This window comes from Roseicyclus sp., assembly GCF_965662675.1.
GTDB lineage: Bacteria > Pseudomonadota > Alphaproteobacteria > Rhodobacterales > Rhodobacteraceae > Roseicyclus.
In genome coordinates, this window is sequence record NZ_CBFIIK010000001.1 from 57,141 (window position 1) to 104,693 (window position 47,553).

Annotated in this window: 41 protein-coding genes (1 of these 41 cut by a window edge); 25 read left to right on the forward strand and 16 right to left on the reverse strand. The window is 63.7% G+C overall.

What is annotated here, in order from left to right; all coding sequences use genetic code 11:
* Positions 1–2,916 carry the 3' portion of a chromosome segregation protein SMC gene (smc, locus tag ACTG4J_RS00255; protein WP_439136460.1) on the forward strand. The gene continues 540 nt to the left of window position 1, outside the view, so the window shows 2,916 of its 3,456 coding nt (coding positions 541–3,456); its start codon lies off the left edge, out of view; its stop codon occupies positions 2,914–2,916.
* Positions 2,917–3,066: 150 nt separating this feature from the next.
* Here the strand turns inward: smc and ACTG4J_RS00260 are convergent, their stop codons facing one another.
* Positions 3,067–4,245 carry a lytic murein transglycosylase gene (locus tag ACTG4J_RS00260; protein WP_439136462.1) on the reverse strand — a complete coding sequence of 393 codons (1,179 nt, stop codon included), beginning with the start codon at positions 4,243–4,245 and terminating at the stop codon, positions 3,067–3,069.
* A 78-nt stretch (positions 4,246–4,323) separates the two neighbouring features.
* Positions 4,324–4,875 carry a CGNR zinc finger domain-containing protein gene (locus ACTG4J_RS00265; RefSeq protein ID WP_439136464.1) on the reverse strand — a complete coding sequence of 184 codons (552 nt, stop codon included), beginning with the start codon at positions 4,873–4,875 and terminating at the stop codon, positions 4,324–4,326.
* 188 nt (positions 4,876–5,063) lie between these two features.
* On the opposite strand from ACTG4J_RS00265, the gene ACTG4J_RS00270 reads away from it, so the two are divergent.
* Genes ACTG4J_RS00270 through ACTG4J_RS00280 form a run of 3 tightly spaced genes read left to right on the forward strand, consistent with a single transcriptional unit; the run spans position 5,064 to position 7,297 of the window.
* Positions 5,064–5,414 carry a hypothetical protein gene (locus tag ACTG4J_RS00270; protein ID WP_439136466.1) on the forward strand — a complete coding sequence of 117 codons (351 nt, stop codon included), beginning with the start codon at positions 5,064–5,066 and terminating at the stop codon, positions 5,412–5,414.
* Between the two features lie 58 nt (positions 5,415–5,472).
* Complete coding sequence (dgcA, locus tag ACTG4J_RS00275) at positions 5,473–6,435, forward strand: N-acetyl-D-Glu racemase DgcA (protein WP_439136468.1); 963 nt, start codon at positions 5,473–5,475, stop codon at positions 6,433–6,435.
* A gap of 7 nt (positions 6,436–6,442) precedes the next feature.
* Positions 6,443–7,297, forward strand: a complete 855-nt coding sequence (locus ACTG4J_RS00280; RefSeq protein WP_439136470.1) for a D-amino-acid transaminase — start codon at positions 6,443–6,445, stop codon at positions 7,295–7,297.
* Between the two features lie 24 nt (positions 7,298–7,321).
* On the opposite strand, the gene ACTG4J_RS00285 is transcribed toward ACTG4J_RS00280, so the two are convergent.
* From ACTG4J_RS00285 to ACTG4J_RS00295, 3 genes are all read right to left on the reverse strand, one after another.
* The gene (locus ACTG4J_RS00285) at positions 7,322–10,285 is read right to left on the reverse strand and encodes a calcium-binding protein (protein WP_439136472.1); all 2,964 of its coding nucleotides are present in this window, start codon (positions 10,283–10,285) and stop codon (positions 7,322–7,324) included.
* Positions 10,286–10,541: 256 nt separating this feature from the next.
* Complete coding sequence (locus ACTG4J_RS00290; protein ID WP_439136474.1) at positions 10,542–12,239, reverse strand: Y-family DNA polymerase; 1,698 nt, start codon at positions 12,237–12,239, stop codon at positions 10,542–10,544.
* Positions 12,240–12,326: 87 nt separating this feature from the next.
* A complete protein-coding gene (locus ACTG4J_RS00295) occupies positions 12,327–12,614 on the reverse strand; it encodes a YggT family protein (protein WP_439136476.1) in 288 nt (95 codons plus the stop codon).
* A gap of 274 nt (positions 12,615–12,888) precedes the next feature.
* On the opposite strand from ACTG4J_RS00295, the gene ACTG4J_RS00300 reads away from it, so the two are divergent.
* Genes ACTG4J_RS00300 through mepA form a run of 3 tightly spaced genes read left to right on the forward strand, consistent with a single transcriptional unit; the run spans position 12,889 to position 15,785 of the window.
* Positions 12,889–13,437 carry an acyl-CoA thioesterase gene (locus ACTG4J_RS00300; RefSeq protein ID WP_439136478.1) on the forward strand — a complete coding sequence of 183 codons (549 nt, stop codon included), beginning with the start codon at positions 12,889–12,891 and terminating at the stop codon, positions 13,435–13,437.
* 33 nt (positions 13,438–13,470) lie between these two features.
* A complete protein-coding gene (locus tag ACTG4J_RS00305) occupies positions 13,471–14,868 on the forward strand; it encodes an MFS transporter (RefSeq protein ID WP_439136480.1) in 1,398 nt (465 codons plus the stop codon).
* 53 nt (positions 14,869–14,921) lie between these two features.
* Positions 14,922–15,785, forward strand: coding sequence for a penicillin-insensitive murein endopeptidase (mepA, locus tag ACTG4J_RS00310; RefSeq protein ID WP_439136545.1), 864 nt, complete (start codon positions 14,922–14,924; stop codon positions 15,783–15,785).
* Here the strand turns inward: mepA and ACTG4J_RS00315 are convergent.
* Entirely contained in the window at positions 15,782–16,618 is an 837-nt protein-coding gene (locus tag ACTG4J_RS00315; RefSeq protein WP_439136482.1) for an LOG family protein, read from the reverse strand. The genes mepA and ACTG4J_RS00315 overlap by 4 nt on opposite strands.
* Before the next feature lie 117 nt (positions 16,619–16,735).
* Here ACTG4J_RS00315 and dapD point away from each other — a divergent pair, with 117 nt between their 5' ends.
* Positions 16,736–17,563, forward strand: coding sequence for a 2,3,4,5-tetrahydropyridine-2,6-dicarboxylate N-succinyltransferase (gene dapD / locus ACTG4J_RS00320; RefSeq protein WP_439136484.1), 828 nt, complete (start codon positions 16,736–16,738; stop codon positions 17,561–17,563).
* A 35-nt stretch (positions 17,564–17,598) separates the two neighbouring features.
* Here dapD and ACTG4J_RS00325 read toward each other — a convergent pair whose 3' ends face one another.
* Both ACTG4J_RS00325 and rnr read right to left on the reverse strand, forming a co-directional pair.
* A complete protein-coding gene (locus ACTG4J_RS00325) occupies positions 17,599–18,945 on the reverse strand; it encodes a lytic murein transglycosylase (protein WP_439136486.1) in 1,347 nt (448 codons plus the stop codon).
* A gap of 136 nt (positions 18,946–19,081) precedes the next feature.
* Positions 19,082–21,346 (reverse strand): ribonuclease R, encoded by a 2,265-nt coding sequence (rnr, locus tag ACTG4J_RS00330; protein WP_439136488.1) that lies wholly within the window; start codon positions 21,344–21,346, stop codon positions 19,082–19,084.
* Positions 21,347–21,463: 117 nt separating this feature from the next.
* Between rnr and accD the strand changes: the two genes are divergently transcribed.
* The 3 genes from accD to ACTG4J_RS00345 are packed head-to-tail and all read left to right on the forward strand — an operon-like array spanning position 21,464 to position 24,216.
* A complete protein-coding gene (gene accD, locus ACTG4J_RS00335; protein ID WP_439136490.1) occupies positions 21,464–22,375 on the forward strand; it encodes an acetyl-CoA carboxylase, carboxyltransferase subunit beta in 912 nt (303 codons plus the stop codon).
* A 32-nt stretch (positions 22,376–22,407) separates the two neighbouring features.
* Positions 22,408–23,646, forward strand: coding sequence for a bifunctional folylpolyglutamate synthase/dihydrofolate synthase (locus tag ACTG4J_RS00340; protein WP_439136546.1), 1,239 nt, complete (start codon positions 22,408–22,410; stop codon positions 23,644–23,646).
* A gap of 48 nt (positions 23,647–23,694) precedes the next feature.
* Positions 23,695–24,216 carry a hypothetical protein gene (locus tag ACTG4J_RS00345; RefSeq protein WP_439136492.1) on the forward strand — a complete coding sequence of 174 codons (522 nt, stop codon included), beginning with the start codon at positions 23,695–23,697 and terminating at the stop codon, positions 24,214–24,216.
* Here the strand turns inward: ACTG4J_RS00345 and zapE are convergent.
* A complete protein-coding gene (zapE, locus tag ACTG4J_RS00350; RefSeq protein WP_439136494.1) occupies positions 24,209–25,309 on the reverse strand; it encodes a cell division protein ZapE in 1,101 nt (366 codons plus the stop codon). The two genes, ACTG4J_RS00345 and zapE, sit on opposite strands and share 8 nt — an antisense overlap.
* Before the next feature lie 98 nt (positions 25,310–25,407).
* Here zapE and ACTG4J_RS00355 point away from each other — a divergent pair, with 98 nt between their 5' ends.
* A complete protein-coding gene (locus ACTG4J_RS00355) occupies positions 25,408–26,658 on the forward strand; it encodes an MFS transporter (protein ID WP_439136496.1) in 1,251 nt (416 codons plus the stop codon).
* Positions 26,659–26,679: 21 nt separating this feature from the next.
* Here the strand turns inward: ACTG4J_RS00355 and ACTG4J_RS00360 are convergent, their stop codons facing one another.
* Positions 26,680–27,906 carry an argininosuccinate synthase gene (locus ACTG4J_RS00360; protein WP_439136498.1) on the reverse strand — a complete coding sequence of 409 codons (1,227 nt, stop codon included), beginning with the start codon at positions 27,904–27,906 and terminating at the stop codon, positions 26,680–26,682.
* Positions 27,907–28,027: 121 nt separating this feature from the next.
* Here ACTG4J_RS00360 and ilvA point away from each other — a divergent pair, with 121 nt between their 5' ends.
* On the forward strand, positions 28,028–29,275 hold the full coding sequence (ilvA, locus tag ACTG4J_RS00365) for a threonine ammonia-lyase IlvA (protein WP_439136500.1): 1,248 nt from the start codon (positions 28,028–28,030) through the stop codon (positions 29,273–29,275).
* 11 nt (positions 29,276–29,286) lie between these two features.
* On the opposite strand, the gene ACTG4J_RS00370 is transcribed toward ilvA, so the two are convergent.
* Positions 29,287–29,613 carry an Hpt domain-containing protein gene (locus ACTG4J_RS00370; RefSeq protein WP_439136501.1) on the reverse strand — a complete coding sequence of 109 codons (327 nt, stop codon included), beginning with the start codon at positions 29,611–29,613 and terminating at the stop codon, positions 29,287–29,289.
* Between the two features lie 154 nt (positions 29,614–29,767).
* On the opposite strand from ACTG4J_RS00370, the gene ACTG4J_RS00375 reads away from it, so the two are divergent.
* Positions 29,768–31,042 (forward strand): PP2C family protein-serine/threonine phosphatase, encoded by a 1,275-nt coding sequence (locus tag ACTG4J_RS00375; protein WP_439136502.1) that lies wholly within the window; start codon positions 29,768–29,770, stop codon positions 31,040–31,042.
* Here the strand turns inward: ACTG4J_RS00375 and ACTG4J_RS00380 are convergent.
* Positions 31,039–31,488, reverse strand: coding sequence for an NUDIX domain-containing protein (locus tag ACTG4J_RS00380; protein WP_439136503.1), 450 nt, complete (start codon positions 31,486–31,488; stop codon positions 31,039–31,041). The genes ACTG4J_RS00375 and ACTG4J_RS00380 overlap by 4 nt on opposite strands.
* A 96-nt stretch (positions 31,489–31,584) precedes the next feature.
* On the opposite strand from ACTG4J_RS00380, the gene ACTG4J_RS00385 reads away from it, so the two are divergent.
* Entirely contained in the window at positions 31,585–32,550 is a 966-nt protein-coding gene (locus ACTG4J_RS00385; protein ID WP_439136504.1) for a KpsF/GutQ family sugar-phosphate isomerase, read from the forward strand.
* A gap of 4 nt (positions 32,551–32,554) precedes the next feature.
* Here the strand turns inward: ACTG4J_RS00385 and ACTG4J_RS00390 are convergent, their stop codons facing one another.
* Both ACTG4J_RS00390 and galE read right to left on the reverse strand, forming a co-directional pair.
* Positions 32,555–33,571 carry an SDR family NAD(P)-dependent oxidoreductase gene (locus ACTG4J_RS00390; RefSeq protein WP_439136505.1) on the reverse strand — a complete coding sequence of 339 codons (1,017 nt, stop codon included), beginning with the start codon at positions 33,569–33,571 and terminating at the stop codon, positions 32,555–32,557.
* A complete protein-coding gene (galE, locus tag ACTG4J_RS00395) occupies positions 33,568–34,581 on the reverse strand; it encodes a UDP-glucose 4-epimerase GalE (RefSeq protein WP_439136506.1) in 1,014 nt (337 codons plus the stop codon). Before galE ends, ACTG4J_RS00390 begins: the two co-directional genes overlap by 4 nt.
* A 222-nt stretch (positions 34,582–34,803) precedes the next feature.
* Here galE and ACTG4J_RS00400 point away from each other — a divergent pair, with 222 nt between their 5' ends.
* Positions 34,804–35,928 carry a polysaccharide biosynthesis/export family protein gene (locus tag ACTG4J_RS00400; RefSeq protein ID WP_439136507.1) on the forward strand — a complete coding sequence of 375 codons (1,125 nt, stop codon included), beginning with the start codon at positions 34,804–34,806 and terminating at the stop codon, positions 35,926–35,928.
* A 3-nt stretch (positions 35,929–35,931) separates the two neighbouring features.
* On the opposite strand, the gene ACTG4J_RS00405 is transcribed toward ACTG4J_RS00400, so the two are convergent.
* Positions 35,932–37,182 carry a glycosyltransferase family 4 protein gene (locus ACTG4J_RS00405; RefSeq protein ID WP_439136508.1) on the reverse strand — a complete coding sequence of 417 codons (1,251 nt, stop codon included), beginning with the start codon at positions 37,180–37,182 and terminating at the stop codon, positions 35,932–35,934.
* A 149-nt stretch (positions 37,183–37,331) separates the two neighbouring features.
* Here ACTG4J_RS00405 and ACTG4J_RS00410 point away from each other — a divergent pair, with 149 nt between their 5' ends.
* Genes ACTG4J_RS00410 through ACTG4J_RS00450 form a run of 9 tightly spaced genes read left to right on the forward strand, consistent with a single transcriptional unit; the run spans position 37,332 to position 46,870 of the window.
* A complete protein-coding gene (locus ACTG4J_RS00410) occupies positions 37,332–38,342 on the forward strand; it encodes an Hsp33 family molecular chaperone HslO (protein ID WP_439136509.1) in 1,011 nt (336 codons plus the stop codon).
* Positions 38,326–38,919 (forward strand): CoA pyrophosphatase, encoded by a 594-nt coding sequence (locus ACTG4J_RS00415; protein ID WP_439136510.1) that lies wholly within the window; start codon positions 38,326–38,328, stop codon positions 38,917–38,919. Before ACTG4J_RS00410 ends, ACTG4J_RS00415 begins: the two co-directional genes overlap by 17 nt.
* On the forward strand, positions 38,916–40,076 hold the full coding sequence (locus tag ACTG4J_RS00420) for a CCA tRNA nucleotidyltransferase (RefSeq protein ID WP_439136511.1): 1,161 nt from the start codon (positions 38,916–38,918) through the stop codon (positions 40,074–40,076). Before ACTG4J_RS00415 ends, ACTG4J_RS00420 begins: the two co-directional genes overlap by 4 nt.
* A gap of 3 nt (positions 40,077–40,079) precedes the next feature.
* On the forward strand, positions 40,080–40,658 hold the full coding sequence (locus ACTG4J_RS00425) for a LysE family translocator (protein WP_439136512.1): 579 nt from the start codon (positions 40,080–40,082) through the stop codon (positions 40,656–40,658).
* A gap of 42 nt (positions 40,659–40,700) precedes the next feature.
* Entirely contained in the window at positions 40,701–42,548 is a 1,848-nt protein-coding gene (locus tag ACTG4J_RS00430) for an ABC transporter ATP-binding protein (protein ID WP_439136513.1), read from the forward strand.
* A complete protein-coding gene (locus tag ACTG4J_RS00435) occupies positions 42,545–44,404 on the forward strand; it encodes an ABC transporter ATP-binding protein (protein ID WP_439136514.1) in 1,860 nt (619 codons plus the stop codon). Before ACTG4J_RS00430 ends, ACTG4J_RS00435 begins: the two co-directional genes overlap by 4 nt.
* Positions 44,405–44,413: 9 nt before the next feature.
* Entirely contained in the window at positions 44,414–44,830 is a 417-nt protein-coding gene (locus tag ACTG4J_RS00440) for a VOC family protein (RefSeq protein WP_439136515.1), read from the forward strand.
* A gap of 2 nt (positions 44,831–44,832) precedes the next feature.
* Positions 44,833–46,065, forward strand: a complete 1,233-nt coding sequence (locus ACTG4J_RS00445) for a class I SAM-dependent RNA methyltransferase (RefSeq protein ID WP_439136547.1) — start codon at positions 44,833–44,835, stop codon at positions 46,063–46,065.
* Positions 46,066–46,075: 10 nt separating this feature from the next.
* Complete coding sequence (locus ACTG4J_RS00450) at positions 46,076–46,870, forward strand: ion transporter (protein WP_439136516.1); 795 nt, start codon at positions 46,076–46,078, stop codon at positions 46,868–46,870.
* A gap of 63 nt (positions 46,871–46,933) precedes the next feature.
* Here ACTG4J_RS00450 and ACTG4J_RS00455 read toward each other — a convergent pair.
* The coding region (locus ACTG4J_RS00455) for a transketolase C-terminal domain-containing protein (protein ID WP_439136517.1) at positions 46,934–47,553 on the reverse strand (620 nt) is incomplete at its 5' end.

Here is a 47,553-nt window from a genome sequence, read left to right on the forward strand (position 1 = left end):
GAATTGAAGCTCAAAGGCGCCGAGACCAACCTTGCCCGCGTCGATGATGTGCTGGAACAGCTCGCCGCCCAGCTTGCCACACTTGCCCGTCAGGCCCGCCAAGCCCAGCGCTACCGCGAGATTGGGGCCGAGTTGCGCCAGGCCGAGGGGCTGTTGCTCTGGCTGCGCTGGGGCGATGCGCAACAAGGTGTTCTGCGCGCCGAGGCTGTCCTGCGCGAGGCGCTAGCTACGGCAGGCCGCGCCGAGGGTGCGGCGCTTCAAGCCGCTGCTGCCCGCGAAAATGCAGAAGCCGCTCTGCCGCCGCTCCGCGAGGAAGAGGCGATCGCAGGCGCGATCTTGCAGCGGTTGACGCTTGAGCGTGACGGGCTGGACGGCGAGATCGCCCGCGCGCGTGAGGCGGTCAGTGCGCTTGAGGGGCGGCTGGACCAGCTGACCCATGATATCGCGCGCGAAGGTGCGCTCAATGCCGATGCAGGCGAGACCATCGCCCGGCTCGAGGAAGAGCGCGCCACGCTCGTTGCCGAGGGTGCCGGCCATGAGGATCGCCTTGCCGCAGCACTGGCCGCGGCCGACGAGGCTGCGGGGGTGTTGCGGACCCGCGAACAGGATTTGGCCGAGGCCACGGAGGAAGCCGCACGCCTCTCGGCCCGCCACCAATCCGCTGATCGCCGGGTGAGTGACGCGCAAAAGGCCCGCGCCCGACACGCCGCCGAGGCCGAAACAGCCGCGCGCCATGCCGAAGAGGCCGATGCCCGGCTGGCTGGGGTTGCGCGCGATGTGATCGCAGCCGATGAGGCGCTGGCCGCCGCCCGCGATCTGGCCGCGCGCGCCGAAGAGACCCTGACCGAGACCGAGATCGCGCGTAGCGAGGCCCAGAGCGCCGAGGCCGACGCCCGCGCCGCCCGCGCCGATGCCGAAGGCCGTGCCGGAACGCTCGAAGCCGAGGTGTTGTCGCTCAATCGGTTGCTCGAACGCGAGCGCGGGCAGGGCGACCAGATCCTCGATCGGATCACGGTTGAAAAAGGCTATGAGGCGGCACTGGGTGCTGCGCTTTCCGATGATCTGAAAGCGGGGGAAACCAAGGTCGCGGGCGGGTCTGGCTGGAGTGCGCTTGATGCTTATGCCACCCCCGCACCCTTGCCCGGCGGCGCGCGCCCGATTGCGGGCGTTGTGCAAGCACCTGCCCTGCTGTCCCGGCGTCTGTCGCAGATCGGGATCATCGACCGCGCCGATGGCGCGCGCTTGCAGCCCTTGTTGCAGCCCGGTCAGCGCCTTGTCAGTCGCGAAGGTGATCTGTGGCGTTGGGATGGCTATGCTGTCGCCGCCGCCGATGCTGTGTCATCCGCTGCGCGCAGGCTTGAGCAGGTCAACCGCCTGACCGAATTGCGCGCCGAGGCGGTCGAGGCCGCCGCCCGCGCCGCAGGCACCCGTTCCGCCCATGAGATGCTGGCCGCCCGCCTTGCCGAATTGACCGAAGCGGATCGTGCCGCACGCGCGGCACGGCGCGAGGCAGATACGCGGCTGGCCGATACCTCGCGTATGCTCTCCAAGGCCGAGGCCGAGCGCAGCGTGCTGGAAGGCAAGTTGGAAACCCTGCAATCGGCCGCCGCGCGCCATGCCGACGAGGCGCAAGAGGCCCAACTTGAGCTTTCCCGTGCCGAAGGCGCCCGCGCCGAGCTGGAGGATCTCGATGCCGCAAAGGCCCGGCTCGACGATATCCGCACCACGGTCGAGGCCTCGCGCATGACCATGCTTGCGCGCCGTACCGCGCATGACGAGGTCAAGCGCGACGGTGAGCGCCGCACGACGCGGATCGCCAAGATCGGTGACGAGGTCGGCGGCTGGCACAAGCGCCTCGAGAGTGCCGCCGGTCGTCTGGCAGAGCTTGAGGCGCGCAAGCTGGAGACCGACACGAAACTGACCGCTGCGCGCGCAAAACCCGATGAATTGACAGCTGCCCGCGCCGGTCTTGCCGAAAAGATCACCACCGCCGAGGTCCGCAAGGCAGCCGCTGCCGATGCGCTGTCGACCGCCGAGGGCGCCCTGCGCACGGGCATCGGGGCCGAACGTGATGCCGAGCGCGCGGCATCCGATGCGCGCGAGGGCCGCGCCGCTGCCGAGGCGCGGCGTGACGCCGCCCAAGAAAGCGTTGCAGCGGCCACGCAACGCATCGCCGAAGAAATGGAAACCACGCCCGCCGCCTTGCGCGAAAGCCTTGGCGATCTGCCCGACCCCTTGCCACCCTCGGATCACACCGAGGCCGAGGTGCAACGCCTGCGCCGTCAGCGCGACGCGCTGGGTGCGGTCAACCTGCGTGCTGAGGAAGATGCGCGCGAGGTGCAGGCCGAGCATGATACGCTGGCCGCCGAAAAGACCGATCTGGAGCAGGCCATCGCCAAGCTGCGCACCGGCATTTCCAGCCTGAACCGCGAGGGGCGCGAGCGTCTGCTCAAGGCATTCGACGAGGTGAACGCCAATTTCGCCAAGCTCTTCACCCATCTTTTCGGTGGTGGCGAGGCGCGGCTGGTCTTGGTTGAAAGTGACGATCCGCTGGAAGCGGGGCTCGAGATCTTGTGCCAACCGCCGGGCAAGAAGCTGTCGACGCTGTCGCTGTTGTCGGGTGGCGAGCAGACCTTGACCGCGCTTGCGCTCATCTTTGCCGTCTTTCTCGCCAATCCCGCGCCCATCTGCGTGCTGGACGAGGTCGACGCGCCGCTGGATGATGCGAATGTCACCCGGTTTTGCGACCTGCTGGACGAGATGACGCGCCAGACCGCGACGCGGTTTCTCGTCATCACCCACCACGCCGTTACCATGGCGCGGATGGACCGGCTGTTTGGCGTGACCATGGTGGAACAGGGCGTTTCGCAGCTGGTCTCGGTCGATCTGAAAAAGGCCGAGCAGATGGTGGCTTGAGCACGCTACCCACCCCTTGCTCCCCATGCCCACCTAACCTTGCCCCCGCCACGACGCTTCGTGGCGAAAGGAGGTGAGACCTTTGGGAAATCACCTACCGTAAGCCGACGGCATTTCCATTTTCTCACCCGAAAGTAAAGAAAAACGGCCCTAAAGCGCGTTCAACAGCGCGCGTGTGGGCCATGCATCGGCGGGCAGGCCGAGGCGTTGCTGCTCGGCGCGCACGGCCGCGCGGGTGCGTGCGCCCAGAATGCCCGTCGTGCCGCCGACATCATGGCCGCGCGCCTCGAGCTTGCGTTGCAGCGCCTGCATCTCTTCGCGTGAAAGGCCCGGCTCGGGGTTGCGCGCATCAAAGACCGGTGCGCCCTCCAGCCTCGTGGCGAAATAGGCGGCGGTCAGCACATAGGTGAAGCTTTGGTTCCATTCGAACAGCACGCTGAAATTCGGATACGCAAGGAAAGCCGGCCCAAATCGCCCCTCGGGCAAAATGACCGAGGCCTGCGCATTGGGCATGGGCAAGGTGCCGTTGCGCGCGCGCACGCCATCCGCCTGCCATGCAGTGACGGGCTTGGCGCTGTGGATGCCGGTCTCGAACCAGTCCAGCGTGGCGGGAATGGTGATCTCGACCAGCCAAGGCTCGCCCGCGCGCCAGCCCAGTGACGACAGGATATTGGCCCCCGACAAGAGCGCATCGGCCGGCGATCCTTGCAGATTGATCCGCCCGTCACCATCGCCATCGAGGGCATGGGTCACGATATCCTCGGGCAGCATCTGGACCATCCCGATCTCGCCCGCCCATGCGCCTTGGGTGTTCACGGGGTCGAATTCGCCGCGTGAAAACAGTTCCAGCGCGGCGAAGACCTCGGGGCGGAACAAGTCGGGGCGGCGGCAGTCATGGGCCAGCGTCACGAGGGAATCGAGCGTATTATAGTCACCCTGAAAAGCGCCGTAATCAGTCTCGAAGGCCCAAAACGACAGCAAGATGCCGCGGCTGACGCCGAAACGGCGCACGACCTCGTCGAAGGTGGCGCTGTGCCGTTCGGCGTTGCGGCGGCCATTATCGATGCGGTTCTGGCTGATCAAGCGGCGCGAAAACTCGGTGAAGGGCAGGGTAAAGACGCCTTGCCGCCTGTCCGCATCCAAGGTGCGCTGATCGAAACTGGCGTGACGAAAGAAACCATCGATCGTATCGCGATCATAGCCGCGCTGGGCCGCTTCGGCCCGCAGCTCTTGCACGAATTGGTTGAAGTTGCCGCCACATTGCTGGGCCCATGCGCCGCCCGCCGACAGCCCCAACGCAAAACAGCCCACCGTTACACCACGCAACATACCACACACCATTTCCTGCACTACACCACATGCGTAGCCTAACAGGGATGCGCCGCCCTGCAAGCATCGCGCGTGTCTTCAGGTGACTTGGTCGCGTTGGCGGCGCCGATAGGCCGCAAGCTTGGCACGGTTGCCGCAGCGCGTCATCGCGCACCAGCGCCGCCCCGGCCCGCGCCCATGATCTATGAACAAATGCGTGCAGCGCGCGCATTCGCGCAGCCGCGCCAGATCATCGGCGCGCAGCAGATCGAACAGCGCCAAGGCGAGGCGGTCATGGATACCCCCCAGCGGACCGGCGCTGACCCCAAGCTGCCCCGGCGTGAACACAAGCTGGGCATCTTGCACCGCCGCCTTGATCGTCGTCTCAAGCATCAAGGCTTCTTCGCGGTCAGGCATGCGGGATGCGGCGATAGCGGAAAAAACCGCATAGGCCGCCTCGCGCAGGGCCAGCAATGACTGCATCTGCGCGGGCCCCGGCACGGGATGATCGGCGTTGGCCAGACCGGCATCGATCAGCATCCGGTGCAGATCCGCCGGGTCGGCAAAGCTATTCTCGCGCCGTTGCTTGCCGTCATCGCGCACGGTGTTGAGGAAATGCAGGATCGGCTGACCCGCGTGGGTCGTACTCATCGCGGAACCTATTCGAATTGGGGCGTCGTTTGGCCTTATGCGCGAGCAGCATGGGGCTTTGGCGCACCCGCGTCCAGAGGGGGATGTGGCCGATGCGTGACGTTTGCAGCTGCAGCATATTCAAATCATTGACTAAATTTCGCCGAGCGCCACTTTATCCACAAGACGCAATCCCGAAGGACACGGCGATGTCGAGCTTCCTACCACAATCGGTTCGTGACGAGTTAGCAGCAGCGCAAAAATCAGCCCGCCGCCGCCGCGCCACGCGGGTGGTGCATATCGGTGACGAAGCCTATCCGATTCTCGAGATGACCGAGGATGGGTTTTCGGTCGATGCCGCCGATGCGCCACGATTGCGGGGGTTGATCGATATCTATGACGGGGCGCGTCATCTGTATCAGGCGCTGATCGTCGCTTCGGAACAGCAGGGCGATCTGATGCGCTACGAGTTCAAGCGGAACACGGCCGCGACCACCACCGCTCCGGTCGATTTCGAGACGCTCGACAATCGGCCCGTGGCGCTTTTGACGCAGCGCTGATAGGCTTTTGCCATGTGGTCTGGGGTGATGTGCCCAAGGCCGGATCGGTAGGGCCGCGATGATCACCATCATCCCAGAAACCTTTCCTTTGGCCGAGGTTTTCACCATCGCGCGCGGATCGCGCAGCGCGGCGGCGGTGCTTTCGGTTCGGATCACGCGGCATGGCCATGCCGGGCGCGGCGAATGCGTGCCTTATGCGCGCTATGGTGAAACCCAAGACAGCGTTGCCGCGCAGATCGCATCCCTGCCCGACGCGGTGACGCGCGGCCAGCTTCAGTCCTTGCTGCCGCCCGGTGCGGCGCGCAACGCGGTCGATTGCGCCTTGTGGGATCTGGCGGCCAAGCAGGCGGGCCGCCGCGTCTGGGAATTGGTGGGGTTGTCGGAACCCGGCCCCTTGATCACCGCCTTTACGCTTTCGCTCGATACGCCCGCCAAGATGCGCGCGGCGGCCGCGAAACAGGCCCATCGCCCGCTGCTCAAGATCAAGCTGGGCACCCCCGATGACATGCCACGGCTCGAGGCGGTGCGCGCCGGTGCCCCCAAAGCTCGGATCATCGTGGATGCGAATGAGGGGTGGACGGCCGCGGTCTATGCCGATCTGGCCCCCCATCTTTTGCGCCTTGGGGTCGAGATGGTGGAGCAACCCCTGCCTGCGGGGGATGACGGCATGCTGTCCGAGATCGCGCGCCCCCTGCCCGTGTGCGCCGATGAAAGCTGCCATGACTGCGAAAGTCTGCCCATGCTCAAGGGCAAGTACGATATGGTCAACATCAAGCTCGACAAGACCGGCGGCTTGACCGAGGCTTTGGCGCTGCGCGAAGCGGCGCGCGCCATGGGGTTCGGTGTGATGGTCGGCTGCATGGTCGGATCGTCGCTGGCCATGGCCCCTGCGGTGCTTGTCGCGCAAGGCGCATCTATCGTGGATCTTGACGGGCCGCTTCTGCTGGCAGAAGACCGGATGACACCTTTGGAATACGACGCCGCCGGGGTGCATCCACCGCGGCCAGAACTTTGGGGATGATACCGCGATGACGCGCACCGTTTATGTGAATGGCGAATACTTGGCCGAAGATCAGGCCAAGGTGTCGATCTTCGACCGTGGCTTCCTTTTTGCCGATGGCGTCTACGAGGTGACCAGCGTGCTGGGCGGCAAGCTGATCGATTTCGCGGGCCACGCCAAGCGGCTGCAACGCTCGCTTGACGAGTTGGCGATGGCCAACCCGGTGACCGAGGAAGACTTGCTCGAGATTCACCGCGAATTGGTGCGGTTGAACGGGATCGATGATGGCTTGATCTACCTGCAGATCACCCGCGGCGCCGCAGATCGCGATTTTGCCTATCCCAAGGATGCCACGCCCACCATCGTGCTGTTCACCCAAACAAAGCCGGGTCTGGCCGACAGCCCCTTGGCCAAGACGGGGATGAAGGTGATTTCCATCGAGGATCAACGTTGGGGCCGTCGCGACATCAAGACGGTGCAGCTATTGTATCCCTCGATGGGCAAGATGATGGCCAAGGCGGCGGGTGCCGATGATGCGTGGATGGTCGAAGATGGCCATGTGACCGAGGGCACATCGAACAACGCCTATATCGTCAAGGGCAACACCATCGTCACCCGGCACCTCGGCAACGAGATCTTACACGGAATCACACGGGCCGCCGTGCTGCGTTTCGCGCGCGAGGCGCAGATGGTGGTCGAGGAGCGCCCCTTTACCGTCGATGAGGCCAAGGCGGCGGACGAGGCCTTCATCACCTCGGCCTCGGCCTTTGTGATGCCGGTGGTGGAGATGGATGGGAAAGCGATCGGCTCGGGCAAGCCGGGCCATGTGACGGCCCGGCTGCGCGAGATCTATCTGGACGAGATGCGCAAGGCGGCGGTCTGACCCGCCGCCCCGCAAAGGCTTGCATCACACCTCGACAGTGCGGACCGTCCAGCCATCGAGCGTCGTCACCCCGGCAAGGAAGGCCACGGCCTCTCCGTTGACCTGTACCGCGACCCCGGCGGGGTCTGCGGAGACCAGTCGTGTGACCTCGTAATTGGGAAGCCCGGTCGCCGGATCGAGGAATTCCGTGCGCAAAATGGTGAGGGTCAGGCTGTCGCCCTGCGATGGATCGAAATCGGTGATCTGCGCCGGACGATCCTGCGAACCCTTGAAGGTTTCGATGTTGAACTGATCGGCCCCAGTGCCGCCTGCCAAAATGCCGTCGCGATCCGCGATTAGCGTGTCGTCCCCCGCTCCACCGTCCAAGGTCGCGCTCATCACCGGGAAACGGAACAGATTGGTCGCGTCGAGCAGGTCATTGCCATCGCCGCCAGAAAGCAGGTCACTCAGGCCATCACTGATCAGCGTGTCATTGCCCGCCTGACCGGAGAGCGCATCAACGCCGGCCGTGTCGCGCAAAAGGTCATCGCCATTGCCGCCCAGCAAGATGTCGTCGCCCGCCCCGCCGTCGAGAGTGTCGTTGCCGTCATTGCCGGTCAGATTGTCATTGCCGCCCAGCCCATCGATGGAGTCGGCACCATCGGTTCCGATCAGGAAATCGGCATTCTCGGTCCCGGTGATCGCGCTTGCGCTAGGCGGTGTCACGGGGGGGGTGACAGGCGGTTCCACAGGTGGTGCCACCGTCGGTGTCGCGCCTGCGGGGATGCTCAGGATGCTGGCCGCCAGCGCATCCGAGACCGTATTGCCTTGCAGCAAGATCGCGGTCACGCCGTTGACGACCACTTCGACATCGGTGCCATTGGCCGCGTTCTGGAGCAGGATCGTGGGCGGCGTGGACGGTGTAATCCCCTCGAAGGTGGTGTCGACGATCAGCCGGTCCACGGCAGGGTCGAAATCGGTCACCACGGCAGGCGATGTTGGCGCGCCATAGGCGGTGGAGATGATGATCTCGTCCGCGCCGTCGCCACCGGTGATGGTGGAGTTGAGGTCGCCATTCACGGTATCCTGCCCCAATCCGCCATCGAGCACCGATCCCGGGCTTGCCGGCGAACCGAGATTGACGCCGGTGATCAGGTCATTGCCCGGTCCGCCCTGCAACGTGTCGGCGATACCGTCCGAGCTGAGGCGGTCATCGCCTTGGCCGCCATCGAACAGGTTTGCACCATCAGCTGGCACGGTTTCGATCAGCGTATCGTTGCCATCGCCGCCGATTAGCTGATCATTGCCTTCGCGACCGTCAAGCAGGTCGTTGCCGTCTTGGCCGACGATCGTGTCATTGCCGAGGCCACCCCCCAGCGTGTCGTTGCCCGGGCCACCGGCGACGATGTCATTGCCGCCTGCCCCGTTCAGCTGATCGTCGCCGCCAAGACCGCTGATATCGTCGTTACCATCGCTTCCGATCAGCGTGTCACCGCCGGGGGTTCCGACGATCGTCGTGAACGGGGGCGTCACGGGTGGCGTGACGGGGGGCGTGAGCGGGGGTGTCACTGCCGTGGTTGCGGGTGGCACCGTGTTGACCGCGGCGGTCAGCGCGTCCGAGATGGTCGTGCCTTGCAGTACAACCATGGTTTCGCCGTTCACTACCAGTTCGACATCGGTGCCGTTGGCGGCGGTTTGGAACAGCAGGCTGGGGGCGGTCGGTGTTTGCCCCGCGACCGTTGTGTCGATGGTCAAGCGATCCACCGCCGGATCGAAATCGGTGACCACAGCGGGTGCCGCCGCCGAGCCGAAGGCGCTTGCGATGGTGATCGCATCGGCCCCATCGCCCCCGGTGATGGTGGCATTGAGATCGCCGATGATCGTGTCATCGCCGACGCCCCCATCCAGCACCGAACCGACGATCTCGCTGTTGATCGTGGTGCGCGCGATCAGCAGATCATTACCGCTGAAACCAAGCAGGGTATCGGCGATCCCGTCGGTTTCCAGCGTGTCGTTGCCCGCACCGCCCACCAGCTTGTCGACACCGGTGAAATCGACCATCAGATCGTCGCCCGCGCCGCCGAACAGGCTGTCTTGGCCGAAACCGCCCACAAGGGTATCGTTGCCCAAACCGCCATCGAGGCTGTCATCGCCGTTGCCGCCCTGTAGCCGGTCGGCCTGTTCACCGCCCAAAAGCGTGTCATCGCCCGCGCCGCCATCGAGGAAATCCTCGCCCGTGCCGCCATCCAAGATGTCATCGCCCGCCTCACCGCGCAGCTGGTCGTTCTCTTCCTGACCGAAAAGCAGGTCGTCGCCGTCGCCACCGCGCAAGGTGTCGTTGCCCGTGCCGCCGCTCAGCGTGTCGTCACCTGCATCGCCAAGCATACGATCCGCGCCGCCCGCCCCGTTGAGCAGGTCATCGCCCGCTTGGCCGCCCAGCGTGTCATCGCCGATGCCCCCGAAGATGCTGTCATCACCGAAACCACCGTCGATTTCGTCATTCCCGCCGAAACCGCGCAGCACATCGGCGCCGGTGCCGCCGGACAGGGTGTCGTCGCCACGCCCGCTGATCAAGGTATCGTCACCCGGACCGCCGAAGGCATTGACCGTGGCGTTGCCGCTGATGAGCCGGTCATCGCCCAAGCCCAGAAAGGCGGAGAGCGAGCCATTGGTCATCCGAACCAGATCATCGCCATTACCGCCGAAGACCTCGGCCTCGCCGGTGCGGATGCGGATTTCGTCATCGCCCGGGCCGAGCAGCGCTTTGAGGTCCTGATTGCCGATCGTGGTGATGGTGTCGTCGCCGGACAAGGCATTGATCGTCGTCGGCGTGCTGTCGCGCAAAGAAAGCTGGTCGTCACCGGGTGTCAGGACACGGATGTTATTCGCCTGCGTCGCGTCGCCGTTGGCATCTGTCGCGCGATCATCCTGATCGTCATCGGAACCGTTGGAATCGAGCACCGTCGTCAGTGATAACCCAGCGATCACCAGCAATAGCCAACCGAACATCACAGCACCCTTCAACTCGTTAATCGATACAGCCCCGAAACGGGAAACGCATGGGCCGCCCCGCAAAGGCCGCTGCATGTGCGATGCGTGTTGGCATGCCATGTGGCGCATGGGACGATTCGTGAGAAAGGTTAACAGGCACAGTCCTTTTGTGAAAAGAGGCAAAAACTTGGTAAAATCATGGCAATATCGCCTAATTTCGGGTTTTCCCTCGGATTGTCGCCTTGGTGTCGACAATCGGGATCGGCGGATGCCGTTAACCGAAATCACCCTGTGCGAACCAGCCGCCTGAAATGCTTCCGCCATGGGCGTAGAACAGCCAGATCCGGGGGCCTTGCACGGTGGTGACACGCCAATAGTCGCGCACGCCCGACCGCCATTGCGGATCGTCCAGCCACCATTCCGGCGCGATCCGTTCGGGGCCATGCGCCACGCGAGTCTCGAAGATGCGGCCACGCCAGCGGAATTGAGGCGGCGGTTCGGGCATGTCCGGCGCCGTGACCGGCTCGGGGCGGAAGAGGGTCAGGGGGCGGGGGCGCTTGGCGGCGGGCCACTCACTGGCGGGCTGGCTATAGGCCGCGGCCTGCGTCGAAGATGTTTTCTCAGGGATATGGCTATCGGCGGGATGCTCGCGCGTGATTCGCTCCAGCCCGACCCGCGCCCCGATGCGCGCGACCAGATCGTCGAGCGCTTGGCCGGGTGCGCGGGCCGCCTGTGCCTTGAGTTGCGCTTCGGCGGCGACCGCCCAGCCGCCCTTATGTTCATGCGCGTGCAAGGGTTCGCTGACCGTCGCCACCAGACGCAGCACATCAAAGCCGAAGCCCGCTTCGACCCCGCCCAGCTTCAGTGCGAAAAGTGCGCGCAGGCTGTCGGGCCGGTCAGTGGGGCGGGCCAGCCCGATCTCGATGCGTTCGCTGCCGCCCTCGGCCCGGATCATCTCGAGCCGCAGCCTTCGCGCGCCGCGCCCCTTGGCGCGGAGCTTGTCGCAAAGCACAGGCAAAAGCCGGTCGAGACCGGCGAGGATGTCACCCTCGAGCCCGATGGGTTCGGGCAGGCTGAGCCTTGCGGCGAAATGCAAGGGCGCCCCGGCAGGTGAGATCGGTTCAGGTTCCACCCCCAGCGCCTGATCCAGACGGCGCACCACCTCTTGTCCGAAGCGCCGGGCCAGCCCCGCGCGCGGCATGCCCCACAGATCGCCGATGCGCCGCAGCCCCAGCCGGGCCAAACCCTCGGCGGTCGCGGGAGGCACGCGCAGCGCCGCGATGGGCAAAGTGGCCAGCGATTGCCGCAGCCCGCCGGGGGGAGAGATGCGCCCGATCCCCCCTTGGGCTGCGCTGCGCGGCTGCGGGGCGGGACCACCTTTGACCCAATGGCGCCTTTGCGCGCGTGAGCGGGTGGCGCGCGCTTCTTGGTCGATGGCGTCACCGTTGCGCGATGCCGTCGTGCCACCGCCACCGGCATAGCGTGCCAAGGCCCAGGCCGCGCCGGGGGTGTCGGCGATGCCCGCACAAAGGCTAAGGCCCAGATCGGCGCAGTCATGGTGGATCTGCTCGAACAGCGCGGCCTCGCCGCCGAAGAGATGCGCGCAGCCCGTCAGGTCGATCAAGAGCGCATCGGTTCCTTCCTCGGCGACCCAAGGGCTGAAGCGCCCCGCCCAACGGCGCAACGCCGCCAAAACCTGTGCCGCGCGATCGGGATCGGCGGGGCGGGTGACCAGATCGGGGCAGAGCGTCAGCGCCTCGGCAAGCGCCTGGCCGCGCGATAGGCCGCGCGCGCTTGCAGCAAGGTTCAGCGATGTGATCTGGCGCAGATTGCCCTGCATCTCGACCACTGCCAGCGGCGTCTCGGCAAGGGCGGGGGTGGCGCGCAACATATCCTCGGCGGCCAGCCGGGGAAACCATAGTGACAAGATCCGCCTATGGCTGGTGCGGCTTTGGTGCGGGGTGGCGGCCATGGCGCGGGCGATCCAGAATGTTCATGTTATGTTCCAGATTTAATCTGCATGGCGGGCGGAGTCGAGTCCGCCCCGATCAGCCCCTGTTCACAAAAACAGCGATACGTTGTTGCGCAGAATGATTTCCAGAACATACAGCGCCAAGATCACGATCAGCGGTGCCAGATCCAGCCCGCCCATCGCGGGCAAGCGGCGGCGGATCGGGGCGTAGACCGGTTCGACCAAGCGGTTCATGCCGTCCCAGATCTGTGCCACGATCGGTTGACGCAGGTTCAGCACCCCGAAATTGATCAACCAGCTCATGATGATGTGTACGAGGATGATCATGAAGGCCACATCGATCAAAAGCATGAGGATCTGAAAGAGCGAGGTCATGGGCGCGGTATCCTTGGCTGCTGTGCCCTTGCCAGATAGTCGGGCCGGGCGCGTGGCGCAAGCATGCTGCCTGTCGACAAGTGCGACGGCTCTTTGTTGAGGGGGCTCTGCCCCCGTCGCCAGAGGCGACGACTCAATGATTAGGGGGCTCTGCCCCCGCCGCGCCCTTTGGGCGCGCCTCCCCCGGGATATTTACGAAACGAAGAAGCGAGGGACGCTGTGCTGACGCGAGGGCGGGGTTGACGGCTGGCGCGCGCTGGGGTTTGGCGGGGGAATGTATCCTTATCTGCGCCTTGCCCGTATCATGATGTCCGAACGCGCCAAGCCGGGCTTGGGGTTGTTCGATACCCATGTCATGACGATGCGCTGCCTGCCCAATGATCTGGACGGGTTTCTCGAGATGAATAACGGGCGCATCTTGACGCTTTACGATCTCGGGCGGTTCGCGCTTTCGGTCAGGATCGGGCTTTGGGATGTGCTCAAGCGCGCGCGTTGGGGGCTGGTGGTGGCCGGGTCTTCGGTGCGCTACCGGTCGCGGATCACGGGGTTTCAGCGGTTCGAGTTGCGCACGCGGCTGTTGGGCTGGGACGCGCGGTTCTTCTATATCGAGCAAGGCATGTGGCGCGGCGAGAGCTGTTGCAACCATGCGCTGTTGCGCACCGGGATCACGCAGGCCGGGCGGCTTGCCCCGGTGGCCGATGTGGCACGCGCCATGGGCCATGACGGGGTGGCCCCCGCTTTGCCCGAGTGGGTGGTGGCTTGGGCCGAGGCGGACGCCACGCGCCCTTGGCCGCCGATGCAAGAAGGGCCATCAAGCCCGTAGACAAATCGGGGGGCAATGGCGGATGCTGCGACCATGAGCATTGCATCGCCTGATCTCGACAGCCTGTCCGCCCATTCAGCCCGCCGCCGTATTTGGGGATGGTGGGCGTTCGACTGGGCGAGCCAGCCCTATTTCACGCTGGGGCTGACCTTTGTTTTCGGCCCCTATTTCGCCGCCGTCGCGACCGAGGCCTTCATGGCCCAGGGTTTGGCCGAACAGGTGGCCGATGCCCGGGCGCAAAGCCTGTGGTCGCTGGGCCAGACCGTTTCGGGCGTGATCATCGCGCTCTGCGCACCGATCCTTGGGGCCTTCGCCGACAATACCGGGCGGCGCATGCCGTGGATCGTGCTGTTCTCTGCGTTCTATGTGCTGGGGGCCTTGGGGATGTGGGTGCTGTTGCCCGATGGCTCTTACCTGATGCTGGCGCTGTTGGCTTTCGGCATCGGGCTGATCGGAGCGGAGTTCACGACGATCTTCACCAATTCCATGCTACCAGAACTGGGCGATGACGGGGCCATCGGCAAGCTCTCGGGCAACGGGTTCGCCTGGGGCTATCTGGGTGGCGTTCTGGCCTTGTTCATCATGCTGATCTTTTTCGCCGAAGGGGAGAGCGGCAAGACCTTCGTGGGCCTTGATCCCGCGCTGGGGTTGGACCCCGCAATGCGCGAGGGGACGCGGTTCGTGGGGCCCTTCACGGCGATCTGGTATGTGGTCTTCATGATCCCTTTCTTCTTGTGGCTGCGCGAGGTGCCGCGACCGGCCACCCATGCGCGCTTCGGCGCGGCGCTGGAGGAGCTTTGGGGCACGGTCAAAAGCCTGCCCAAGCGCACCAGCCTGTTTGCCTATCTCGGGTCGTCGATGTTCTACCGCGATGCGCTGAACGCACTTTACGGGTTTGGGGGCACCTATGCAGTCTTGGTGCTGAATTGGTCGATCACCCAAGTGGGTGTGTTCGGCATCGTCGGCGCGATCACGGCGGCGCTGGCGACATGGATCGGGGGCAAGCTTGACGCAAGGCTGGGGCCGAAACCCGTGATCATCGGCAGCATCTTGGTGCTGATCGGGGTTTGCCTCGTGGTGGTGGGCATGACGCGAGAGAGCTTGTGGGGCCTTGCGCTGACCGAAGGCTCTGCCGTGCCTGATATTACCTTCTACATCTGTGGTGCGTTGATCGGGGGGGCTGGCGGCGTGCTGCAATCGGCCTCGCGCTCGATGATGTGTCGCCATGCCTTGGCGGGCCGCCCGACCGAGGCCTTTGGCCTATATGCGCTCTCAGGAAAGGCCACGGCGTTCTTGGGTCCGGCGTTGATCGGGATCACCACATGGGTGACCGAGAGCGCACGCCTGGGGATGGTGCCACTGATCGGGTTGTTCGTGCTTGGCCTGATCTTGATTATCTGGGTTCGTGCTGAGGGAGAGGTGCGCGGGTGAGACCGGTTTTGCAGGTGCGGGCCGGTTTGGCCCTGTTGAGTGTTCTCGCGGTGATGTCGTGCAGCCCGACTGCACAAGATGACCGCAGCTTTCCGCCGCTTGACGCCACCTTGTCGGGGCAGGAAGCACGGCTGCTCTTCGGCGCGGCGGCAATGCCCGATGGGGGCCAAAGCGAGGTGATCGGCAGCTATGCGCAGGGCTGTCTGGCAGGCGCCGAACGCCTGCCCGAGACGGGGCCGACATGGGCCGCGATGCGGCTGTCGCGCAATCGCAACTGGGGCCATCCCGAATTGATCGATTTCGTGGAGGATTTCTCGCGCCGGGTGGCTGAACAAACGCCGTGGCGGGGGGTCTATGTCGGCGATCTGACGCAGCCCCGTGGCGGGCCGATGCTGTCGGGCCATGTCAGCCACCAGTCGGGGCTGGATGCCGATATCTGGATGCTGCCGCCCACGCGCTTTGACTTATCGCCGGCTGAGCGTGAGAACCTGTCCTCGATCTCGACCCGCTCTGCCGGGGGCGCGCGGGTGGGCGAGAACTGGACGCGCACGCATATGGAGGTGATGCGGCTGGCCGCCACCGACCCGCGCGTGGCGCGGATCTTCGTCTTTACCGGGGCCAAGGTCTGGATGTGCGACAACGCCAGGGGCGACCGGGATTGGTTGCGCAAGATCCGGCCTGCCGTGGGACATCATTTCCATTTCCATGTGCGACTGAATTGCCCGTCCGGGTCGCGCGATTGCGTGCCGCAAGACGCCCCGCCCGAGGGTGATGGATGCGATGAGGCACGCGCCCGCGCCGAGGCGATACTGAACCCACCGCCGCCTGACCCGAATTACGTGCCGCCGCCGCCGCGCCCGCCAATGACGGTGGCCGATCTGCCCCGCCAATGCGCGGCGCTTTTGGCCGATCTTTAGCGGCCGGGTATTTCGCCGCGGCGGCCCGAGAGCGTCCAGCCATCGATGATGGCCAGCGCGTCTTCGGCGGTTTCGGCAAAGCGGAAGAGTTCCAGATCGGCGCGCGCGATGGTGCCCGCCTCGGCCAGCGCCTCCCAGTTGATCACGCGTTGCCAAAAGCTTTCGCCGAACAAGATCACGGGCACCTGCTCCATCCGGCCGGTCTGGATCAGCGTGATGCTTTCGAACAATTCGTCCAGCGTGCCGAAGCCGCCGGGAAAGACCGCGATCGCCTTGGCGCGCAGCAGGAAATGCATCTTGCGGATGCCGAAATAGTGGAAGTTGAAGCACAGATCGGGGGTAACATAGGCGTTGGGCACCTGTTCATGGGGCAGCACGATGTTGAGCCCGATGGAGCAACCGCCCGCTTCCGCCGCGCCGCGATTGCCTGCCTCCATCACGCCGGGGCCGCCGCCTGTGACAATGACATTCTCGGTGCAGTTGCTTGCGACCGAACGCTCGGTGATGGCGCGGGCGAAACGGCGCGCTTCTTCATAGTATTGGGCCATGGAATGGGCGGGGCCTGTGCCTTGCGCTTCGGGGCTGGGAATACGCGCGCCGCCGAACAGCACCACGGTCGAGCGGATGGCACGCGCGTCAAGTTCCAGCTGTGGTTTGAGCAATTCCAGGTGCAGCCGCACTGGCCGCAACTCGTCGCGCAACAGGAAATCGGGGTCGGCAAAGGCCAGCCTGTAGGCGGGCGATTTCGCCTGCGCGGTGTCGGGAGCATGGCGGGCGGATTCGAGATCCTGCTCGGCGTGGCGGAATGGTCCTGGCCGGGGGTCTTCGGTCATATCCTGTCCTCTTGCACTGGTCCTGTCCTGACCTAGCAAGGCCGCGCCGCGATTGCCAGCACAGGGCGCGCCCGTTATAGCCGCCAAAACCCGTTTATCCCGCAGGAGATCATGCCCATGTCCAACGCCGCGCTCGAAACCGCCATCGAAGCCGCCTGGGAGGCGCGCGACCAGATCACCCCAGCCACCAAGGGCGAGACCCGCGATGCGATCGAGGCGACGCTGAGCGCGCTTGACAGTGGTAGCTTGCGCGTGGCCGAGCGTCAGGCTGATGGCCATTGGCATGTGAACCAATGGGCGAAGAAGGCCGTTTTGTTGGGCTTCCGCCTCAAGGATATGGAGATGCAGCCCGGCAGCGCGCAGGGCGGCAGCTGGTGGGACAAGGTCGACAGCAAGTGGAAGGGCTGGGGCGAGGGCGAATGGAAAGCGGCGGGCTTCCGCGCTGTTCCGAACTGCGTCGTGCGCCGGTCCGCCTATATCGCGCCGGGCGTGGTGTTGATGCCGTCTTTCGTCAATCTCGGCGCTTATGTCGACAGCGGCACGATGGTCGACACTTGGGCGACAGTGGGCTCTTGCGCGCAGATCGGCAAGAACGTGCATCTGTCGGGCGGTGTGGGCATCGGCGGCGTGTTGGAGCCGATGCAGGCGGGCCCCACGATCATCGAAGATAATTGTTTCATTGGCGCACGCTCCGAGGTGGTCGAAGGTTGCATCGTGCGCGAGGGGTCGGTTCTGGGGATGGGCGTGTTCATCGGCCAGTCGACCAAGATCGTCGACCGCGAAACCGGTGAAGTCATGTATGGCGAAGTGCCTGCGGGGTCGGTCGTGGTGGCGGGTTCGATGCCGTCCAAGAACGGCGTGAACCTTTATTGCGCGGTGATCGTGAAGCGGGTGGACGAGCGGACTCGCTCCAAGACTTCGATCAACGAGCTGCTTCGGGATTGATCGCCGCGGCGGCGCGCCTTTGCGGTGCGCCGCTTCTAGCGCAACCGCTCCAAAAGCCGGAGTGAGGCAAAGCCATCCGGCACCATCCCGACCGACGCCTGAAAGCGGCGGACCGAGTCGGCGGTCTGCGGTCCGATGATCCCATCGACCGCGCCGCTGTGCAGGCCGCGCGCGACAAGGCGGCGTTGAAGCTCTTCGCGCTCGGCGCGGCTCAGGCCGCGTTCATCGCGCGGCCAAGCACCACGGAATGGTCCGGCCCCCGCGATCCGGTCGGCCAGATGCCCGATCCCGATCACATAGGCGTCCGCAGGGTTGTAGCGTTCGATGACATGAAAATTGTCGAAGATCATCAACGCCACGCCGCGATGCCCGGCAGGCAAGAGGATCGAGGCCTGCCCATGATCAGGCACTTGCCCGCCATCGGCCAGCCGCACCCCCTGACGCCGCCAAAAGCCCGCGCCGCGCTTGGTTCCTTCGCCTGTGAGGCCGTAGTCGAAACCTTGCGGCAGAACCACCTCCACCCCCCAAGGCTGGCCCGTGGTCCAACCATGATGGCGCAGGTAGTTGGCGGTCGAGGCCAGCGCATCGGTCGGATCATCCGACCAGATATCGCGCCGCCCATCGCCGTTGAAATCGACGGCATGGGCCAGATACGAGGTCGGCATGAATTGCGTGTGCCCCATCGCGCCCGCCCATGAGCCGGTCATCTGGCGGGGGGCCACATCGCCCGCCTGCAAGATACGCATCGCCGCGATCAACTCGGCCTCGAAGAAATCACGCCGGCGCCCTTCATGGGCCAGCGTCGCCATGGCGGTGATGATGTCGCTGTTGCCGCGCATCGCGCCATAGGCCGATTCGAGCCCCCAAACCGCCAGCACCACCTCGGCCTCGACGCCGTAGCGGCGTTCGATCCGGGCGAGCGTATCGGCATGGCGTGCCATTGCCGCGCGTCCATTGCTGACCCGCACATCCGATACCGCACCATCGAGATATTCCCACAAGGTGCGCGAAAACTCTGCCTGATTGCTGTCGCGGTTGATGACGCGTGGATTGACGACGACACCGGCAAAGGCGCGGTCGAAGGTTTCGGGCCGAATGCCTTGGGCCAAGGCGCGATTGCGGAAAGCAGCGCGCCATGCGGTGAAATCCGCCTGAAAGACGACAGCCTGCGGCTCGGGTACGGCTGTTCCGGGCGCGATCCGCAGCATGGGCCGCAAGGAGCGGCTGACCGCCAAGGGCGTGCCTTGGCTAGAGGCGGTCACAACTGTCAGACCGGCTGTCGGGCGCAATTCGGGCCGCTGCGATTGAAGCGGCGGCAAGGCAAACGCGGGCATAGCCAGCGTGATGGTCGCGATGCATGCGGCGATCAGGTCTTTGCGCATCAGATGGCTCGGTGTTTTGATTGTTTCTGCCCTGGCGACAATATAGCCGATCGTGGCGCATCTGTGCAGGGTGCTTGCGCGCGATTTCTCTGCACCGCGCCGCGCCCTTCCACTGCTCTTGGCCGGATTTCGCCCGTCAGCCCCGTCGCGATGGCGCTTTTTTGCGCAGGCTTCCGCGTTTCTTGGCCATTTGTCCGGCCTTGCGCTGCGGGCTGCCACGGTATTTGCCGCCACCTCGACCCCGGCGGACCGGGCTTTGGCGTCCCTCGATTTCCAGCAGTTCCAGCAACAAACCGCCCGTGACGGGCACAGCCTCGGCCAGTTTGACCTTCACCCGGTCCCCGATGCCGATGGTTAGCCCCGACTCGGCCCCCATCAGGGTTTGGCTATCGGCGTCATGGTGGAAATATTCCTGCCCCAGTGCGCGCATCGGCAAAAGCCCATCGGCGCCCGTCTCGTCGAGCTTCACGAAAGCACCGAAGCGCGCGATGCCGGAAATCCGTCCAGTGAAGGTGCTGCCCACGCGGTCCGACAGATAGGCGGCCAGATAGCGGTCATTGGTGTCGCGCTCGGCCGCCATCGAGCGGCGCTCGGTGTCCGAGATATGCTTGGCGGTGTCCTCCAGCGCCTCGGCCTCTTCGAGCAGCAAGCCGTCTTTGCCCCAGCCATGTGCGGTGATCAGCGCGCGATGCACGACCAGATCGGCATAGCGCCGGATGGGCGAGGTGAAATGGGCATAGGCCCGCAGCGCCAGACCGAAATGGCCGAAATTCTGTGGGAAATAATAGGCCTGCTGCATGGCGCGCAGGGTGGTGATGTTGATCAGCTCCGCGAAATCGCCGCCTTGGGCCTGTTCCAGCAACCGGTTGAGCTGGCGGGTTTGTAGCACCTGCCCCTTGGCCAGTGAAAAGCCGCTCGCCTCGGCGGTTTCGCGCAAGGATTCCAGCTTTTCGGGGCTGGGTTCCTCATGCACACGGAACAAGAGCGGCTGACGGCGGGCCAGCAGCTCCTCGGCGGCGGCGACATTGGCCAGCACCATGAATTCCTCGATCAGCTTATGGGCGTCGAGCCTGTCTTTGAAGCCGACCGACACCACCTCGCCCGCGTCGTTGAGAGAAATCTTGCGCTCGGGCAGATCAAGTTCGAGCGGTTGACGATGCGCGCGCGCCTTTTTCAGCGCGCCATACGCCGCGAAGAGCGGGCGCAGCACGGGATCGAGCAAGGGGGCGGTCTCGTCATCGGGTGACCCGTCGATGGCCGCTTGCACGGCCTCATAGGCCAGCGAGGCCCGCGAACGCATCAAACCGCGCACAAAGCGGTGGCCGATCTTGTTGCCTTCGGCGTCGATCACCATGCGCACGGCCATACAGGCGCGCGGCACATGGGCGTGCAGCGAACACAGATCGCCCGAGAGCGTATCGGGCAGCATCGGCACCACGCGGTCGGGGAAATAGGTCGAGTTGCCGCGTTTCTTCGCCTCGTGATCCAGCGCCGATCCGGGACGGACGTAATGGGCGACATCGGCGATGGCGACCCAGATCACATGTCCGCCGGGGTTTTTGGGGTCGTCATCGGGATGCGCCAGCACCGCATCGTCGCGGTCGCGCGCATCGGCGGGGTCGATGGTGACAAGGTCCAGATCGCGCAGATCCTCGCGCCCCTTCAGGCCCGCAGGCTTTGCCGCGTCAGCCTCGGCCATGGCGGCATCGGGAAAGGCGTCGGGTATGCCATGTTCGGCGATGGCGATCAGGCTGACGGCGCGCGGCGCACCCGGATCGCCCAGCCGGGTGACGATGCGCGCGCGGGGGCTGCCCATGCGGGCCTTGGGGCCGATCTGTTCAGCCTCGACCAACTCGCCGTCGCGCGCGCCATGGGTTTCACCCGGCCGCACCAGCCAATCACGATCCGAGCCCTTGGCGATCGGCACAATGCGTCCGCCTTCGGCGTTGGCGCGGAACACGCCCAAGACGCGCGCGGGGTTGGTGCCGATCTTGCGGATCAGCCGCGCGATATAGTGATGCTCTTCGCCCGCGACCTCTTGCAGGCGGGCCAGCACGCGGTCGCCAGCCCCAAGGCCGGGGTCTGTGGCGCGCGCCGAAAACAAAATCCGCGGCATCGGCCCCTCGCCTGCCCATTCCAAGGGGCGTGCGAACAAATCGCCCTGCGCGTCGGGGGCCAAGATCTGCAACACCGCCACAGGCGGCAGGCGGTCAGCGTCAAGATAGGTTTTGCGCCGCTTTTCCAGATGCCCCTCTGCTGCAAGCTCTTTGAGCATGTGCTTGAGGTCGATCCGCTTTGCCCCCTTCACTCCAAAAGCTTGCGCGATGTCGCGCTTGGAGGTCGCGTGGGGATTTTCGGAAATCCACGCAAGGATCTGTTCTTTGGTCGGAAGCTGGGACATGGCGCTGGCCTATCACGCGCGCGATTGGGCGTCATGCGCGAAATCGGCTTGCGATTGCATGTTGGGCGCGCATCCCATATCTCGTTGCGCAACGGAAAGACCCGGAGCGATGTGCTTATGAACTGGATCACCAATTACGTCCGCCCCCGGATCAACTCGATCTTCTCGCGGCGCGAGATGCCCGAGAATCTGTGGTCCAAATGCGATGAATGCGGCACCATGCTGTTTCACCGCGAATTATCCGAGGCGCTGAATGTCTGCACCAATTGCGGGCATCACATGGCGATCACGCCGCGCGCGCGGTTCGAGGCGCTGTTCGACAACGGCATCTTCACCGAAGTTGCGGTGCCCAAGCCCATCGACGACCCGCTGAAATTCCGCGACCAGAAGAAATACCCCGACCGCCTGAAAGCGGCGCAGAAATCCACCGGCGAGGCCGAGGCGATGCTGGTCGCCGAAGGTGAGATCGGGCGCACCCCCATCGTGGCGGCGGCGCAGGATTTCAGCTTCATGGGCGGGTCCATGGGGATGTATGTGGGCAATGCCATCGTCGCGGGCTGCGCGCGGGCGGTGAAACTCAAGCGGCCCTTCGTGCTGTTCTCGGCGGCGGGCGGCGCGCGGATGCAGGAAGGTATCTTGTCGCTGATGCAGATGCCGCGCTCGACCGTGGCGATCCAGATGCTACGCGAGGCGGGCTTGCCCTATATCGTGGTCTTGACCCATCCGACCACCGGGGGGGTCACGGCCTCCTACGCGATGTTGGGCGATGTCCAGATCGCTGAACCCAATGCGCTGATCTGTTTCGCGGGGCCGCGCGTTATCGAGCAGACCATCCGCGAGAAATTGCCCGAGGGCTTTCAACGCGCCGAATACCTGCTTGATCACGGGATGCTCGACCGGGTGACGCCGCGCGGCAAGATGCGGGATGAGTTGATCGGGATTATCCGCATGTTGACCGGAATGCCGCCTGCTGTGGTCGCCGATCTGCCCAGCCCCGACACCTCTGATGAGGCGGCGATCACATCGTGAGCACACAGCGCTCCGACATCTTGCTTGAGCGCATGATGTCCTTTCATCCCAAGATCATCGATCTGACGCTGGATCGGATGTGGCGCATCTTGGCTGCGCTCGACCACCCCGAGCGGCGTTTGCCGCCTGTCATCCATATCGCGGGGACAAATGGCAAGGGATCGACGTTGGCCATGATCCGCGCGGGCCTCGAGGGGGCCGGGCATGTCACCCATGCCTATACCAGCCCGCATCTGGCGCGGTTTCACGAACGTATCCGGCTGGCAGGTCAGTTGATCGACGAGGATGTCCTTTCCGACACGCTCGACCGCTGCCTTGCGGCCAATGGCACGGATGCGATCACCTATTTCGAGATCACGACCGCCGCTGGCCTTTTGGCCTTTGCCGAAACACCGGCTGATTACACGCTGCTTGAGGTCGGTTTGGGTGGGCGGCTTGACGCCACCAATGTGATCGGTGATCCCGCCCTCTGCGTGATCACCCCGGTCGATATGGATCACCAGCAATTCTTGGGCGACACGCTGGGCCGGATCGCGGGCGAAAAGGCGGGGATCATCAAGCGCCGTGTGCCCGTCATCGTGGGCCGCCAGCAAGACGAAGCCTTGGAAGTGATCGAGGCGCAGGCCGCGCGCCTGTCCGCCCCAGTTTTTGCCTATGGTCAGCATTGGCATGTCTGGGCCGAAGCCGGGCGACTGGTGTTCCAAGACGAAAACGGCCTGCTCGATCTGCCCATGCCGGCGCTTCTTGGGGCCCATCAGGTCGAGAATGCGGGTATGGCGATTGCAGCACTGCGCGTGCTTGGTAAAGGCGAGGCGGCTTGCGAGGCCGCGATGACGCAGGCCGTGTGGCCCGCCCGGATGCAGCGTTTGCGCCGTGGGCCGCTGTTCGATATCGCGCCGCAGGCCGAGCTTTGGCTTGATGGAGGCCACAACCCGCATGCTGCGCGCGCCATCGCGACGCTTTTGGCGGGTATGCCCAAGCGGCCCACGCATCTGATTTGTGGGATGCTCAACACCAAGGATGTGACGGGCTACATGATGCCCTTGGCGGCGGTGGCCCAAAGCCTTCATGCCGTGTCGATCCCCGGTCAAATGGCGACGCTGTCGGCCAGCGAAACGGCCGATGCCGCCACGCGCGGGGGGCTGTCGGCAGTGCAGGCCGATAGCGTCGCCGCCGCGTTGCGCGCCATCGTGACACAAGACCCAATGGCGCGGATCTTGATCTGTGGTTCGCTTTACCTTGCCGGTGAGATACTCAAGGAAAACGGCTAGGCACGCACGGCCCTTGACCTGCGGCGCCAAGGGGCCACACTCGGGACCATGTTGATTGCCCGTAACATCAGTTTTTGCCTTGCCGCCATGCTGGTCGCGCTGCCCGCGCAGGCCGCGCGGTTGCAGTTTTGCTGGATCGGCGCGACTGGCTACACGATGGAGGGCATCATCGGCTTTCCCGAGAGCTTGCTCGATACCGGCATCATCACCGAGAAACAGGTGACCGAGTTCCGCATCCAAGGCTATCATGAGGGCGTGCCCATCGGGTTCTGGTCGCTGTCGATGCTGACGCCCGAAACATCGTGGACGCTACGCTTCGATACCGACAGCTTGGCATTTCCCATGGGCGGATCGCGCGAGCAGCAGACATATCAAGAATGGAACGCCAATGGCGAAGTGAATGATTGCGGTGCCAGCGGCGGGTTTGGTTTCAACGGCGGCAACTGGGCGCAAGATATCTGTATCGACAACACATGGATTTCCGACAGCTCAATCGATCCCTTCACCCCCTTGCCTGCCTTTGGCATGGATGTGCGGCTAAGCTGCGATCCGCTGGTGCCGATCAGCTGAGCGCGTCGCGCCCCGCGCCCCAGTCAGCGCCCTGCATCTCGCGCAGGCGGCTGGCCGTGCGCTCGAACTCGAAACTGCCTGCCCCTTCGAGGTAAAGCCTTTCGGGAATATCCTCGGCCGAGGCGATCAGGCGCACTTGCCCCTCATAGAGCGCGTCGATCAGGGTGACAAAGCGCTTGGCCTCGTTGAACTTGCTGGCGTCCAGTCGCGGGATGCCCTCCAGCACCAGCAATTTCACCGCCCCCACCAGCGCAAGGTAATCGGCGGGCCCCAAGGGCTGGCCGCACAGATCCCAGAACGACGCCCGCGCCATCCCTGCCCAATAGCGTGGCAGTTTGACCTCGCGGCCCTTGATCTCGAGGCAAAGCATCTCTTGCCGCCCGCCGGTCAGATCGCGCCAGACCGCGTCGATGGCGCGGGTCGCTTCGGCACCAAGCGGCGCGAAATAGACCTGCGTTCCGGCTAGCCGATCTTGGCGGTAATCAGTCATGGAGTCGAGTTGATCGACCTCCAGCCGGTCCTCGATGAGTTTGATGAAGGGCAGAAACAACTGGCGATTCAACCCATTCTTGTAAAGCTCGGACGGGTGGCGGTTCGAGGTGGTGACGATGATCACACCCGCCGCAAAGAGTTTCTCGAACAGCCGCCCCACGATCATCGCGTCGGTGATGTCGGTGATCTGCATCTCGTCGAAACACAACAACCGCAGATCGCGGGCAATTTCCGCGGCCACGGGTTTGATCGCGTCCTCGACCCCGGTCTTGCGCGCCTCATGGAGCGCCGATTGCACCTCTTGCATGAAGGCGTGGAAATGGACGCGGCGTTTTTGGGTGGTGGGGGCGTGCTGAAAGAACAGGTCCATCAGCATCGACTTGCCGCGCCCGACCCCGCCCCAGAGGTAGATACCTTGCTTGCCGGTGGGTTCGGGTTGCTTGAAGAAGCGCGCCAAGAGCGATGCGCGCGGCTTCGGGTTCACCTCAAGCGTTTCGCGCAAGCTTTCCAGCCGCATCAGTGCCGCGCGCTGGGCCGGGTCGGGGCGAAGCAGCCCTTCGGCCACGCGGGTGTCGTAGATTGCTTGGAGATGCTGTCCCATATTCGCCTGACTACATCGAAATTCCCGCAGGGTTAAGCGGGTCTTGCAGGGCCGCGTTGGGCGTGATTGGGTCGCACCGAGCTGAGGGGAAACGTGCCATGACCCGCCAAGACAATATGTTCACGCCGGTGCTGATCGGTTCGTGCATCATCATCATGATCTGCTTCGCCGTCCGGGCGAGTTTCGGGGTGTTTCAGATCCCCATCGCCGAGGAATTCGGCTGGCTGCGGGCCGAGTTTTCGCTGGCTATCGCGATCCAGAACCTTGCTTGGGGCATCGGCCAGCCGATCTTCGGCGCCATCGCGGAACGGTTCGGGGATCGTAAGGCGATCTTTCTGGGCGTGATCCTTTATGCCGCCGGGCTGGTGTTTTCGGCCTATGCGATCACGCCGGGCCAGCATCATCTGCTTGAAATCCTTGTGGGGTTCGGCATCGCGGGCACGGGGTTCGGCGTGATCTTGGCCATCGTGGGGCGCGCGGCATCCGACAAGAATCGTTCGGTTGCACTTGGCATCGCAACGGCGGCAGGATCGGCGGGGCAGGTGTTCGGCGCCCCCTTGGCCGAGGCGCTGTTGTCGGTTTTTGCGTGGCAAAGCGTGTTCTTGATCTTTGCCGGTATGATCATGGCGACGCTTTTTGCCCTGCCGATGCTGCGCGCGCCGATCCGCACCGCCAAGGCCGAGATCGAGGAAAGCATGGGCCAGATCGTGGGCCGTGCAATCCGCGATCCGTCCTTTGCGCTGATCTTCATCGGCTTTTTCTCCTGCGGCTATCAGCTTGGCTTCATCACCGCACATTTCCCGGCCTTCGTGACCGAGTTATGCGGCCCCATCGCGCCCGGATCGCTCTTGCATGGCATGGGGATCACGACGACTTCGGCGCTGGGGGCGGTCGCGATCTCCCTTATCGGGCTTGCCAATATCGTGGGCACGATCACCGCCGGCTGGCTTGGGAACCATTTCCCCAAGCGCTATCTTCTGGCGTTGATCTACACGGGCCGCACGATTGCTGCGGGGCTGTTCATCATCCTGCCGATCACGCCCGAGACAGTCATCGCCTTTTCCATCGTGATGGGCGCGCTGTGGCTGGCGACCGTGCCGCTGACAAGCGGTCTGGTCGGCCAGATCTACGGGTTGCGCTACATGGGCACACTTTACGGGCTGGTGTTCTTTTCGCACCAGCTGGGCAGCTTCATCGGCGTTTGGCTGGGGGGCGCGCTATACGACATCTACGGGGACTACACCGCCGTGTGGTGGATCGGTGTCGCCGTCGGCGCGCTATCGGCCATCGTGCATCTGCCGATCAAGGAAACGCCGCTGAAGGATCGTATGCAAGCCGCGGCCGCCTAAGGGCGACCGCCGCGTTTACGCTCAGCCCTTGAGACGGCGGTTGCGCGACGCGATCAGCTTCAGCCGCAGCGCGTTGAGCTGGATAAAGCCCTGCGCGTCTTTCTGATCATAGGCGCCTGCGTCTTCTTCAAAGGTCACATGGGCCTCGGAATACAGGCTGCGGTCCGACCAACGCGCGACGGTGCGCGCCGAACCTTTGTAAAGCTTGACCCGCACCGTGCCCGAGACATGCTCTTGGGACGTGTCGATCAGGGCTTGCAGCATCTCGCGCTCGGGCGAGAACCAGAAGCCGTTATAGATCAGCTCGGCATAGCGCGGCATGATCGAATCCTTCAGATGCCCCGCACCTGAATCCAGCGTGATCTGTTCGATCCCACGATGCGCCTCGAGCAAGATCGTGCCGCCGGGGGTTTCGTAGATCCCGCGCGACTTCATGCCGACAAAGCGGTTTTCTACCAGATCAAGGCGACCGACGCCGTGCTTGCCACCCAACTCGTTCAGCTTGGTCAGGATCGTGGCGGGCGACATGGCCACGCCGTTGATTGCCACCGCATCGCCGCGTTCGAAGGTGATTTCCACCATTTCTGCCACATCCGGGGCATCCTCGGGGTGGACGGTGCGCTGATAAACGTAATCGGGCGCTTCCTCACCGGGGTTTTCCAGCACCTTCCCTTCGGAAGAAGTGTGCAGCAGGTTCGCATCGACGCTGAACGGCGCCTCGCCGCGTTTGTCCTTGGCGATGGGGATCTGGTTGGCCTCGGCAAACTCCAGCAGCTTGGTGCGCGATGTCAGATCCCACAGCCGCCAAGGTGCGATCACCTTGATCTCGGGGTTCAGCGCATAGGCCGACAGTTCGAACCGCACTTGATCGTTGCCTTTGCCGGTCGCGCCATGGCTGACGGCATCGGCCCCGGTCATCGCCGCGATCTCGACCAGCCGCTTGGAAATCAGCGGCCGCGCGATGGAAGTACCAAGCAGGTACAGCCCCTCATACAGCGCATTGGCGCGGAACATCGGAAAGACGAAATCGCGCACGAATTCCTCACGCAGGTCTTCGATGAAGATGTTCTGTGGCTTGATGCCCAGCATCTCGGCCTTGGCGCGGGCGGGGTCCAACTCTTCGCCCTGACCCAGATCGGCGGTGAAGGTCACGACCTCGCAGCCATATTCCGTCTGCAGCCATTTCAGGATGATCGAGGTGTCGAGGCCGCCGGAATAGGCAAGAACAACCTTCTTGGGTGCGGACATTTGCGGGCTCCGTCGGATGCAGGACTAACGGCGCGGCGATATCGGGTTTTCTGGCGGGGGGCAAGGTGAGCGGGCATAACTGGCGCTGGACTCGGGCCAAGAGTTGCGGCAGGCCAGTGAGATGAATGATTTCGCCGACCACGCACGGGCCACGACACGCGCTTTGCGCGATCTGTTCCCGCCCACACCTTTGCAGCGCAACGCGCATCTTTCCGAGCGTTTCGGGGCCGATATCTGGCTCAAGCGTGAGGATTTGTCGCCAGTGCGCTCCTACAAGTTGCGCGGTGCCTTCAACGCCATGCGCAAGGCGCTGGCCGCCGACCCCACGCGGCGTGATTTCATCTGTGCGAGTGCGGGCAATCACGCGCAGGGCGTCGCCTTTGTCTGTGCGCATTTCGGGGTGCGCGGGCGCATCTTCATGCCTGTAACGACGCCCGAACAGAAGATCATGAAAACCCGCACATTCGGTGCTGGCACGGTCGAGATCGTGCTGACGGGAGATTTCTTCGATGAGACTCTGGCCGCCGCAAAGGCGGAATGCGGCCGCACCGGCGCGCATTTCCTGTCGCCCTTCGACGATGCCGATGTGATCGAGGGCCAAGCCTCGGTCGCGGTGGAAATGCTTGACGAGATGGGCCGCGCGCCTGATCGGTTGATCTTGCCTGTGGGCGGCGGCGGTCTTTCGGCGGGGATGATCTCTTATCTCGGTGCGATGGGCGCAAAGACCGCCCTGACGCTGGTGGAACCGGCGGGGGGCGCCAGTCTGACCGCCGCACTGGCGCATGGCACGCCCACGACGGTGCCGATCACCGACACCTTCGTCGATGGTGCCGCCGTGGCGCGGATCGGTGACCTGACCTTTCAGGCCTTGCGCAATGTGGCACCCCAAGATGTGCTGATCGCGCCCGAGAACCGCATCTGCATCACCATCCAAGAAATGCTGAACATCGAAGGCATCGTGTTGGAACCCGCCGGTGCGCTGTCGGTCGATGCGTTGGGCCAGATCGCCGATCAGATCGCGGGCCAAACGGTGGTCTGCGTGACATCGGGGGGAAATTTCGATTTCGAGCGGCTGCCCGAGGTCAAGGAACGCGCGCGCAAATGGCAGGGGTTGAAGAAATACTTCATCCTCCGCCTGCCGCAGCGCCCCGGTGCGCTACGCGATTTCCTTGATATGCTTGGGCCGGGCGACGATATCGCGCGTTTCGAATATCTGAAAAAGAACAGTCGCAATTTCGGCTCGGTCCTGATCGGGATCGAAACCGATGATCCGGCGAATTTCGATCGCATGGTCGAGCGGGTGACCGCGCGCGGTTTCGGGTTCCGCGATATCTCGCAAGACGAGGTTTTGTCGGATTTCCTGATCTGAGGCGCGGACCCTCAGATATTGTTGGAAAGCCCCGGTATCTCGGTCGCGATCGCGATGATCGCCGTGGCGAAGGCATCGGCGACGGCGGCGATGTCCGGCGTTTTGCCGACACGACAAGCCGCCTCGGCGGCGTTGCATGCCGCGACCATCTCCGACAGGCCGAGATTGGCTGCACTGCCGCGCAGAAAATGGAAATCCGCGCCCGTGGCGGCGTTGGGATCTGCGGCCAAAACAACCAGACGCTCGCGCATTTCGCTGACAAACAGCCGGGCCACATCTGCGAAATCGGCCTCGCCGATATCGGCGCGCAGGTCGTTCAACCTTGTCCAGTCGATCATGGTGTTGCCCCTCTTGGCCGATAGCCGGGGGATAGCCACCCAAGTGTTAAGGTAACCTTGCCTGCGCGCTATGAGATCGGTCGCATTTTCGTTTTCACCAGCTGTTAATCCGGGTCGGTGCAACTGGGCCTTCCGATCCTTTTCGCGTGTTCCCATGCTGCATCAACCCGACCGGCTGACATGGCCTTTGACCGATCCGACCGCCACGCCTCAGCGTGTGCTGGTGCTTGATGACAGCCGCGCGCAGCGGATGCTTCTGGTCGCGCTGTTGCGGCGCTGGGGGCATGAGGTGGTGGAATGCGACACGCCCGAAGCGGCCTTGGCCGCTGCGACCGACCCTGAAATCGGCTTGGTGATCAGCGATTGGGTCATGCCGGGGCTGACCGGGCCGGAATTCTGCCGTCGGTTGCGCGGCTTGCGGCGCGAGGGGTATGTTTATGTCATCTTGCTGACCTCGCGCAGCGAAGACAGCGCGCTGACCGAAGGGTTGGAGGCCGGGGCCGACGATTTCCTGACCAAGCCCGTGCGCCCGCCGGAATTGCGCGCGCGCCTGACCGCGGGCGCGCGGATCGTGGCGATGCAGCGCGATCTCGTGCAGAAGAATCAGCTCTTGTCGGGTGCCTTGGGTGAGTTGCGCACGCTTTACGACGCGCTCGATCATGATCTGGACGAGGCGCGGCGGCTGCAATGCTCGCAGATGCAAGAGCGGTTTCGCCGCTTTGGCGCGGTCGATGTGTCCCTATGGCTCAAGGCGTCGGGCCATATCGGTGGCGATATGGTGGGCTGCTTCCCTGTCGATCAGCGCGTTGTGGGTCTGTTCGGTCTCGATGTGTCGGGGCATGGCGTTGCGGCCGCGATGATCGCGGCGCGTGTTGCAGGTATTCTGAGCGCGGCGACCCCTGATCAGAATATCGCCCTGACCCGCGGGCGTGACGGTGCGCTTTGCGCCTTGGCCCCCCATGTCGCCGCCGCGCGATTGAACAAGATGATCCTGAACGAGATCCGGTCCGAGCGGTATTTCACCCTTTTGCTGGGCTTTCTCGATCTGGTCACGGGACAGTTTCAGCTGGTGCAGGCGGGCCATCCGCATCCGCTGATCCTGCGCGCCGATGGCGGGGTGGAATGGGTTGGCGATGGGGGGCTTCCGATCGGCTTGATCGACGGGGCGGCGTATCACAGCACCCAATTGCACCTTGGGCCCGGCGATCGGATGCTGATCTGTTCGGATGGGTTGCTCGAATGTCCGGACCCGCATGGTCACACCCTGGACGAGGGGGGGCTGATCCAGCTAGTCCGCGAATGTGCCCATCTGCGCGGTCCGCGCTTTCTGGCCGCGCTCGAGGCGGCACTGGCGGGTTTCGCCGGGACGGAGGTTTTTCCCGACGATGCCTCGGCCGTGTTGGTGGAGTTGCACGATCTTGCGCGCTAGCGCGCCCGTGCCGCCCAGACCTGACGCAAGAAATGTCGATCGCCCGACACCGCCAGCCGTTCCGCTGCGACATCCCAAGGCAGGAACACGGCGCTATGCCCCGCTTCGGTCGGCGCACCGCGGCGCGGGCCAAGCTGCGCATAGTAGATGTGACAGAGTTTCTGCGCATGCATGTCGTATTCGGGCATGTAGACATAGCGATGGAACATGCCCAACCGCCGCGCGGCATGGATGCGGTAGCCGGTTTCTTCCATCACCTCGCGGTAGAGCGCGCGCAAGGGCGGCTCGCCGGGGTCGATGCCGCCGCCGGGCAGTTGCAGTTCGGGGCGCGGCTCTTCCTGAAAAGTGGCAAGGATGCCGTCGCCCGCATCGATCACCGCATAGACGCCCGGGCGTGGGGTGTAGCGGCGGCCCGGCTCGGGCCATTGGCCGAAACGTCTGTTCATCTGGCCCTCCAATTCCTGCGCCCTTTCTGCCAGAGGTGGGACCAAGGCGAAATCCCCCCTCTCGCCAAAAGCGGGGGCTTGGGCTAAGGGATCGCCATGACCGACGATCAGAAAAATGCCATTCGTGCCACCGCCGCCCGTGTCCTCCAGACCGAGGGCGCAGCGGTCAGCGCTATGGCCGATGCGCTACCCGGTGATTTCACCGATGCGGTCAGCGCGATCCTGGCGACCCGCGGCCGCGTGATCTTGTCGGGGATCGGCAAGTCGGGCCATATCGCGCGCAAGATCAGCTCGACCTTCGCCTCGACGGGGACGCCTTCGGCCTTTGTCCATCCGGCCGAGGCCAGCCATGGCGATCTGGGCATGGTGATGCCGGGCGATCTGACCATCCTGATCTCGAATTCTGGCGAAACAGCCGAGTTGCGCGATATGGTCGCCCATGTCACGCGCTTCGCCATTCCGATGGTGGCGATCTCGGGAAGGCCTGACAGCACCTTGATGCAGGCTGCCGATTACCGCCTGTTGTTGCCCGACGCGCCCGAGGCGTGCGTGATCGGCATGGCCCCCACCACTTCGACCACGCTGACGCTGGCCTTGGGCGATGCGTTGGCGGTGGCGGTGATGGAACAGCGCGGGTTCCTGCCCGAGAATTTTCGCACCTTCCACCCCGGCGGCAAGCTGGGCGCGCAACTGTCCAAGGTGGCGCAGCTGATGCATACCGGCGCGGCGCTGCCCTTGGTGGCGGCGGATCGACCGATGGCCGACACCTTGATCGTGATGAGCGAAAAGAGCTTTGGCATCGCCGGTGTCGTTGATGGCGGTCGGTTGGTCGGCGTCATTTCCGATGGCGACCTGCGGCGCAATATCGACCATCTGATGGAACGCAGCGCGGGCCAAGTCGCCACCCGCAACCCCCGCGTGATCGGCACCGATGATCTGGCCGCCGAGGCGATGGCGGTCATGTCGCAAAACCGCATCACCGCGCTCTTCGTCGTCGACGACAAGGGCGCGCCCGTGGGCCTGTTGCACCTGCATGATTGCTTGCGGGCCGGGATCGCCTGAACGCTCAGCAGGCGTAGTAATCCCGATACCATTCCACGAAATGGGCCACGCCCTCGCGCACCTGCGTCTTGGGCCGCTGGCCGGTCAGGCTGTGCAACAGGCTTGCATCGGCCCAAGTGGCGGGCACATCGCCGGGCTGCATCGGCATGAGGTTGCGGATCGCGGGCTTGCCCGTCGCCTCCTCGATCGCGGCGATGAAATCGCTCAGCGCGACGCTTTCGGAATTGCCGATATTGACCACGCGATAGGGCGCCACAGCGCTAAGGCTGTCGCCCGGCGCGATATCGGCAGGGTCGGCGGGTCGGACAGGCACCGCATCGATCAGGCCGATGATGCCGGCCACCAGATCGTCGATATAGGTGAAATCGCGGCGCATATCGCCATGGTTGTAGACGTCGATGGGCCGCCCTTCGAGGATCGCCTTGGTGAACTTGATCGGCGCCATGTCGGGCCGCCCCCATGGCCCGTAAACGGTAAAAAAGCGGAACATGGTGATCGGCAGATCGTAGAGATGGGCGTAGCTATGGGCCATCGCCTCGTTCGCCTTTTTGGTGGCGGCGTAGAACGACATCGGTGTGTCGGCCTTTTGCGTCTCGGCATAGGGCATGTCGGTGTTGGCCCCATAAACCGATGAGGTCGAGGCCAGAAGGCTATGGGCAGGCGGAGTGGCGCGGATCGCCTCGAGCAGGCGGAAGGTGCCGATGAGATTGGCCTCCACATAGCTTTCGGGGTGGTCGATCGAATGGCGCACCCCGGCTTGGGCGGCCAGATGGATCACCGCATCCGGGCGGAAATCGGCCATCATATGATCCAGCACACCCCGTGCTTCGATCCGGTCGTTGACGGTGCAAAACCCGGCATTTTGCGACAGCATCGCCTGGCGCCGTTCTTTCAATGCGACATCGTAATAGTCGGTCATCGCATCGATGCCCAACACCTCCCAGCCTTGGGCGAGAAGCTGACGGCACAGGTGAAAGCCGATGAAACCCGATGAGCCGGTGACCAGTGCCTTGCGTATCATGCCTGACCCGCCCCCTCCGAAACCCATTTCCACGAGCTTGCGCACATCTCGTCGAGCCCCTTCTCGGTGCGAAAGCCCAAAACCTCGGCCGCGCGGTCGGCGCGCGCGACATAGATCGGCACATCGCCGGGGCGGCGGTCGGTGATGACATGCGGCACCGCGCGGTTGCTGGCGCGCTGGTAGGCGGCGATCACCTCCAGCACGGAATAGCCGCGCCCGGTGCCAAGGTTTACGACATGGCCCTGCCCGGTCTTGATCAGCTGTTCAAGCGACAGCACATGGCCGCGCGCCAAATCCTCGACATGGATATAGTCGCGCACGCCGGTGCCATCGGGCGTGTCATAATCATTGCCGAAGACCATCACGCGCGGCAATTCGCCAAGGGCGACCTTGGCCACGAAGGGCATCAAATTGTTCGGAATATCATGCGGGTCTTCGCCGATGAGCGCCGAACCGTGCGCGCCGGCCGGGTTGAAATAGCGCAAGATCCCCACCGCCCATTCCGGGTTGGCGGCTTGTAGCCAGCCCAACATCTCTTCGCTCATGATCTTGGTCTGGCCATAGGGGTTCATCGCACGGAAAGGTGCGGTTTCGGGCGTCGGTGCCTCATCCGGCACGCCGTAGACCGTGGCCGAGGAGGAGAACACCAAGCGGCGGCAACAGGCCTTGTCCATTGCGCGCAAAAGCGTGACCAGGCCAGTGATGTTAACGTCGAAATAATCAAGCGGTATCGCCATGCTTTCGCCAACCGCTTTGCGCGCTGCAAAATGGACCACCGCGTCGATGGCATGGGTGGCGAAAACCTTGGCCAAGGCGTCAGCGTCGCGCACGTCGGCATCGATCACGGTGACGGGTTGCCCCGTGATCTGTTCCAGCCGCGCCGGAACCGAGCGCTGCGCATTCGAGAAATCGTCGAGGATCACCACCTCATGCCCCGCTGCCACCAGCGCGATATGGGTGTGCGACCCGATATAGCCGGCGCCGCCGGTCAGGAGGATACAAGATGCCATGATACCCGATGAACTTTAGATTGCTCGGACGCAAACATGCTTTGTCCGTGGATTTCAAGGTAAAGATGCGCCCATGCAGACCATCGCGCCGTGACGGTCGCCAGTGGGCATGCTGTGCAAAGGGGCATTTCTGCATCTTCTTTAGATATTTTTATTCGCGAAAGTTGAATTTATAGCCGCGCCGCGTAAACAAGTCCGCAAAGAACGCGGGGCAGAGCGCAAATGGTTAAACTTCGAATTCGTGGGCTCATGGCCTTTACGGTGATCGTTCTTGGTCTTGCGGGATGCGAGATCTTGCCCCGTGGCGCCGCCGTTGAGCGCGAGATCGTGCAAGCCGCCGAGGGTGAGGCCACGGATTTCGCCGTTCATGCCGTGACACGCGAGTTTCTTGCCGTGTTGGATGATTGGCCCAGCCCGCAATCCACCAGCCTGGGTTGGATACCCACCAGCGGCGGTGCCCGCACGCAAGTGATCGCCACGGGCGATACGTTGGAAATCACGGTCTGGGACAGTAGCGACAGCTCGCTTTTGTCGGCGCCGGGGCAGCGTTCGGTCCAGATCCAAGCGTTGGAAGTGGCACCCGATGGCACGATCTTTTTGCCATATGTCGGCGATACCCTTGTGGCGGGAATGACCCTTCAGGCGGCGCGCCAAACGCTTCACGAAGCGATCGACCGCATCGTGCCGTCATCGCAGGTGCAGCTTGCCATGGCCGAAGGGCGGACGAATTCCGTTGATCTGATCGGCGGGGTCGCGGCGCCGGGCTCATACCCCATGCCGGACCGCAATTTTACGCTGCTCAACCTGATCGCATTGGGCGGAGGGGTGCAGGGGGCGTTGGTCAATCCGCAGGTCCGGTTGATCCGGGCGGGCGATATCTACGGGACATCCATCGCCCGGCTTTATGCCAATCCCCGGCTCGACACGCTTTTGCGTGGTGGCGATCGGGTGATCGTTGAAGACGATCGGCGTTATTTCCTGTCGCTCGGCGCGGCGGGCCAGCAAAGCCAGCATCGCTTCGTGCAGGACGACATCAGCGCGCTCGATGCCATTTCGATCATTGGCGGCGTGGAAAGCCGCCGTGGCAATCCGGGCGGTGTCTTGATCTTGCGTGAATATCCGCACAGCGCGCTGCGCCCGGATGCGGCGGGGCCAAATCAGGCGCGCGTGGTCTTTACGCTTGATCTGACATCGGCCGATGGGCTTTTCAGCGCGCGCAACTTTCACCTTGCGCAAGGCGATCTGGTGCTGGTCACCGAAAGCCCGATCACATCGGCGCAGACGATCTTCGGCCTTGTCGGTGCCGCCTTCGGCCTTGCCAATCAATCCAGCGGTCTGACCGATTGACGCCTATGCCTTAAAGCGTATCGCGCACGACTTGGGCACGAGACCGTTGATTTGGGCGATATGCTGCGGCAGGCAGTTGGTCGAAAAATCATAATTCGCGACCATATGCGCGCGTGCGGCCGGGCCCAGATCGGCGAAATCATCGGGGCGCGCCAGCACCTCGATCACTTGGCGTGCAAGCGCATCATGGTCGTGGAAATCCACCAAGACCGCATTCTTGCCATGGGTCATGACTTCGCGCACCGGGGCGGTGTCCGAGGCGATCATGGTCGCGCCCATCGACATCGCCTCCATGCTTGACCAAGACAGCACGAAGGGCACCGTCAGGTAGATATGAGCGCGGCTGATCTGGATGATCTGCTGATAGGCGGTATAGGGGACGCGGCCCAGAAAATGCACCCGGCTCCAATCGACGCGGTCGCCGATTTCGCGCTCCATCTCGGCGCGGTAGCCGCCTTGGGCGTCGCTGGCTTTGCCGTATGAGACCTCGTTGCCGCCGATAATCACGGCGCGTGCATTGGGCCGTTCGGCGAGGATGCGGGGCAGGGCGCGCATGAATTTGTGAAAGCCGCGCACGGGTTCCATGTTACGCGCCATATAGGTGAAAATCTCATCCTCGCGGCTGACCGCGCGCCCCAGACGCGACAGCTGTACCCGCGCCGTCGGATTTGGCACCAGACGGTCGGTGCGGATGCCATCATGGCAGACATAGATCTTGTCGTGAAACGCGGTTGGATATGTGTCGCGCTGGAAAGCGGTGGGCGATTGGCCAAGATCGACGGTCTGGATATTGGCGAAATTCACAGCGTTGCGGGCATGCATCAAAAAGGGCGCATGCTCGGACGCAGGGAATTCCGGATCGAAACCGACAGAGCCGCCTTGGGCCAGAAAATAGTATTCGAAAAAGCCGATGATCGGCACATCGGCCCATACCTGCTTGAGAAAAGTCAACTCACCCCACCCGACATGGCCAAGGATGATATCGGGCCGAAACCCATCCAAGGCCAGCTTTTGCGCCGCAAAAGCCGCGCCCAAGCCGTTGCCGGTGCATTCCTCCCAATATTTCGTAGGCGCATAGGCCGTTTCGGTGGGCTTGTGATGTGTCGCGTACTCGATGACGCGCGCGCCCTTGACGGCAGGAACGCCCTTGCGTTGGGTCAGAAAGACGATCTGATGGCCGCCTTGCGCGATAAGCCATTGAAATAATTCGCGGTATTGACCGGGAAAGTTCTGGTGGACGAAAAGAATGTTCATATCGAAATATCACATAAATGCACTAACGACATATACTGCCCAAAACCGGCTCGACGACAAGTCGAAGCCGATTTCGGTGACAGCTGATTTGGGATTGCGGCGCGATCCGCTATATGGAACGCACGGCCCGCAGATCAGGACAGCCAAACATGACATTGACGACAAAGATCGCGTGGGACGACACCGTCTTGCCGTTCCAACTTGACCGATCCGACATCCGGGGCCGTGTCGCGCGCCTCGATCAGACGTTGGAGCGGGTCTTGGCGCAGCATGATTATCCCCCCGAGGTCGAGGCGATGGTGGCCGAGGCGGTCCTTTTGACCGCGATGATCGGCCAGACCATCAAGCTGCGCTGGAAGCTGTCGTTGCAGGTGCGGGGCAATGGGCCGATCCGCTTGATCGCCACCGATTTCTACGCCCCCAGCGAAGAGGGTGCGCCCGGCCGCATCCGTGCCTATGCAAGTTTCGACGCGGCCCGGCTGGTCGCGGGCCAAGATCCTTTTGGTCAGATCGGTCAGGGCTATTTCGCCATTCTGCTCGATCAAGGGCGCGATACGACGCCCTATCAGGGTATCACGCCCCTGTCGGGCGGATCGCTTGCCGCCTGTGCCGAGGCGTATTTTGCGCAATCCGAGCAGCTGCCAACGCGCTTTGCGCTGAGTTATGGCCAAAGCCGCGCGCCCGGCGAGGCCTCGCTGTGGCGCAGTGGCGGGGTCATGTTGCAGCATATGCCCAAAGCCTCGCCCTTGATGGGCGATGGCGCATCGGGCGAGGATGGTCTGTTGGCAGCGGTTGATCTGCTTGACGAGGATGCGGCGGAAAACTGGAACAGGGCCAATATCTTGCTCGACACGGTCGAGCCGCTGGAACTGGTCGGCCCACGCGTGGCGCCGACCGATCTGCTCTTGCGGCTGTTTCACGAAGAAGGGCCGCGCGTCTACGATGCGCTGCCGGTGGCGTTCGGTTGCACCTGTTCGGAAGAACGGGTGCGCAACAGCCTGTCGATCTATTCGGCGCGCGATATCGGCCATATGACGACCGATGATGGCCGTGTCACCGCCGATTGCCAATTCTGCGGCGCGCATTACGAATTCGACCCCAGCACCTTGGGCTTCGAGGCCAGCGCCGATCCGGAGCAGGGCGATGGACCGCAGGATTGACCGCGCGACATTGGTCGCGGCATTGCGAGAAAGCCCGACGCGCCCCTCGTCGGATTACGAGTTGAACCCCGAGATCGTTTTGCCACCGGGCCGGGTGCTCAAGCCTGCGGCCGTGCTGATCGGCGTGGTTGGGCAAAGTATCGTGCTGACCAAGCGCGCCTCGCATCTGAAGCATCATCCGGGCCAGATCGCCCTGCCCGGCGGCAAGGTGGATGCAGACGATGCGGATGCGCCTGCTGCGGCGCTGCGCGAGGCGCATGAAGAAATCGGGCTGCCCCCGGAGACAGTCGAAATCCTTGGCGAATTATCCACGCATGAAACTGTAACCGGTTATAGCATAAAGCCGGTTATTGCCCATATCGCCCATGATTTCGAAGCCATCCCCGAAGCGGGCGAGGTGGCCGAGGTGTTTCGCGTGCCTATCGCGCATCTTCTCGATCCGGCGAATTATCGGATCGAGGGTCGCCGCTGGCGTGGTGTGCGGCGGCGCTACTTCATCGTGCCTTACGGGCCTTATTACATTTGGGGTGCGACGGCGCGGATCTTGAAATCCTTGGCTGACAGGGTGTCTGCATGAAGCTTGTCGCGGATTGGCTGACCGACCCGGCAACGGTCACCATCATGACCCTGCTCACGCAAGATGGGCATGGTGCATGGTTCGTGGGCGGCTGTGTGCGCAATGCGCTGTTGGGGCGTGGTGTCGAGGATATCGACATTGCCACCGATCTGCGGCCGGACGATGTGATGGCATTGGCGCAGGCGGCCGGTATCAAGGCTGTGCCGACCGGCATTGCGCACGGCACCGTCACGCTGATCGTCGATCACCGCCCCTTCGAGGTCACCACGCTACGCCGTGATGTGGCGACCGATGGCCGTCGCGCGACCATCGCCTTTACCGATCATGTCGACGAAGATGCCGCGCGCCGCGATTTCACCATCAATGCGCTTTATGCCCAAGCCGATGGCACCGTGCTTGACCCGACCGGCGAGGGCTTGGCCGATATACAGGCACGCCGCTTGCGGTTTATCGGCGATCCGCGTGATCGGATCACCGAAGATTACCTGCGTATCCTGCGCTTTTTCCGTTTCCATGCGTGGTATGCCGATCCGATCGCCGGGATCGATTCCGAAGGTTTGGCCGCATGCGCCGCACTTGCCGATGGATTGGGTCAACTGTCGCGCGAACGGGTCGGTGCCGAGATAAAGAAACTGCTCGGCGCGCCCGATCCCGCCCCTGTCGTCGCCGCGATGGCGCAAGCCGGGATATTGGCGCGCACCTTGCCCGGTGCGATGGCGCGGATGCTGCCCATTCTCATCGCATTCGAGGATGCGCCACCTGATCCGATTCGCCGCCTTGCCGCACTTGGTGATGTCGAAGTGGCCGCCGGGCTGCGCCTTGCAAATGCCGAGATCACGCGGCTGAGCATTCTGCGCGATGGCATGAGCAGCGCCACGCCGCCCGATGCGCTGGCTTATCTGCATGGTGCCGATATCGCCTGGGATATCGTCGTGCTACGCGCCAGCCAGTTCGAGACCCCCGTCGACCCGACCGTGCGCGCCCTGATCGCGCGTGGGGCCAGCGCCGTGTTTCCGGTCAAACCCGCCGATCTTATGCCGCGCCTGTCGGGTGCGGCCTTGGGTCAGGCGCTCAAGACGCTGGAGGCGCGCTGGATCGCGTCAAGCTTCACGCTCGGTCGTGCAGAACTGTTGTCGCGCTTGCCCCAGTCGGAGTGACCCTTGGACCCGCTTTATCCTTTCGTTCTGCTCGGTCTGTTCAGCCCCGGGCCGAATGTCATCTTGCTGACGGCATCGGGCGCGCGCTTCGGCTTTCGCGCGACCTTGCCGCATGTGGCCGGCGTGGTCATTGGCGTCGGGATTGTGGCGGGGATGACTGGCCTTGGGATCGGCGCGATCTTGGCGGCGCAACCGACGCTGCAATATACGCTCAAGATCGCGGCCGCTGTGTGGATCGGCTGGATGGCGGTGGCGCTTTGGCGATCCTCGGCAAGGCAAGCCGATGATGGGCGCGCGCGCCCCTTTACCATGATCGAGGCGATCTTGTTTCAATGGATCAACCCCAAGCTTTGGGCCGTGGCGCTTGCCGCCGCCTCGGGCTATGCAGCGGGGCTTGGCCCATGGGGCGAGGCGCAGCGCCTTGCCATCGCGTTTTCCGGGCTGAATTTCTTTGTCTGCTTGTTCTGGAGTTTCGCAGGCGCGCTTTTGGCCTTGCTGCTCAATACGCCAGCGGCATGGCGGGTCTTTGCACGGGTCATGGCGCTTGGGCTTGGCGCGGCGGCGGTGATGGTCTTTTTGTAACCCGCGACCTATATCAAGCCTTGATGTTCACGAGGCCGCCGCATGTTCCGCTTTTTCGAAAATCTGGTCGACCCCTATACGACCTATGTCGAGACGGACACGCCGCCACGCCGGGTCTGGCCGTTTCTGTGGGCCTATGGCCAGCCATTCCGCAAATTGTTCGTTGTAACCGCTTTCATGTCGATAATGGTTGCAGCGGTCGAGATTGGCCTGATCTGGTACATGGGGCGGATCATCGACCTGTTGTCGCGTGGGACTCCTGCGGACGTTCTTGCAGACCACGGGTGGGAATTCATCCTTGCAGCGATCTTCATCCTGACCGTGCGGCCATTGATCCAAGGCTTGGATGTCGCGCTGCTTAACAACGGGATCTTGCCGCAGTTCGGTGCCTTGATCCGTTGGCGGGCGCATCGGCAGGTCTTGCGTCAATCGGTAGGCTGGTTCGAGAATGATTTCGCCGGGCGTATCGCCAACCGGATCATGCAAACACCCACCAGCGCGGGCGATGCGATCTTTCAGATTTTCGACGCCATCACCTTTTCGCTCGCCTATCTGGTGGGGGCGGCGATCTTGCTGGCCGATGCCGACCCGCGCCTTGCGATCCCGCTTTTGATCTGGTTTGCGCTCTACGCGGTGCTGCTGCGCTGGACGATCACCCGTGTCGGTCCTGCCTCCAAGGCCAGCGCCGATGCGCGCTCGATGACCACGGGGCGGGTGGTGGACAGCTACACCAATATCCATTCGGTCAAGCTGTTTGCCCATCACGACCGGGAAATCGATTACGCCAAGCAAGCCATCGAGGAAACGCGCGCCACCTTTGCCCGCGAGATGCGGCTTTACACCATCATGGATGTCGTTCTGACCGCTTTGAACGGCTTTCTCATCGTGGCGGTGGTGGGATGGGCCATTGGCCTTTGGGCCGGTGGTGCAGCCTCGGTCGGTGCCATCGCGGCAGCGACGGCGCTCACCTTGCGGCTCAATGCCATGACGGGTTGGATCATGTGGGCGGTCTCGACGCTGTTTCGCTCGCTCGGCGTTGTGGCCGAGGGAATGGAGACGATCACCGACCCGATCCGCCTGACCGATGCGCCGGATGCCAAGACCTTGGTCATGGATCGCGGCGAGATCGATTTTGCCGCCGTCAGCCATCACTACGGGCGCGGCGCGGGTGGGCTGGACCAGTTGAAGCTGACGATCCAGCCGGGCGAAAAGCTGGGCCTTGTCGGGCGCTCGGGGGCGGGGAAATCCACCTTGGTGAAGCTTTTGCTGCGGTTCTATGACGTAGAGGATGGGCAAATCCTGATCGATGGTCAGGATATCTGTGCCGTGACCCAAGACAGCCTGCGCGCGCAGATCGGGATGGTGCAGCAAGACAGCGCGCTGTTGCACCGCTCGGTCCGCGACAACATCCTTTATGGTCGCCCTGACGCGACCGAGGCGCAGATGATCGCCGCCGCCAAGCGCGCCGAGGCACATGATTTCATCTTGACGCTGGAAGACCCGCAAGGCCGGCGCGGCTATGACGCCCATGTGGGCGAGCGCGGTGTCAAGCTGTCGGGCGGCCAACGCCAGCGCGTGACCTTGGCGCGTGTGATCCTCAAGAATGCGCCGATCCTTGTACTGGACGAGGCGACATCGGCACTCGACAGCGAGGTCGAGGCCGCGATCCAGGACACGCTTTACGGCGTGATGGAGGGCAAGACAGTGATCGCCATCGCGCACCGGCTTTCGACCATCGCGCGGATGGACCGGATCGTGGTCTTGGATGATGGCCGCATCGTCGAGGCGGGCACCCATGCCGAATTGCTGTCCAAGAGCGGGCTTTATGCCGGGTTCTGGGCGCGGCAATCGGGCGGGTTTCTGGGCACAGATGCGGAGGCGGCGGAATGAGCGCTGTCTTGCACCGCCTGCGTGATTGGCTGGCCGATATGATCGACGGCTTCGCCCCCGCCACGGGCGCGCCGCCGCGAAAGCTATGGCCGTTCATCCGTTGGTGCCTGTCGGGCACTTGGCCGGTGATCGGGGTGGCGACGCTATTCTCGGCCCTGGCCGGTGCGATGGAGGTCGTGTCGGCCTGGCTATTGGGGATGGTGATCGACAGCGCGCTGGCCCACGGCCCGGCGGATTATTTCGCTGATAACGCCTTGCTCGTGTCGGTCTATGTCGGGTTCTTCTTGCTTATCCGCCCCTTCTTGTTTGGTGCGGCGGCGGCCTTCAACGGGATCGTCATTCCGCCCAATGTCGCGCCCTTGATCCAAAGCCGGTTGCACCGCTGGTCACTGGGCCATGCCATCGACTTTTTCGACAATGATTTCGCAGGCCGCATTGCGCAAAAGCAGATGCAGACGGCGGCGGCACTTGTGAACGTCGTGACCGAGGCGATCAATGCCGGTGCATTCGCGATTGCGACGCTGGTGGGTGCCGTGCTGATGCTGGCCGCGATCGATTGGCGTATCGGGCTGATCTTGGCGATCTGGTCGCTCGCCTATGCGGCGATGATCCGCTGGTACCTGCCGCGCGTGCGGTCGCTTTCTAAAACGCGGGCCGCCGCGCGGGCCAATGTGACGGGCCAGATCGTCGACACCATCACCAATATCAAGACGGTCAAGCTGTTTGGTCATGTCGATCATGAGGATCAATCCGCCATCGCGGCGATGCAGGGCTATCGCAGCGCCTCGCTTGAGTTCGGGGTGTTTTCCACCGTATTCCGCTTTGTCTTGATGACGGCGGCAGGGGTCTTGCCCGTTGCTTTGGTGCTGGCCGGTGTCGTGCTGTGGCAAGATGATCGCGTCAGCGCGGGCGAGATCGCAGCAATCGGCGCGGTTTCCATGCGGATCGCGCAGATGACGGGCTGGGTCAGTTTCACCTTGATGACGATCTACGCCAATCTGGGCGAGATCGAGGATGGGATGCGGACCCTGACGCCGCCACATGCGCTTGTCGATGCCCCCGATGCACAGGATTTGCCCAAGGCGACGGGCCGCATCGTCATGTCCGGCGTCAGTTTTGCCTATGGGCGGCAATCGGGTGGCGTGGACAGCATCGATCTGATCATCGAACCGGGCCAAAAGCTCGGGATCGTCGGTGCCTCAGGTGCGGGGAAATCGACGCTGGTCGCCCTCTTGTTGCGGCTCTACGAGGCCGAGGTGGGCAAGGTATTGATCGACGGGATCGATGTGCGCCGCGTCAAGCAAGACAGCCTGCGCCGCCAGATCGCGATGGTCACGCAAGACACGGCGATGTTCAACCGCTCGGCCTTTGACAATATCCTATATGGCCGCCCCGACGCGACGAAGGCCGAGGTGCATGCGGCCGCCGCCCGCGCTGAGGCGGATCGCTTTATCGCCGAGTTGGTCGATCACAAGGGCCGCCGTGGCTATGAGGCATTCTTGGGCGAGCGCGGCGTCAAGCTGTCGGGTGGGCAACGCCAGCGCATCGCGCTTGCCCGCGCATTCCTGAAAGACGCGCCGATCCTTGTGCTTGACGAGGCGACATCGGCGCTCGACAGCGAGGTCGAGGCCGCCATTCAGGACAGTCTGATCAAGGTGATGGAGGGCAAGACCGTGATCGCCATCGCGCATCGCCTGTCCACGCTGTCGGCGATGGACCGGATCGTGGTGCTCGATCAGGGGCGGATCGTCGAGGATGGCACCCATGACGCGCTTTTGGCCAAGAACGGGCTTTACGCCCGCTATTGGAACCGCCAATCGGGCGGCTTTATCGGCTTGACCGAGGCGGCGGAATAAGGGGCAAATATGGATCTTGAAACCGTCCCCGCCGCGCAATTCGGGCGTAGCCTGACGGGCATCGGCCTGAACCTGCTCAGCCGCGATGTGCGGGGTCTTGCGCGGTTTCTAAGCGATGTTTTCGGCCTGAGTGCGCATCGTCTGTCGGATGATTTCGCCATTTTGCGCCATGGGGACATGCTGATGCAGATCCATTCCGACGCGGCCTTTGCGCGCCACCCGCTGCCCGGCTTGATCCCCGAGAACCCGCCGCGGGGCGGTGGGGTGCAGATCTATCTCTTCGGGGTCGATCCCGACGCAGCCGTTGCGCGCGCCGAAGCAGTGGGGCATGTCGTGCGCGAGCGCGCGACAGACAAGCCGCATGGCTTGCGCGAAGCCACGATCCTCAGCCCCGAGGGCTATGCCTTCAGCCCAGCGATAAAGTGACCATGACCCAAACGGAATTGACCATCCACCGGCTTGGCCATCACGGCGACGGGATCGCGCCCGGGCCGATTTTCGTGCCGTTGAGCTTGCCCGGCGAAGTGGTCGCTGGCGTGGTCGCAGGCGATCAGATGATCGACACCAAGATCGTCAAACCTTCGCCCGACCGTGTCCGGCCAGTTTGCACGCATTTCAAAAGCTGCGGTGGATGCAACCTGATGCATGCATCCGATGATTTCGTCGCAGGCTGGAAAGCGGGGGTGATCGTCGCTGCCCTTGCTGCTCATGATCTGACCGCGCCGATCAGACCGATCGCCACATCGCCGCCCCGCGCGCGGCGTCGTGCGACGCTGGCGGGACGGCGCACCAAGAAAGGCGCGTTGGTGGGCTTTCATGCCCGCCGCTCGGATGTGATCGTGCCGCTCGGTGATTGTCATGTGCTGGCCCAACCCTTGGTCGATCTATTGCCGGTCTTGGCCGAGATCACGCAGATCGGGGGCTCGCGCGCAGCGACGCTGGGCTTTGCCCTGACGCTGACCGAGACAGGCATCGATTGCGCAGTGACCGGCGGCAAACCTCTCGATGAAGACTTGCGTGCTGCGCTGCCCCGCTTTCGCGGCGATATTGCGCGGCTGAGCTGGGGGGATGAACCCGTCTATGCCGAAACAGCGCCGAGCGTGCGTTTCGGCACCACCGTCGTCGCCCCGCCCCCCGGTGCCTTTTTGCAAGCCACACAGGCGGGCGAGGATGCGCTGGTGGCGGCTGTCACCCAAGCCCTTGATGGGGCCAAGCGGATCGCTGATCTGTTCGCGGGATGCGGGACATTCGCCTTGCCGCTGGCGCGCATCGTGCCGGTGCATGCGGTCGAGGGGGCGGCTGCGCTTACAGCAGCACTTGATCATGCCATGCGCCATGCAGCCGGGCTCAAGGCGCTGACGGTCGAAACCCGCGATCTGTTTCGCCGCCCGCTTTTGCCTGCCGAGTTGGCGCGTTTCGACGGTATCATTATCGACCCGCCCCGCGCCGGTGCCGAAGCGCAGGTGGAACAGATCGTCACCGCGCAGATTCCGCGCGTTGCGATGGTATCGTGCAACCCCGTGACCTTTGCGCGCGATGCGGGTTTGCTCATTCAGGGGGGGTATCGCCTGAATTGGGTGCAGCCGGTCGATCAATTCCGCTGGACGCCGCATATCGAACTTGCCGCAAGCTTTTCCCTGCCCCATCTCAGCGACGACTGAGGCACATATAATGAGTACAGCCATGTTTACCGATACCGGGTTTCGCGCCCGTCTGGCCGATTGGCTGGACAGTCCCATCATCCGCAACGCGATCATCGCGGTGATCTTGTTCAATGCCGTGATCTTGGGAATGGAGACATCGCCCGCGATCATGGCCGAGGCGGGTCCGCTGATCTTGTTGCTTGACCGGATCTGCCTGTCGATCTTCGTGGTCGAACTGGTGCTGAAGCTGGTGGCGCTGGGGCCACGCTTTTTCCGCTCAGGGTGGAACATCTTCGATTTCGTGATCGTCGGCATCGCGCTTGTGCCCGGTGCGCAGGGGCTTTCGGTCTTGCGCGCGCTGCGCATCTTGCGGGTCTTGCGTGTCGTCTCGGCGGTGCCCTCGCTCAGGCGCGTGGTCGAGGGGTTGTTGACCGCGCTGCCGGGGATGGGGTCGGTCTTCTTGCTGATGTCGATCATCTTCTACATCGGGGCGGTGATGGCGACCAAGCTGTTCTCGTCCAGTTTCCCGGAATGGTTCGGCTCGATCGGCGCCTCGCTCTACACGCTGTTCCAAGTGATGACGCTGGAGTCGTGGTCGATGGGCATCGTGCGCCCGGTGCTTGAGGTCTACCCCTATGCGTGGGCTTTCTTCGTGCCCTTCATCATGGTCACGACCTTCGCGGTGGTAAACCTGATCGTGGGTCTGGTGGTCAACTCGATGCAAGAGGCCCATGCCGAGGAGAGCAATGCTGCAACGGATGCCTATCGCGACGAGGTTCTGGAAAGGCTCAGGAAGATCGAGGAGAGGTTGAACACCCGATAGGGCGCGCCTTTTTCATGCGCCCGTGGCGCGCGGTGAGGGCGATGGCACCCTACGCCGCAGAAATCACGCCCGCTTTTCCATCTTTACCACGCCCAGCACATCGAGCACCTTGGCCTCGATGTCGGCGGCGTTCATCCTTGCCACGGTATACATATCCTCGGGGCTGGCCTGATCGATGAAGATATCGGGCAGGACCATCGAGCGGTATTTCAGTCCTGTATCGAACACGCCCTCTTCCGCCAAAAGCTGCGCGACATGGCTGCCAAAGCCACCAACCGCGCCCTCTTCGATGGTGATCAGCGCCTCGTGGTGGCGGGCGAGTTGCAAGATCAGGTCACGGTCAAGCGGCTTGGCAAAGCGCGCATCGGCGATGGTCGGCGTGATGCCGCGCAGCGCCAGCGCCTCGGCGGCCTCGCGCACCTCTTTCAGGCGGGTGCCGAAATTCAGGATCGCAACCCGGTTTCCTTGCGCGATCATGCGACCCTTGCCGATCTCCAGCACCTCGCCGCGCTCGGGCAGATCGACGCCCACCCCCTCGCCGCGCGGAAAGCGGAAGGCGCTGGGGCCTTCGTCATAGGCCAACGCCGTGCGCACCATATGCACCAGCTCCGCCTCATCGGCGGCGGCCATGACGACGAAACCGGGCAGGTTGGCAAGATACGCGATGTCGAAGCTGCCCGCAT

Bases quoted from the DNA above. Each gene is read 5' to 3' on its own strand.
- dapD (WP_439136484.1), top strand. From the start codon at position 16,736: ATGTCCAACGCCGCGCTCGAAACCGCCATCGAAGCCGCCTGGGAGGCG.
- ACTG4J_RS00445 (WP_439136547.1), top strand. From the start codon at position 44,833: ATGACCCAAACGGAATTGACCATCCACCGGCTTGGCCATCACGGCGAC.
- ACTG4J_RS00385 (WP_439136504.1), top strand. From the start codon at position 31,585: ATGACCGACGATCAGAAAAATGCCATTCGTGCCACCGCCGCCCGTGTC.
- ACTG4J_RS00405 (WP_439136508.1), bottom strand. From the start codon at position 37,182: ATGAACATTCTTTTCGTCCACCAGAACTTTCCCGGTCAATACCGCGAA.
- ACTG4J_RS00340 (WP_439136546.1), top strand. From the start codon at position 22,408: ATGATGTCCTTTCATCCCAAGATCATCGATCTGACGCTGGATCGGATG.
- ACTG4J_RS00290 (WP_439136474.1), bottom strand. From the start codon at position 12,239: ATGGCCGCCACCCCGCACCAAAGCCGCACCAGCCATAGGCGGATCTTG.
- galE (WP_439136506.1), bottom strand. From the start codon at position 34,581: ATGGCATCTTGTATCCTCCTGACCGGCGGCGCCGGCTATATCGGGTCG.
- ACTG4J_RS00410 (WP_439136509.1), top strand. From the start codon at position 37,332: ATGACATTGACGACAAAGATCGCGTGGGACGACACCGTCTTGCCGTTC.
- ACTG4J_RS00420 (WP_439136511.1), top strand. From the start codon at position 38,916: ATGAAGCTTGTCGCGGATTGGCTGACCGACCCGGCAACGGTCACCATC.
- ACTG4J_RS00325 (WP_439136486.1), bottom strand. From the start codon at position 18,945: ATGCGCAAAGACCTGATCGCCGCATGCATCGCGACCATCACGCTGGCT.
- ACTG4J_RS00345 (WP_439136492.1), top strand. From the start codon at position 23,695: ATGTTGATTGCCCGTAACATCAGTTTTTGCCTTGCCGCCATGCTGGTC.
- dgcA (WP_439136468.1), top strand. From the start codon at position 5,473: ATGATCACCATCATCCCAGAAACCTTTCCTTTGGCCGAGGTTTTCACC.
- rnr (WP_439136488.1), bottom strand. From the start codon at position 21,346: ATGTCCCAGCTTCCGACCAAAGAACAGATCCTTGCGTGGATTTCCGAA.
- ACTG4J_RS00440 (WP_439136515.1), top strand. From the start codon at position 44,414: ATGGATCTTGAAACCGTCCCCGCCGCGCAATTCGGGCGTAGCCTGACG.
- ACTG4J_RS00295 (WP_439136476.1), bottom strand. From the start codon at position 12,614: ATGACCTCGCTCTTTCAGATCCTCATGCTTTTGATCGATGTGGCCTTC.
- ACTG4J_RS00390 (WP_439136505.1), bottom strand. From the start codon at position 33,571: ATGATACGCAAGGCACTGGTCACCGGCTCATCGGGTTTCATCGGCTTT.
- zapE (WP_439136494.1), bottom strand. From the start codon at position 25,309: ATGGGACAGCATCTCCAAGCAATCTACGACACCCGCGTGGCCGAAGGG.
- ACTG4J_RS00305 (WP_439136480.1), top strand. From the start codon at position 13,471: ATGAGCATTGCATCGCCTGATCTCGACAGCCTGTCCGCCCATTCAGCC.
- ACTG4J_RS00375 (WP_439136502.1), top strand. From the start codon at position 29,768: ATGCTGCATCAACCCGACCGGCTGACATGGCCTTTGACCGATCCGACC.
- ACTG4J_RS00285 (WP_439136472.1), bottom strand. From the start codon at position 10,285: ATGTTCGGTTGGCTATTGCTGGTGATCGCTGGGTTATCACTGACGACG.
- ACTG4J_RS00270 (WP_439136466.1), top strand. From the start codon at position 5,064: ATGTCGAGCTTCCTACCACAATCGGTTCGTGACGAGTTAGCAGCAGCG.
- ACTG4J_RS00380 (WP_439136503.1), bottom strand. From the start codon at position 31,488: ATGAACAGACGTTTCGGCCAATGGCCCGAGCCGGGCCGCCGCTACACC.
- accD (WP_439136490.1), top strand. From the start codon at position 21,464: ATGAACTGGATCACCAATTACGTCCGCCCCCGGATCAACTCGATCTTC.
- ACTG4J_RS00315 (WP_439136482.1), bottom strand. From the start codon at position 16,618: ATGACCGAAGACCCCCGGCCAGGACCATTCCGCCACGCCGAGCAGGAT.
- ACTG4J_RS00370 (WP_439136501.1), bottom strand. From the start codon at position 29,613: ATGATCGACTGGACAAGGTTGAACGACCTGCGCGCCGATATCGGCGAG.
- ACTG4J_RS00280 (WP_439136470.1), top strand. From the start codon at position 6,443: ATGACGCGCACCGTTTATGTGAATGGCGAATACTTGGCCGAAGATCAG.
- ACTG4J_RS00300 (WP_439136478.1), top strand. From the start codon at position 12,889: ATGTATCCTTATCTGCGCCTTGCCCGTATCATGATGTCCGAACGCGCC.
- ACTG4J_RS00415 (WP_439136510.1), top strand. From the start codon at position 38,326: ATGGACCGCAGGATTGACCGCGCGACATTGGTCGCGGCATTGCGAGAA.
- ACTG4J_RS00400 (WP_439136507.1), top strand. From the start codon at position 34,804: ATGGTTAAACTTCGAATTCGTGGGCTCATGGCCTTTACGGTGATCGTT.
- ACTG4J_RS00360 (WP_439136498.1), bottom strand. From the start codon at position 27,906: ATGTCCGCACCCAAGAAGGTTGTTCTTGCCTATTCCGGCGGCCTCGAC.
- ACTG4J_RS00260 (WP_439136462.1), bottom strand. From the start codon at position 4,245: ATGTTGCGTGGTGTAACGGTGGGCTGTTTTGCGTTGGGGCTGTCGGCG.
- mepA (WP_439136545.1), top strand. From the start codon at position 14,922: ATGTCGTGCAGCCCGACTGCACAAGATGACCGCAGCTTTCCGCCGCTT.
- ACTG4J_RS00450 (WP_439136516.1), top strand. From the start codon at position 46,076: ATGAGTACAGCCATGTTTACCGATACCGGGTTTCGCGCCCGTCTGGCC.
- ACTG4J_RS00430 (WP_439136513.1), top strand. From the start codon at position 40,701: ATGTTCCGCTTTTTCGAAAATCTGGTCGACCCCTATACGACCTATGTC.
- ACTG4J_RS00435 (WP_439136514.1), top strand. From the start codon at position 42,545: ATGAGCGCTGTCTTGCACCGCCTGCGTGATTGGCTGGCCGATATGATC.
- ilvA (WP_439136500.1), top strand. From the start codon at position 28,028: ATGAATGATTTCGCCGACCACGCACGGGCCACGACACGCGCTTTGCGC.
- ACTG4J_RS00265 (WP_439136464.1), bottom strand. From the start codon at position 4,875: ATGAGTACGACCCACGCGGGTCAGCCGATCCTGCATTTCCTCAACACC.
- ACTG4J_RS00355 (WP_439136496.1), top strand. From the start codon at position 25,408: ATGACCCGCCAAGACAATATGTTCACGCCGGTGCTGATCGGTTCGTGC.